Here is a 52,702-nt window from a genome sequence, read left to right as displayed (position 1 = left end):
GGGTAGCGGTGCGGCGCTGATTATGATTTGCACTGTAACTGGACTTCAAAACACGGGCGCGCGACGTATCGCGCACCAATCGGGGGGCGTACGCCGATGAGAATTATACTTCTGGGGCCGCCGGGATCGGGCAAGGGCACCCAGGCGCAGCTGCTGGTGCAGCGCTATGGCATCGTCCAACTCTCGACCGGCGAGATGTTGCGTGCGGCGGTGGCGGCCGGAACGCCGGTAGGCCTCAAGGCCAAGGAGATCATGGCCAGCGGCGGTCTCGTGCCCGACGATGTCGTGGTCGGAATCATCTCCGATCGAATCGATCAGCCGGATGCCAAAAACGGATTCATCCTCGACGGTTTCCCCCGCACCGTGCCGCAGGCCGAGGCGCTGGATGAGCTGCTCAAGCACAAGCACCTCAAGCTCGATGCCGTGATCGAGCTCCGCGTCAACGAGAGCGCGCTCCTGAACCGCGTCGAGACTCGCGTCGCCCAGATGCGCGAGCGCGGGGAGGAGGTCCGACTCGACGACACCCCGGAGGTCCTGACCAAGCGGTTAGCCAGCTACCGCAACCAGACGGAACCGCTGATTCACTACTATTCCGAGCGGCGGAAGCTCTCGACCATCGACGGCATGATGGCCATCGACGAGGTCACCCGCGCCATCCATCGCCTGCTCCTGGCGCTTGGGGCGGTCGAGCCCAAGACGCATGGCAAGACGCACGGCAAGGCCCCCGCCCGGCGCGCGGCCAAGGCGGCCCCGTCCAAAAAAGCCAAAGCGGCGAAGAAATCGGCCAAAAAGCCGGCGAAGGCGGCCAAAAAGGCCGCCAAATCCAGGAAAGCGGCCAAGGAGGCCGTGAAGGGTCCCAAGAAGGCGGCCAAGAAAGCCGTCAAGAAAACCGTGAAGAAAAAGGCAGCCAAAAAGACCGCCAGGAAGGCTGTCAAGAAAGGTGCCAAAAAGGCCGCAAAAAAGGTCACGAAAAGGCGAGCTAAGCGCTAGCAGCGGTTGACGAAAGCCCCCTGAATCCCCTAATAAGCCCCGCATCCAAGTCGGATAGTTTCAAACGATGCCGGGCCCCAGGAAGACCAGGGGTGGGCGTCGTGTTCGCGTTTGTGAACACCTGCCCGAGAAACCAAGCACTTAAAGCGCGATTCCTGACGAGGAATCGGCGACAGGAGAGAAGGCCGTGGCCCGTATTGCCGGCGTGAACATCCCGACCAACAAGCGCGTGCTGATCGCGCTCCAGTACATCCATGGCATCGGCCAGAAGATCGCCGGTGAGATTCTGGACAAGGTGAAGATCCCGGTGGATCGTCGCGTCAATCAGCTCAGCGACGCCGAAGTGCTCCAGATCCGCGAAGTGATCGACCGCGACTATATGGTCGAGGGCGATCTGCGTCGTGAAGTCGGCATCAACATCAAGCGTCTGATGGACCTCGGCTGCTACCGCGGCCTGCGCCATCGTCGCGGTCTGCCGGTGCGTGGCCAACGTACCCACACCAATGCGCGTACGCGCAAGGGTCCGGCCAAGGCCATCGCCGGCAAGAAGAAGTAAGTTTTCGCATCCAATCACGGCGTGTGGCGACCCGGGGATGACCCGTTCGCCACGCGCCTTTCGTTCCACAGGTGTAGCCGCTGGCATTACGGCGGCGTTTGAGATCTTCAGGAAAGGTAGTCTATGGGCAAGGAAGCCACCCGCGTTCGTCGTCGTGAGCGCAAGAACATCGCCTCTGGCGTCGCGCATGTGAACTCGTCGTTCAACAACACGACCATCACCATCACCGACGCGCAGGGCAACACGATTGCCTGGTCCTCCGCCGGCACGATGGGCTTCAAGGGCTCGCGCAAGTCGACCCCGTATGCCGCACAGGTTGCCGCCGAGGACGTGTCGAAGAAGGCGCAGGAGCACGGCATGCGCACGCTGGAAGTCGAAGTCGCCGGTCCCGGTTCGGGCCGCGAATCGGCGCTCCGAGCGCTCCAGGCTGCGGGCTTCACCGTCACCTCGATCCGTGACGTGACCACGATCCCGCACAACGGTTGCCGTCCCCGCAAGCGTCGGCGCGTTTGATACCAGATTGCGGGCGCATTGGCGCCCGCAATGACTTTTTGCAAAGCCGTGGAAATGATCTGCGGCCTTTCTCCAACGCCAGTGCCTGCGACAGCAGTCTGACTGGCCTGTATGGGTGAAACAGTGACGATCCAGAAAAATTGGCAAGAACTGATTCGGCCGAACAAGCTGCAGGTACAGCCCGGCAGCGATCCGACCCGTTTCGCGACCATCGTCGCCGAGCCGCTTGAGCGCGGCTTCGGCCAGACGCTCGGCAACGCGCTGCGCCGCATTCTGCTGTCCTCGCTCCAGGGCGCGGCGGTGCAGTCGGTGCACATCGACGGCGTGCTGCACGAGTTCTCCTCGATCGCCGGCGTCCGTGAGGACGTCACCGACATCGTGCTCAACATCAAGGACATCTCGATCAAGATGCAGGGCGAAGGCCCCAAGCGCATGGTCGTCAAGAAGTCCGGCCCGGGCGTCGTCACTGCCGGCGACATCCAGACCGTGGGCGACGTCGTCGTGCTCAATCCCGACCTGCAGATCTGCACGCTCGACGAGGGCGCCGAGATCCGCATGGAGTTCACGGTCGCAACCGGCAAGGGCTACGTGCCCGCCGAGCGCAACCGTCCCGAGGACGCGCCGATCGGCCTGATCCCGGTCGACAGCCTGTACTCGCCGGTCCGCAAGGTCTCCTACAAGGTCGAGAACACCCGCGAGGGCCAGATCCTCGACTACGACAAGCTGACCATGACGATCGAGACCAACGGCGCGCTGACGCCTGATGATTCCGTCGCCTACGCTGCGCGCATCCTGCAGGATCAGCTCAACGTGTTCGTCAACTTCGAAGAGCCGCGCAAGGAAGTCGCCCAGGAGATCATCCCGGACCTCGCCTTCAACCCGGCCTTCCTCAAGAAGGTGGACGAGCTCGAGCTGTCGGTGCGTTCGGCCAACTGCTTGAAGAACGACAACATCGTCTACATCGGCGACCTCGTGCAGAAGAGCGAAGCGGAAATGCTCCGCACTCCGAACTTCGGCCGCAAGTCGCTGAACGAGATCAAGGAAGTGCTGGCCCAGATGGGTCTGCACCTCGGCATGGAAGTGCCGGGCTGGCCGCCGGAGAACATCGACGAGCTCGCCAAGCGCTTCGAGGATCACTACTGATCCGAACGACGACAGGCTGAGGCGCGAATTCATCGCGCCTTAGCGGGCGAACGCAGGCAGCCCACCTGAGCAACTGTCCGACGAACCGTCGCGACGAATGAAATTCAAGGAATAGATAAAATGCGTCACGGCAAGGTTCATCGCAAGCTCAACCGCACCGCCGAGCATCGCCGTGCGATGTTCGCCAACATGTGCGCCGCGCTGATCAAGCACGAGCAGATCGTCACCACGCTGCCGAAGGCGAAGGAATTGCGTCCGATCGTCGAGAAGCTGATCACCCTCGGCAAGAAGGGCGGCCTGTCCATGCGTCGCCAGGCCATCTCCGAGATGCGCGACAAGGATCAGGTCAGGAAGCTGTTCGACACGCTCGCGCCCCGCTACAAGGATCGCCAGGGTGGCTACACCCGCATCATCAAGGCCGGCTTCCGCTACGGCGACAATGCGCCGATGGCCGTGATCGAGTTCGTCGATCGCGACGTCGATGCCAAGGGCCAAGACTCCGGTCCGGTGCAGGAAAAGGAAGCCGAGGCGGCGTAAGCCGATCGGCACTTCAGTTTTCAAAAGCGGCGCCCTTGGGTGCCGCTTTTTTCTTATTGGAGCGCCGAGTTTCAACCAGTGAAGGGTGGAGCTTCCAAATGAGTGCTGCCGAACTGCAAGCCGTCTACTGGATGGACGAGGAATATACCGGGCAGATCAGGGTAACCGTAAAGTCAGGTCAATTTTCTGCAGAAGGCGCGGCCTGGTTTGATCGGATCCACGTCAAGGAAACGTTCCTGGTTGCGCTCCGAAAATTTCCGCTACCTGCGAATGATCTGCCAATTCTTGAGGGCGGCTTTTGGCGCAGTGGAAATCCGAAAAGCCTCGACCAATGCCATCTCAGGATCAGCATCAAACCATACGATAGCCGCGGAACGTTGCTCGTGCATGTGGATGTCTCTTCCGAAGTTTGGAAAACGCCTGATGTCGACCTTCAGAATTCGGCGACCGTCCGGTTCCGAGCCGAATATCCGGCTGTGGAGGCCTTCGCACAAGAGTTCGAGCAGGTCCTGGACGGGAAGAGAGACGTTGCAATCCTTAAGGGCATTGTGGAGTAGCGGGTCGATCCGCGTATCGCGCCGAAATGGCGGCACCATTCGCTTTGCCCATCCTATGCGTTGTAGTGACCGAACCTCACGCGTCGGTGAGAGGCGGTTGAAGCTGCGTTCGCAGCGCACGATATCTCCGTCAGCTTCAATGGAGACATCGCATGAACATCGACCTTTCCGGAAAGACCGCCCTCGTGACCGGCTCGACCGCCGGCATCGGCCACGCCATCGCCAAGGGCCTTGCCGGCTCGGGTGCGAGCGTCGTGATCAACGGACGCGGCCAGGACAAGGTCGATGCGGCCGTGCGTAAGCTGGAGGGGGCGGGCGCCAAGGTTCGCGGCATTGCCGCCGACGTCTCGACCGCTGCCGGCTGCAAGGCATTGGCCGCGGCGCTGCCAGACGTCGACATCCTCATCAACAATGCCGGCATCTTCGAGCCGAAAGACTTTTTCGACATTCCGGACGAGGACTGGAGCCGCTTCTTCGAGGTCAACGTGATGAGCGGCGTGCGTCTCTCGCGCGCGTATATGAAGGGCATGCTCAAGCGTAACTGGGGCCGAATCGTCTTCATCTCCTCCGAGTCCGGCCTCAACATTCCCGTCGAGATGATCCACTACGGCATGAGCAAGACGGCCCAGCTCTCGGTCGCGCGCGGCCTGGCGCAGCTCACCCGCGGCACCGGCGTCACCGTCAATTCCGTGCTGCCAGGCCCGACCATGTCGGAAGGCGTCGAGACCTTCGTGAAGGATCTCGCCAAGCAGAACGGCCAGTCGCTGGATGAGGCCGCGGCCAATTTCGTCAAGCAGCATCGCCCAAGCTCGCTGCTCCAGCGCTTTGCCAGTGTCGACGAGATCGCCAACATGGTGGTCTATGTCGCCTCGAAGGAAGCGTCCGCGACCAACGGTGCGGCGCTGCGCGCGGAAGGCGGCATCGTCAACACGATTGCCTGAGGCCTTCGCATGTCGGCCTATGTGATTTCCGAGGTCGAGGTACGCGACAGAGCCGCGATGGAGGCCTATCGGACGCTGGCTGCCGCATCCATCGCGCAATATGGCGGCCGCTATCTCGTCCGCGGCGGCGCCGCGGAGGTGGTGGAGGGCGGCCCGCCGCCCAAGACCATCATCGTCGTGGAGTTCCCATCGATGGCGCGGGCGCAGGAATGGTATGCCTCGGCCGAGTACGCCGAGGCGCTAAAGCTGCGGCAGACGGCACTGGAGCGACGGCTGATGTTCGTCGAGGGCGTGGTTCCAGTCTAGCTGGTCTGCTCGCTTGCCTCTTCAATTCGCGGCGGGACCGGCTAAACCTCGGCTTTATGCTCTGGCCCCTCTCGACCCGCCATAAACGCCTGTTCAGGCTGACATCCGCGCGATGGCAGCGGCGGGCGATCTTTGTGCTTGGTGGGATCGGGGTTGGCGCCGCGGCGGTGGCGCTGGCGCAACTCGCCGATCTCGCCCAGCACGCCTTTGCGCTGCTCTTGGCCCAGTCGCGCTACGCCGTGCTCGCGGTGACACCTCTCGGCTTCATGCTCTCGGCCTATCTGACCACCCGGCTGTTCCCGAACGCACAGGGCAGCGGCATTCCTCAGGCGATCGCCGCACGGCATCTGACCGACCAGACGGCGCGCGAGAGCCTGGTCTCGATCCGGATCGCGATCGGAAAGGTGATCCTCACCTTGTTCGGTCTGCTGTGCGGTGGCTCCGTCGGCCGGGAAGGACCGAGCGTTCAAGTCGGCGCTTCCATCATGTTCGCGCTCGGACGCGTCTCGCCACGCCGCCAGCCCGGATTGATCCTGGCCGGCGCGGCCGCCGGCGTCGCGGCCGCCTTCAACACGCCGCTGGCAGGGATCGTCTTCGGCATAGAGGAGATGAGCCGTGCTTTCGAGACACGTACCAGCAGTCTCATCATCGCGGCGGTGATCGCGGCCGGCCTGACCTCGCTCGCGCTGATGGGCAATTACGCCTATTTCGGCAGCAGCGCGATGTCGCTGGCTCCCGGTGCCGACTGGCTGGCGGTTCCGGTGTGCGGCGTGGTTGGTGGTTTGGCCGGCGGAATCTTCAGCCGCATCGTCATCGTGATGGCGCGCGGCTTCGCCCATCCGCTCGGGCGTACGGTCAAGGGCCACCCTTTGTGGTTCGCACTCGCGTGCGGATTGGCGGTCGCGATCTGCGGCCTTGTCTCCGGCGATACGATCTATGGCACAGGCTACCAGCAGGTAAAGACGGCCCTGGAGCAGGGCGCACCGCTGCCGCAGGACTTCGGCATTCTCAAGCTTCTCGCCACCACCTTCGCGGCGATCAGCGGCATACCCGGCGGAATCTTTTCGCCGTCACTCGCCGTCGGTGCCGGCCTCGGCAGCAATATCGCGTCCTTCTTCCACGATGCTCCGCTCGGCGCGATCATGTTGCTCGGCATGGTGTCGTATTTTGCAGGGGTGGTGCAAGCGCCGATCACCGCCTTCGTCATCGTGACCGAGATGACCGACAATCACGCCATGGTGGTGCCGTTAATGGCCGCCGCCCTGATTGCACATGCCACCTCGCGGCTGATCTGCGAGGAAGGGATCTACCACGCGCTCGCCAAGGGCTTTATCGAGCGGGCGACGCGTCCGCCGGAGACGAAAGCGGCGCCCGCTTCGAGCTAAGACCTACCACCCCTCCAGCACGATCTTGCCGCGCGACTTGCCGCTCTCGAGCAGCGCGTGCGCGCGCTTGAGATTGGTCGCGTTGATCGTGCCAAAGGTCTGGTCCAGCGTGGTACGCAAGACACCCTTGTCGATGAGGTCGGCGACGTCGTTCAGCAGATGATGTTGCGCGATCATGTCGGCGGTCTGGAACGAGGAGCGCGTGAACATCGATTCCCAATGCACCGAGATGGCCTTGCCCTTGAACGCCGCAACCGTGAATTCCGGGGGATCGTCGATCAGGCCGAACTTCCCCTGCGGCGCCATCAAATCGGCGATCGCCTTGTAATGCTGGTCGGTGAAGGTGAGGCTCGCCACCAGCGCGACCGGCGGCAGCTTGAGCTTCTCGATCTGCTCCTTCATCGGTTGGCCGTGGTCGATCACCGCATGCGCGCCGAGATCGAGGCACCATTTTTGTGATTCCGGTCGCGTCGCGGTCGCAACCACCGTCAGCCCGGTGAGGCGGCGGGCGAGCTGGATCAGGATCGAGCCGACACCGCCGGCGCCGCCCGTAATCAGCAGCGTGCGCAGATCGACACTCTTGCCGGGCACCGCACCGAGCCGGTCGAACAACAGCTCCCAGGCCGTGATGGAGGTGAGGGGGAGGGCGGCTGCCTGCGCGAATGACAGGCTCTTCGGCTTGTTGCCGACGATACGCTCGTCAACGAGATGGAATTCGGAATTGGTGCCCTGGCGCAGGATCGAGCCGGCGTAAAACACCTCGTCGCCCGGCTTGAACAGCGTGACGTCGGGACCGACGGCGTCGACCACGCCGGCCGCGTCATAGCCCAGAATCTTCGTCTCGCCCTCGGGTGGAGCGGCGCGCTTGCGCACCTTGTAATCGACTGGATTGGCCGAGATCGCCTTCACGGCGACGCGGATGTCGCGCCCGCCGGGCTCGGGCTTTGCGGTCTCGAAATCGAACAGCGCCTCCTGATCCTCGATCGGAAGCGATTTCTTGTAGCCGACGGCCTTCATGGCGTGTCTCCTTCAGATAGCGTTGCAGATGCTGGGTCCCGGGTTCGCGTTTTCGCGTACCCCGGGACGACAGGCGAGAGCTAGAACGCGAACTGCGTCCGCATCGCGACCGCATCGAACTTCGAGCCGACATCGGCGGTCGAGACCGGCGAGGCCTGCCTCGACACCGTGCCATGCAGATAGTCCAGCATGAAACGCACGTTGCCGTTGACATACCAGTTCAGCGCTGCCGTGTAGACGGTCTGCCGGCCGCCTGCGATGCCAGTGGCGGTCCCGAGTTGATCGTTGAGGTCGATCGTGGAGAAGCGTCCCGCGACCTCCCACGCGCCCCAGCCGCCGCCCTCGAGCGAGAATGGGTGCGCCGGCTTGACGCCGCCATAGGCCGCATTCGCCGCATTATAGCTGCGACCCTCGCCCGTCAGCACGTAACCGGCCTGTGCGTAGCCGCCCTGGAATTTGAGGCTCGGCGCACCCAGCGGTAGCAGGCCGGTATTGGCGCTGCGATCGATGTTGTACCAGAAATACTCGCCTTGCAGGATCAGTGGTCCATAGGTGGCGGCGGCTTCGACGCTGTAGACCTGCGCGCCGGAGGCATTGGCGATCGCGCCGGTCGTAGCCAGCGCCGTGGGATCGATGCGCAGTTCCGGACGATCGCTCAGCGTCACCGTCTGTGCACCCGTCACCAGATTGCGCGTCGGCTGGATCAGCCATTCGGCATTGCCGCCGAGATGGACTGAGTAGTCTTTGCCGCTGACGACCTGGCCGGCGACACGCGCGACCGCGCCGTATTGTTCCGTGGTGCCGTTCGGCGCAACGCTCGACGCTGAGTGGATCGCACCGGTGGCGGGACCGGTGACATACGCGCCAGCCCAGAACACGTCGTTGTACCAGCGCGTGCCGACCGCCGAACGGAAGTCGCCCGCAGCGATGCTCGTGGCGACGATCCCCGCCGAGGCGCGTTCCATGAACATGATGTCGTTGGAGCTCGTGGCCTCATCGAGGGTGTAGGGCAGGTCCATGATGCCGCCTTCGATGGCCATCTTGCCCCCGAACGGTTTCAGGCCGGTATAGCTGAGATAGGCGTTCTCGACGCCGGAGACGCCGCCGCCGGGCAGCGAACCCGGAGCTGCGCCGCCAAACCCGTCGGAGGAGCCGCCGAAGTCGTAGACCAGCGCGAAATTCCAGTCGTGGAAGAACTTGCCGGCGACACCGATGCGCGCGCGGCGGACGTTCTCGCCGCTGTCGAGCTTTTGCGGCACGGTTGCCGCCGTGTTGGGCCGATAGTCATAGCCGCCGACATCCCAATGCACGCGGCTTGTGATCCCGACGCAGTTAGCCCCATCGGCAGTGCAGATGGTCGGTCGGTTGTTCGGCATCGTCACGACGACGCCGGATGCGGGCGCCGGTCCCTTGAGCGGGATCGCCGCGTTGGTGTTGGCGACGACGGCCTTCGCTTCGGACCGCGCTTCGGCTTTCGCCTCCGCCTTCGCCTCAAGCCTGGCCTTCGCCGTGGCTGCAGTGTTCGCGGCGGTCTGGCTCTGGAGCTTGTCGAGCTTCTGCTCCAGCATCTTCAGCTGCTGCTTCAGGAGCGCGATCTCCTGGTCGCTGCTGCTCGCCGATTGGGCCTGGGCCTGCGAGGCTGCCAGTGCGGCGGCGAGACCCATCGCCGTGGCTGCAATTCTTGTCCTGCTCACGTCATGACTCCATCGTTTGACGAACGTCCCCAAGTCGCTGGCGGAGAGCCTAGGTGTGATCGATGACTACCCCGCGACGCTGCGGCCGGTTGCGCGGTTCCCACTGGTGTAAATTCGCCGCAACCGAATCCGCCTTGCACCACCATGCAAGATGACGCACATCATGCCAATCGGCAGGCCCGGCAAATTGCTATTTCGCACGCGGAGCTTGCAGACCGGACACACCAAAAAGGGGGCCGAATAGGCCGCCCGGCGCCCTTCTATTGGGGGGCGAACGCGCCTATATTCCGGCGTCTTTTCCAAGAGGTAGGAATGTTTCGATCGACCTGGACCGCCGTCGTCACGGCACTGTGCATAGCCTTTTCGGCCAACTTCAATCCGGCCGCCGCGCAGGACCGCCGTGTGCCGTCCTCGCCCGCCGAACTGCGGCTGTCCTATGCGCCGATCGTGCAGCGGGTGCAGCCGGCGGTCGTCAACGTCTATGCCGCCAAGGTGGTGCAGAATCGCAACCCGCTGCTCGACGACCCGATCTTCCGCCGCTTCTTCGGCGTGCCCGGCCAGCAGCAGGAGCAGGTGCAGCGCTCGCTCGGTTCGGGCGTGATCGTCGATGCGTCGGGGCTCGTTGTCACCAACGTCCACGTCATCGAAGGCGCCGACCAGGTCAAGGTGTCGCTGTCGGACAAGCGTGAGTTCGAGGCCGAGATCGTGCTGAAGGACTCTCGCAGCGATCTGGCCGTGCTGCGTTTGAAGGACACCAAGGAGAAGTTTCCGGCTCTCGAATTCACCAATTCGGACGAGCTGATGGTAGGCGACGTCGTGATGGCGATCGGCAATCCCTTCGGCGTCGGCCAGACCGTGACTCACGGCATCATCTCGGCCTTGGCGCGCACGCAGGTCGGTATCACCGACTACCAGTTCTTCATCCAGACCGACGCGGCGATCAATCCTGGCAATTCCGGCGGCGCGTTGGTGGACATGAACGGCAGGCTCGCGGGCATCAACACCGCGATCTATTCGCGCTCCGGCGGCTCGCAGGGCATCGGCTTCGCGATCCCCGCCAACATGGTGCGCGTCGTCGTCGCCTCCGCCAAGGGGGGCGGCAAGGCGGTCAAGCGGCCCTGGTTAGGGGCGAAATTGCAGGCGGTGACGCCGGAGATCGCCGAGAGTCTCGGCCTGCGTTCGCCGACCGGTGCGCTGGTCGCAAGCGTCGTTCCGAACGGACCGGCGGCCAAGGCCGGGCTGAAATCTTCCGACCTGATCGTCTCGATCGACGGCCAGACCGTGGATGATCCCAACGCCTTCGACTATCGCTTCGCCACACGGCCGCTCGGCGGCACGGCGCAGATCGACGTGCAGCGCGGCGGAAAGCCGGTCAAGCTGACGGTGGCGCTGGACGCCGCGCCCGATGCCGGCCGCAACGAGCTCGTCATCACCGCGCGCTCGCCGCTCCAGGGCGCGAAGGTCTCGACCATTACCCCGGCGCTCGCCGACGAGCTGCATCTGGACGCCGATACCGAAGGCGTCGTGGTCACCGATCTCGGCGGCGACAGCGCGGCCGCGAATGTCGGCTTCCAGAAGGGCGATGTCATCCTGGCCGTCAACAACCAAAAGATCAGCAAGACCAGCGACCTCGAAAAGGCGGCGGCCGAGCGCCAGCGCATCTGGCGCATCACGCTGGTGCGTGGCGGCCAGCAGATCAACGTCACGCTGGGCGGATGAGTCCGAAGCGACCACAGGAGACGCCAACCCTCTTCGCCGCGGCGGGGCTGGATCACGAGGCTCCGCATCCGCTGCCGGATCGGCTGCGGCCGCGCGCGCTCTCGGAGGTCGTCGGCCAGGATCACATCCTGGGTCCGGACGGCGCGCTGACGCGCATGCTGGAGACGCGCACGCTGGGCTCGCTGGTGTTCTGGGGCCCGCCCGGCACCGGCAAGACCACGGTGGCGCGGTTGCTCGCCGACGCCACCGATTTGCATTTCGAGCAGATCTCCGCGGTGTTCTCAGGGGTCGCCGATTTGAAGAAGGCCTTTGAGGCCGCGCGTGCACGCCGCGAGATGGGCAAGGGCACGCTGCTGTTCGTCGACGAGGTGCATCGCTTCAACCGCGCCCAGCAGGATTCGTTTCTGCCCGTCATGGAAGACGGCACGGTGGTGATGGTCGGCGCCACCACCGAAAATCCCTCCTTCGAGCTCAACGCGGCGCTTCTGTCCCGGGCGCGCGTGCTGGTGTTTCGCTCGCTCGACGCGGCCGCGATCGAAAAGCTGTTTGGGCATGCCGAGGAGGTCGAGGGCCGCAAGCTGCCGCTCGACGAGGAAGCGCGCGCCGTCCTGGTGCGCATGGCCGATGGCGACGGCCGCGCATCGCTGACGCTCGCCGAGGAAGTCTGGCGCGCCGCGCGCAAGGACGAGATTTTCGACGCCGCGCAGTTGCAGGAAATATTGCAGCGTCGCGCGCCCATCTACGACAAGTCGGCCGACGGCCATTACAATTTGATCTCGGCGCTGCATAAGTCGGTGCGGGGCTCCGATCCCGACGCCGCGCTGTATTATCTCGCGCGCATGCTCGACGCCGGCGAGGACCCGCTGTTTCTGGCCCGCCGCGTCGTGCGCATGGCGGTCGAGGATATCGGGCTTGCCGATCCGCAGGCGCTGGTCATCGCCAACGCAGCCAAGGACACCTTCGACTTCCTCGGTCATCCCGAGGGCGAGCTCGCGATCGCGCAAGCCGTGGTCTATCTCGCCACCGCGCCGAAATCGAATGCCGTCTACACCGCCTTCGGCAAGGCGATGCAGGTCGCAAAGCAGGCCGGCTCGCTGCTGCCGCCGAAACATATCCTGAACTCGCCGACCAAGCTGATGAAGTCGGAAGGCTACGGCGCATCCTACGAATACGACCATGACGCCCCCGACGCCTTCTCCGGCCAGGATTACTTCCCGGAAGCCCTGGGCCGCCAGACCTTCTACGACCCGCCCGACCGCGGGTTCGAGCGGGAGATCAGGAAGCGACTGGATTATTGGGCGAAGTTGCGGAAGGAGCGGGGTGGGAAGTAGGTTCTGCGGCCCCAGAAGGCGCTTGCATTTACGTGTCAAAAATGACACACAAGCGCAGCCGAATGATCGATCGCACGAAAGAAGCTTCCAGCGAGATTCTACGTTAGCTCGACAGGTCGGAATCCTGTTCGCGAGTGGATATTGGATTTGCCTTCTGAAGATCGAAGAACTCTCGAGAAGGATATTCAGAAGGTCGAATTCGGTTGTCCGATCGGACGCCCGCATTGCGCCCCGCTGGGGAGGAATTGTGGGAAGTTTGAAGTGATCTCGGCAGCAACCGGATTGCGCGAGTGATCTTCTGTCTGGAAGACGGTCAGATGATCCTGCTTCACGGCTTTATCAAGAAAACGCAGAAGGCGCCAAAGCAGGATATTGACCTTGCGCTGAAGCGCAGGCGAGAGGTGACGTGATGACGAAAAGCAAAGCGCACGTGAGCAAAGAAACGTTCGACGAGTTTCTTACCGAGCAAGGTATACTTGGGACTTGTGAGGAGCGTGCTCTCAAGGAGCTCATCGCTGAGCAATTGACGGAGGCGATGAAGACGCAGGGAATCACGAAGACGGCGATGGCCGAACGCATGAAGACCAGTCGTCGTCAGCTCGATCGGCTCCTTGACCCCGCGACCCCCTCGGTGACGCTGGATACACTGCAACGCGCCGCAAGTGCGGTTGGCCGTACACTCCGAGTCGAGTTGGTATGACTTCGCTCGTGCCAGGCGCCGCCGCAATGAACCTGCAACAGCAATATGACCTGCGGCTGGCGGAGAAGCAGATTGGCGCGGAAGTCGCGTCACTGCCCCGGCGCGCCGATACACAGTCGATACGAACGTTTGGAAAAATCGCATGAGCCGCCGCATCAAGAGAATGAACCCAAAACCCCGCGAGCGCGATGAGCGCAAGGAGGCGCGCCCGTTCAAGGCGCGCAGCGCGAAACCTGCTGGGCTGCGGCCGGGCGGCAAGCCGGGCGCGAAGCCGCCGCGCTTTGCGAGCGAGCGCGTCGAGCGGCGCGCGCCCAAAGCCGAACCGGAAAAGGCTGCGCCGGCAAAGCCTCCCGTCGAGGCATTGCTGCCGACCAAGGTGCAGACCGTCAAGGTGACGGCCGACGAGAATAATATGCGCGTCGACCGCTTCCTTGAAGCGCACTTTCCCGGCCTGTCGTTCTCCCACATCCAGCGCGTCGTTCGTAAAGGCGAGCTGCGCGTCGACGGCAAGCGCGTCGACAGCAAGGACCGGCTGGAGGAGGGCCAGAGCGTGCGCATTCCGCCGCTGAAGCTCGACACGCCGAAGGCACCCAACCCGCAGTCGGAGGCGGCGCAAAAGACGCTTGCCGCGCTGAAGGAAATGACGATTTACGAGGACGACGACGTTCTCGTGCTGAACAAGCCGGCGGGACTTGCCGTGCAGGGCGGCTCGGGGATGACGCGACACATCGACCAGATGCTGGAGGTGATGCGCGATTCCAAGGGCCAGAAGCCGCGCCTCGTGCACCGCATCGACAGGGAGACGTCGGGCTGTCTCCTGGTCGCCAAGACCCGCTTTGCCGCCTCGCATCTCACCGGCGCTTTCCGTTCGCGGTCAGCGCGAAAAACCTATTGGGCGCTGGTGCCGGGCCTACCGAAGCCGAAGCAGGGCCGCATCTCGACCTTCCTGGCGAAAGAGGAGAGCGAGGACGACACCATCATGCGCATCGCCCAGCATGGCGACGAGGGCGCAAGCCACGCGGTGACCTACTATGCAGTTGTCGAAACCGCCGGCAACAAGCTGACCTGGGTGTCGCTGAAGCCGGTGACCGGGCGCACCCACCAGCTGCGCGCCCACATGGAACATATCGGCCACCCCATCGTCGGCGATCCCAAATATTTCAACATCGAGAACTGGCAATTGCCGGGCGGCCTGCAAAACCGGCTGCATTTGCTCGCGCGCCGCATCGTCATCCCGCATCCACGCGGCGGTTTCATCGATGCCACCGCGCCCTTGCCGCAGCACATGCAGCAGTCGTGGAATTTGCTCGGGCTCGATGCAACCAGATTTGATCCGATCGAGAACGCGCCTGAAGAGTAGGCCGTCATTGCGAGGAGCTCTTGCGACGAAGCAATCCAGACTGTCTCCTCGGTGAGACTCTGGATTGCTTCGCTACGCTCGCAATGACGGGAGCTCCCTCAATTCCGAAACTGCTCCAGAAACATCCGCAGGCTATCGTGCGGGCTCTCGACATCTGTGATCAACCAGCCCTCGGGCCCGCTGACCAGTATAAAGTTCAGAGTCACCGGCCGGCCGCGATTGTCGAAATTCGCCGCGACATAGGTCTTGTCGTATTGCCTGCGAATGACCGCGATCGCGACGGGGCCGAGCTTCCAGCTCGGGCTCTGCACCAGGAAATCGTAGGGCGCGACCCGCGGCGCGGACCACACCTTGCGCAAGGAGGGGTCGAAGAATTGCCGGGCGGTGGCGGCATCCCGCGGGAGGCCTTTTGAGAGCTCCGGCGCGCCCTCGCCGTAATGGGCGTAGACGTTGCGGACCACCGATTCCGGAGTCCGAAAGCCGGCCTGCGCAGCGGCCAGCCAAAACCCGGCGAACAGAGCCAAAATGCCCGCAAGTTCCCTCATACCTGCCGCTCGCTTTATCGGTCGCAACTCTTACCTTACAAGCCTAGCATTGAGTGATCAGGGCCGAAAACCAGATGCGCGAATTGTTCGATGAAGCTGCGGGGCGATCCCCGCTTGATCCGCAGGAATTGGTCCGCCAGGCCGCGCGCGTGCCGTTGCGCAAGCGCTTCTACAAGGAGGCGGGGGTGGCCGAGGCTGAGGACGGTTTCGCCATCACCCTCGACGGCAAGCCGATCCGCACGCCGTCCGGCCGCCAAGTGATCATCCCTTCGCGCGCGCTGGCCGATGCAGTGGCTGCGGAATGGGCGGATCAGAACGAGACGATCAAGCCCATGACCATGCCGCTGACGCGGATCGCCAACAGCGTGGTCGAGGGTGTCGTCGACCGCGTCGATCTCGTCACGGACGACCTTGCAAAATACCTCCAGTCCGATCTGCTGTTCTATCGCGCCGGCCATCCCGAGGGACTTGTCGCCCGCGAGGCCGCGCATTGGGATCCCGTGCTGTTCTGGGCGGCGGAGACGCTGGGGGCGCACTTCATCCTGTCCGAAGGCATCATGCATGTGACGCAGCCGGATGAGGCTGTCCGAGCCGCGCGCGACGCGCTGCCCCGTGATGCCTGGTCGGTCGCCGCCCTTCACGTGATCACCACCCTGACCGGCTCGGCGCTGCTGGCGCTGGCGCTTGCCCATGGCGTGCGCGACGCCGACCAGGTCTGGGCGGCAGCCTATGTCGATGAGGACTGGAACGCCGAGAAATGGGGCGTGGACGAGGAAGCGGCCGGCCGCCGCGCCGCCCGCCTGCGGGATTTCGAGGCTGCCGTGGCGGTTTTGACTGCGGTGAAGCCACCCGCAGTCGGAGGTCCTTAACGAGAGGTTTACGACGCAGGCGTTAGGGTGGCCCGTGCTCCTGGGCCCCTCGCGATGCCGACGCCGATAAGCTCGATCCTTCCCGTCAGTGCCGCCAGCCCTGTTGCTGATGCGGCGACGCCCGATCTTGTGCTGCAGGCCGGCAGCGTGGTCGACGCAAGAGTCGTCAGCGTGCTCGCCGACAATCTGGTGCGGATCGCGATCGCCAGCCTCTCGATGGATGTGATGTCCGAGGTGGCGCTGACACCGGGCCAAAATCTCCAGCTTGCGGTGTCGCAGAACGGCGGCACCATCCGGCTCGCCGTCATGGGCGGCGCAGGCGAGGCGGCCGCCGATCAGGTCACGCTGACGCCGGCTGCGGCCTCGCTGGTGGACAGCCCGTCGCTAGTGCCGTCAGCGAGCGCGGTCCGCAACGTGCTGACGCCATCGGAGCAGGTCGCCGTTACCGCAGCTTCGGCCGAGGCGGTCACAAAGCAGGGGAGCCAGGCGCCGCTGTTCGCCAATCTGGCCGCGGTCGTCACCGGCGGCGATCTTCCGGCGGGGCTGAAGCAGGCGATGCTGGGCGTGCTGGCGCAGCAGACGCCGCTCAACACCGGACTCGAAGGCGGCGACATCGAGTCCGCTTTCCAGAAGTCCGGGCTGCTCTTCGAAGCCTCGCTCGCCGCAGGCGCGACGCCGTCCTCCGGCACGATGCCGGATTTGAAAGCCGCGCTGCTGGTGCTGCGGCAGACGCTGGCAACGCTCGATACGGCGCCACAGACGCAAGGTGCCACCCTTCCAGCTGGTACCGGGGCAACACCGCAGGTCACGACCGCGCAGACGCAGGCTGCACAGGCCGCATTGCCGGCAACCGAACCCGAGATCGCCCAACCACCGCAAATGCCGCGCAGCGCCAATCTCGCAGCCTCTGTGTTGGCTGACATCGCTGGCGGTGCGCCGCAACCCGCGATGCCGCGAACCATATCTGCGGGCCTTGCTGCGAGCCTCCTGCAAGAGATCACACAAAGCCTGCCGCGCATGATGGGGAACGTGCCGGGCTCGAACAAGGCTGTGCCCGACGGACATGTTTTCGAAGCCGCCGCGCGCGCAACGCCACCGCCGATTCGCGGCGCGCTGCCGTCGTCGCAATCCATCGCCTCGCCGTCACTCGTACCGGATACGCCGCTCGCCGCGACAGTGCACCGCCTGCTCGACGATACCGATGCCGCGATCGCGCGCCAGACCTTGCTCCAGGTCGCTTCGCTCCCCGATCGCACTGACGCCAGCGGTCACAGGATCGATCCGACCGTGCCGCAGTGGAATTTCGAGATTCCGTTCGCAACGCCGCAGGGCACTGCAATGGCGCAGTTCGAGATCTCGCGCGACGGCGGCAATGAATCCGCCGATCCCGCCAGGCGCGCCTGGCGCGCGCGCTTCACACTCAATGTCGAGCCGGCCGGCCCCGTGCACGCTTTGATTACGCTCAAAGGCGACAAGACCTTCGTGCGGATGTGGGCGGAGCGGCCGGCGACCGCACAGCAGCTCCGCGCCGGAATCGGTGAGCTCAACCAGGCCCTGACCAGGGCCGAGCTCAAGCCCGGCGACATCCTGGTCCGCGATGGCACCCCGCCACAGCCCGCGCCGGCCCGCGCCGGCCACTTCCTGGATCGCGCCACATGAGCGACCCGTCGAAGCTTGCGATTGCGCTCCATTACGAGAAGGGCAGCAACGCGCCCGTCGTCGTGGCCAAGGGCAAGGGCACGATCGGCGAAAAAATCGTCGAGATCGCCAAGGCCAACGACATCCCGATCGAGGAGAACGAGATCCTGGCCGGTGCGCTGTCCAAGGTCGAACTCGGCGAGGAGATCCCACCCGACCTCTACAAGGCCGTCGCCGAAGTGCTCGTGTTCGTGCTGCGGCTGTCGGGCAGGCGGTAGAGCATGTTCCGGAAAAGTGTGTAGCGGTTTTCCGAAGAGATCATGCTCAAGAAATAAACTGTCATCGTTTCACCACGATAACGGCTTCATGGTCGGGGTCCATTTTATCGTTCAACGGACAATGCTCTTGCTCACCCGCCGTTCGACTCTCGGTCTTCTCGCCGCAACCGCGATCCTGCCATCGCGTGCATTCGCCCATGTCGCGCCGCCGCGCAACGAGATCCGTGACAGCCTCGCAAAGCGCTTCACCGACCTCGGCACGGCCGGGACGTTCGTCGGCTACAAGGTCGAGGACTATCTGATCGTGGCGAGCGACAAGGAACGCTCGGGCGAAGCCAAGCTGCCGGCTTCGACCTTCAAGATTCCGAACTCGCTGATCGCGCTGGAGACTGGCGTGGTCACTGACCCCGACAAGGACGTATTTCCCTGGGATGGCGTGAAGCGTCCGATCGAGGCCTGGAACAAGGACCACACGCTGCGCAGCGCGATTCTCGTCAGCGCGGTGCCGGTCTATCAGGAGATCGCGCGCCGGATCGGACAAGAGCGCATGCAAAAGTATGTCGATCTGTTCGACTACGGCAATCGCGACATCGGCGGCGGCATCGACCAGTTCTGGCTCACCGGCGCCTTGCGTGTCGATCCGGTCGAGCAGGTCGATTTCGTCGACAGGCTGCGCCGCCGCGCGCTGCCGATCTCCAAACGCAGCCAGGATCTCGTCGCTGACATCCTGCCGGTGACCAAGGTCGGCGATAGCGTCATTCGCGCCAAGTCCGGGCTGCTTGGCGCCGAGCGCGGGGAGCCGTCGCTGGGCTGGATGGTGGGCTGGGCCGAGAAGGGCGAAGCGCACACCGTGTTCGCGCTCAATATGGACTGCAAGGAGCCGCGTCTGGTCGGCGAGCGCATGCCCCTGACGCAAGCCTGCCTTGCCGAGATCGGCGCCATCTAGCGCTACCGCGCTGGCGTTGCTCGACTAGCATCCTCCGGTCAAGAAAAACCGGGAGGGACAACATGAACTCAACGCCACTCTGGCTGTCGTCGCTCACACTCGCCGCCGCAGGCGGCTGGCTCGCCGCCACGATGTTTGCCGGTCCCGCCACCAGCAAGGAGCCGCGCTTTCCGCAGCTCACGATGGACCAACTCGACGCCAAGCAGAAACCGCTCGGCGAGCAGATCATGAAGGTCTCGAGCGTCGGCATCGGCGGTCCCTACAATCCGATGATCCGCAGCCCGGTGCTCGGCCAGCGCCTGTTCGACCTGTTCCACTATCTGCGCTGGGAAACCTCGGTCCCGACAAAACTCAACGAGTTCGCGATCCTGATCATCGGGCGGCAATGGCGCTCCCAGGTGGAGTGGTACGCCCATGCGCCGCTCGCGGCGAAGGCGGGTCTGTCGCCCGACATCATCGCGGAGCTGAAGGCCAACAAGCGGCCGTCGAAGATGGCCGAGGACGAGGCCGTGGTCTACGATTTCGTCACCGAGCTCACCACGGCCAGGAAGGTCGGCGACGAAACCTATGCGCGCGCGAAGAAGGTCTTCAACGACCAGCAGATCGTCGACCTCACCGCGGTCGCCGGCAATTACGTGATGGTCGCGATGTTGCTGGCAATGGCGGAGGAGACCGTGCCGCCGGACAAGCAGGAGCCGTTCAAGCCGGGCGAGCCGTAGCCTCCGTCATTGCGAGGAGCCCTTGCGACGAAGCAATCCAGACTGCCTCCGCGGCGAGATTCTGGATTGCTTCGCTTCGCTCGCAATGACGGAGTATGTGGCGCCGACGCCGGCTCTCAAGGCCAACTGCTTCCCAGCGCTACCCCAGCTTGAACAGCGCTTGCAAAAATCCCTCCACGGCCTTGCGCGACTCGGCGGCAGTCGTTGGATTACCGCCGACATGCGGATCGAGCTCGACGCAAGCGTCTAGCGCGATGGCAATTTGATGCGGGCGGATCGCTCCCGCGTCATGGCCGGGCTTGTCCCGGCCATCCACGACCTTTCTCATCGGCTTCAAGCACGTGGATGCCCGGGACAAGCCCGGGCACGACGCCCAATCGTGAATGTGATTGCGCGGGCCTCAGGTGGGATCAGGCTTCTTCACCGTCAGCGCCTGGTCGATCGCAAAACCGCCAATCTCGCTCATCGCCTGCGAGATCACGTCGCCCTTGCGGGCAAAGCCGGCGGAGAGGAAATCGAACTGGGTGCGCGCCAGCCGCAGCACCTCGATCGGCACGGAGATTGCGGTCTCGTTGAAGCTGTCGACGGAGGCGTGCAGCGTTTCCAGCTCGCTTGTGAGCTGGCCGATATGGCTCTCGGCGTGCTGCATCAGGCCGAGCAGCTTGCCGCGCTCGGCATCGAATGCCGCGCGCTCGGCCGCTGCGGCCGCGGTGACCTCGGCAAGCTGGCTGCGCAGCGCGTCAATTTGCTTGACCATGGCGTCGGACGCCATCTCACCGGCCTCGCGCAGCTCGCTGTTGCGCGTGTTCTCTTCGTGCTCCCGGTGATAGAGGCGTTCCGCCGACATCGCCCGTTGCGTCAGCGACTCGATCAGCGCGGCGGCGCGCAGCAGCATCTCGCCGTTCCGCCCCGACACCATGCTGGCCATGCGCCGCAGGAAGTCGGTGGTTTCGGACGACGAGTTCGGCGGCAGGGGAACGACCGTCGCGGACATGGGGTGATGCTTGCAGCCGGAAATGATGACCGCCGCCGTACCGACTGAGCTCACGCAACATTCGGCGCCTGATCGTAAACGTGAGCAAGCCTGAATCGGCAGGTCCGGTCAACCGGAGCGGGCCGCCAAATTTACGGGCAGCGCGTGGGGTCAGGTATCCTTCTGCCGGCCGATCCGGCCGAGATGGGTAAAGCCGAACCCGGCCGAATATTTCAGGCCGTAGCCCAGCGCCCGGTCGATGCCGATATGGGCGAGCCAGATCAAGGCGATGGACAGGGTGAGCGGCGAGGCGAGGCCGAAGCCGAGCGTCAGCAGCGCGACCGGCGCCATGTAGCTGTGGGCGGCGTTGTAGACCATCGCGCCGAGTTTGGCGTCCGACAGGTATGCCAGGAAGCTGAGATCGGGGACGAAGAACAGCAGTGCGAACACCAGCCATGAGCCGTCCCAGGCCCAGTAGAGCATCACCATCCCCACAAACAGGGTCAGGCCCTCCAGCCGCAGCAAGATGTTGACGCCGCCCGTCGCCGCGCCGGTCTCGGCCGCTCCTTCGGTCATGCTCGTCTCCCAGGCAAAACTTTGAAATTCCTTGCGCTTTCCCGCTGCGGCAAGGCAGCCCTGCGGGACCGAAAGCCGCTTCCCGGCCCGCAAAATGCCGTGTTAGAACCCCCGGCAATCGCATTTAGGCTAAGAACTGGCGGGAGCAAATGAAGAATATCCTGGACGCCCTTGAAGACCGTCGCGCCGGCGCAAAGCTCGGCGGCGGGGAGAAGCGCATCGAGGCGCAGCACGCCCGCGGCAAGCTGACCGCGCGCGAGCGCATCGAGCTCTTGCTCGACAAGGGATCGTTCGAGGAATTCGACATGTTCGTCGAGCACCGCTCCACCGAATTCAGCATGGAGAAGAACAAGGTGCCCGGCGACGGCGTCGTCACCGGCTGGGGCACCGTCAACGGCCGCAAGACGTTTGTCTTTGCCAAGGACTTCACCGTGTTCGGCGGCTCGCTGTCGGAAACACACGCGCTGAAGATCACAAAGCTTCAGGACATGGCGATGAAGGCGCGGGCGCCCATCATCGGCCTCTATGACGCGGGTGGTGCCCGCATCCAGGAAGGCGTCGCAGCGCTCGCCGGCTATTCCTACGTGTTCCGCCGCAACGTGCTCGCCTCGGGCGTGATCCCGCAGATCTCGGTGATCATGGGCCCCTGCGCCGGCGGCGACGTCTATTCGCCTGCGATGACCGACTTCATCTTCATGGTGAAGAACACCAGCTACATGTTCGTCACCGGCCCCGACGTGGTGAAGACCGTCACCAACGAGGTCGTGACGGCGGAAGAGCTCGGCGGCGCCTCGGTGCACGCCACGCGCTCCTCGATCGCCGACGGCGCCTTCGAGAACGACGTCGAGACGCTTCTGCAGATGCGGCGCCTGATCGACTTCCTGCCGTCGAACAACACCGACGGCGTGCCGGAATGGCCGAGCTTCGACGACATCGGCCGCGTCGACATGTCGCTCGACACGCTGATCCCCGACAATCCGAACAAGCCCTACGACATGAAGGAGCTGATCCTGAAGGTCGTGGACGAGGGCGACTTCTTCGAAATCGCGGATGCCTTTGCCAAGAACATCGTCACCGGCTTCGGCCGTATCGCCGGCCGCACGGTGGGCTTCGTCGCCAACCAGCCGATGGTGCTGGCCGGCGTGCTCGACTCCGACGCTTCGCGCAAGGCGGCACGCTTCGTTCGCTTCTGCGATGCCTTCAACATCCCGATCGTCACCTTCGTCGACGTGCCGGGCTTCCTGCCGGGCACCGCGCAGGAATATGGCGGCCTGATCAAGCACGGCGCGAAACTGCTGTTCGCGTATTCGCAGTGCACCGTGCCGCTGGTCACCATCATCACCCGGAAGGCCTATGGCGGCGCCTTCGACGTCATGGCGTCCAAGGAGATCGGCGCCGACATGAATTACGCCTGGCCGACCGCCCAGATCGCGGTGATGGGCGCCAAGGGCGCGGTCGAAATCATCTTCCGCGCCGACATCGGCGACCCCGACAAGATCGCCGCGCGCACCAAGGAATACGAAGACCGCTTCCTCTCCCCCTTCATCGCCGCCGAGCGCGGCTACATCGACGACGTCATCATGCCGCACTCGACCCGCAAGCGGATCGCGCGCGCGCTGTCGATGCTCAAGGACAAGAAGGTGGAAACACCGGCGAAGAAGCACGACAATTTGCCGTTGTAAGCGGACTTGTAGCCCGGATGAGCGTAGCGACATCCGGGTTTTCCATCCAACTCCCGCATGTCACTTCGCTCATGCGGGCTACAGATTCTGTTTCTGACTTGGCATCCTCGATCCAAATCGAATGACCGAAGACGATCCGACCGACGAGATCTCAGACATCGAAGTGCGAATCGAGGCTTTGGCCGAGATCGCGGAGCGATGCCGGAAGTACATCCTGGCATCCAAGCTCGCGATCGGTGGCGGGGCTGCGCTGTTGCTGATCACGATCCTCGGCTTGCTCGGGATGGGCCAGACCGCCGCGCTAGGATCGATCGCGCTGGTGCTCGGCGGGATCGTCTCGCTTGGCTCGAACGTCAGCACGTTGCGGCAGACGGAGAGCGCGATTGGTGACGCGGAGGCCCTTCGGTCTCAACTGATCAGCCGCATCGACCTTCGCGTGGTCGCCGAAACACCGATGAAGCTCGTGTAACCGAGCAGCCCTACGCCGCAGCCCTGCGCGACAGCACCTGCAGCTCCTCGCGGCATTCGGCTGCAAACGCCTGAAGCTGTTCCGCGGTTTGCCGGTCGAGGATCGCCTTTGCCAGCCGTTCGGCGCGGGCAAGCTGGTCTCTGAGATATGCGATGCGGGCCATGTGTCACCTTCCGCAGGGTTGATTTGATGGCTGTGAGCCTACGGCCACCGTCGGGTTAGTTATGTGCGGAGCATCACGTTCGATGCGTAGGGTGGATTAGCGACAGCGTAATCCACCAAGGTCTGCCTGATCGGATAGGGAAGTGGCGGATTACGCTTCGCTAATCCGCCCTACGAGCTACGAGCGCGCCGCGTCCGCCGCAGCGAAATGCGCCATCTGGTCGGCGTGGGCCTTGGCGAAGGCCGGGCGGGCGGTGGCGCGCGCGACGTAGGCGCGGCAGGCCGGATGCTCCGTGAGCCCGTCAAAATGATCGACGAGGCGCAGCACGTCGGCCATCAAGATGTCGGCGACGGAGAAGGAGCCCGTGAGCCACTCGCGCGCCGCCAGCACCGGCTCGAGATGCTTGAGCCGAAGCTTGAGGAAGTCGTCCACGAATTTCCAGGCCGCCGTGTCGGTCGGATGTCCCATGAACTTCGACATTCCCCAAGGCAGGCTGGCCATCTCCACCGAATTGAGCGCCGCGAATACCCATTTCGTCGTCTCGGCGCGGCCGCGCGGGTCTTTGGGCATCAGCTTCTCGCTGCGGTCGCCAAGATGCAACAGAATCGCGCCGGTCTCGAAGATGGAGATGTCGCCGTCGGTCAGCCATGGCACCTGGCCGAACGGCTGGTGCGCGAGATGCGCAGCGCCGCGGTCGTCGAACGGCACGCTGGCGACGCGATAGGGCAAGGCGGCTTCTTCCAGGGCCCAGCGCACGCGAAGATCGCGCACCCAGCCTCGCGGTGGTTCGGGAACCCAATTGAAAGTGGTCAGGGTGAGGTCGGCCATTTGCTGTCTCCGTGTCCTGGTTCGAAGCAAAGGACGAGCGAAGGGCGCACATTCCGACACCGGTGCCACTCTTTTTTGTTGTCCGCGACGCCACCGGCTAGTCTCACCCCAAACAACAGGAGGAAAATCAGATGCCGTCAGCCTTCTTCGTCGTCCGCGCCATCATCACCGATGCCGGCAGGCGCGCCGCCTTCGATAGATGGTACGAGACGGAACATCTGCCCGACGCGATGAAGGCGTTCGGTGCGGCTAAGGCCTGGCGGTTCTGGAGCCTCGACGATCCCTCACTGCATCAGGCGATGTATCAGTTCGAGAGCGAGGCTGCGCTGCACGCCATGCTGAAGGGCGATGCGCTGACGCAGCTGGTGGCGGATTTCAAGCGCGATTGGCCCGACGTGACGCGCACGCGCGAGTTGCTGGTGCTGGCGCAGGAGTTCGGGAAATAGAGCATCGGGCTTACCGCGCTGCGAATCCTCCCGTCACCTGCGCAACGAAGCTGAACGCGCGATTCAGCTTCGGTTCATGTCGTCACCGCGACACTTCCTCTGCATCACTGGCACGACCGTCCAAGAGGAAAGAAGTCATGGAGCGCCGGAACTTTTTGAAATTTGCAATCGGTGTCGCGGCCGGAGCTGCCGCGTTCACGACCGCCGCACAGGCCGCGCCGCTGGCGCCGCAGCCGCTCGGTGATCCCAGCAAGCCGCAAGGCAATCCCGACGCTCATCCCGCAGTCACGAGCAGCGATGAAGCCGCGCAGTTGAAGCCGGAGCAGGTGCACTGGCACGGCCATCACCGTCATTGGGGTTGGCGCCGCCGTCACTGGGGCTGGCATCGCCGGCGCTGGCACCGCCGCCATTGGTAAGCGTCGCGCTAAGCGAGGCTTGAACGGGGACCGCGATCACGGTCCCCGTTCTGATTCGAAACATCCCGGTGCGACGGCGCTCAAAAAGAAAATGACCGCGCAGGCTTTCGCCGCGCGGCCATTTCGCTATGCGAAAAACGAGATCAGAACGGGCGGCAGCGGCCGGCGTACCAGCGGAAGCCGTAGGGGCACACGCGCGCGCGCGGCACGACCACGACAGGGGCCGGCGCAACCACGATCGGACCCGGGCGGACAACGACCGGACCGCGCATCGGGCGGCAGCCGCCATAGGCGCCGCGATACCAGCCGGGACCGCAACCGCCGGCGGCGCTGGCCGCCTCGCTGAAACCAACGACCGCGCTGGCGAGCATCACGGCGGCGAACAGGTATTTCATTTGATCTTCCTTCTCGTCCTTGGGGGGCAGGTTTTGGGGCAGGTAGGAGGGCTTGGCGCTTTCGGCGCACCATGAATCAAAAGACACGATTCGACACGTTAAAATCGCAACATGCCGACACGACGCCAGCCAAATCTGCCAATCATGACCTGAATGCGGCATGAACATTCCCCGCACGCGGCTCCGGACGACAGCAATGTCGCTAGCGGCCGAGAAAACCCAGCACCAGCTCCTTGTACTTCTCAGGCGCCTCCAGGAAGACGAGATGGCCGGTGTCCGGGATCACCTCGGCCCGCGCATTCGGCATCTTTGCGGCCAGTGCTTTCGCGAGCTCGGCGTTCTGCCCCATTTTCGCGCGCAGCGCCTCCGGTGCGTTCGGTCGGCCCGGTGCGTTGTGGTCGTCGGCACCCATGATGAACAGCGTCGGCTCGGTGATCAGTGCGATCTCGTGCGCCACCGGCTCGCGATAGATCATCTGGCCGGAACTGACGAAGGCGCGCAGCCAGCGCGAATAATCAGGGCTGCCCTTGATGTTGAAGCGGGCGTCGATGAACGGCGTGATCGCCTCCGCCGGCAGCTTGATCGCGTAATTGGTCTGGAGCTGCTTGCGATAGCCATCGGCCGTGAGCTTGTCCTCGGTCTCGATGATTTTCTCAGTCGGCGTCGGCGGCACATAGAGGCGGTAGTCTTCCAGCCCGATCGGGGCCGTCAGAACAAGGTGGGCGACGCGGTCGGGAAAGGCGCGGGTGATGCGGACGCCCAGCATGCCGCCGAGCGAATGGGCGACGATCTCGGCCTTGTCGATCTTGAGGTGATCGAGCAGAGCGATGGTGTTGCGCGCCAGATTGTCGAAATGCAATTCGCCGATCGGCTTGGAGGATTTGCCGAAGCCGATCTGGTCCGGCACCACGACGCGGTAGCCTGCCTCGCTCAGCACCTTGATAACAGGCGCCCAGTAGCTCGACGGGAAGTTGCGCCCGTGCAGCAGCACGACGGTGCGGCCGTTCGGCTGCGCAGGCGGCACGTCCATATAGGCCATGCTGAGCTGCTCGCCGTCATTGACAACAGGCAGCAGGTGCACGGGATAGGGATAGGCAAAGCCTTCAAGCGCGATGCCGTAAGGCTCGCGCGGGGCGGTGTCGGCGGCGCGAGATGCGAGAGGTGCGGCGAGAAGAGCCGTGCAAAGCACGGCCGGGAGGAGGCGGATCATTGAAGGCTCTGAGTCATGTTGGCGCGAGGAGACACATTCTCCGTCATGCCCGGGTTTGTCCCGGGCATCCACGTGGTGCCCGCGCAAACTGCACTAAAGACGTGGATGGCCGGGTCAAGCCCGGCCATGACGACGAGAGACGGTTACACGCGCTTGTGTTCAGTCCTTCGCAGTCCCGAACAACGCGGCGAACTGCTTCTCGCCGGTGCGGGTAAAATTCACCACGCGGCTGCCGGGCGTGGCGTCGCGGGCGGCCCATTTCAGCTCGGCGAAACGCTGCATCATCGCGGCGCCCAGCGTGCCGGCGAGATGGTGGCGCCGCTCGCTCCAGTCGAGGCAGGCCTTGCAGACCGGCCGGCGCGGATGGGCGAGCATGTCGGGCGAGATCTGCAAGTGCTTCGCCAGGAAGCGCTCGCCCTCCGCCGTCAGCTCGATCTCCTGCTTCTTCTGCCTGACGAGGTTTTGCGCGCGCAGGGTGTCGAGCATCTGCACGCCGAGATCGCCCGCGAGATGGTCGTAGCAGATCCGGGCACGCCGGAGCGCCGGATCCTTCGGCCCGGTGCGCACGCGCATATGGCCGGTCCGCGCGGCGAGGCCCGCAAGGCCCTCCAGCACGCCGGCGACGTCGTCGTCGGTGAGGCGGTAGTAGCGGTGGCGGCCCTGCTTCTCCGGCTCGATCAGGCCACCGGCCTCGAGCTTGGAAAGATGCGAGCTCGCGGTCTGCGGCGTGATGCCGGCCTCCTGCGCCAGCTCGCTCGCGGTGAGCGCGCGGCCGTTCATCAGCGCCGTGAGCATGTTGGCGCGTGCGGGATCGCCGACGAGCGAGGCGATCATGGCGATGTCAGGACCTGATTTCATGCTTCGATGGTAGCCGAAGCATCGCGGTGGGGCAAGCGCGTACCGTGTCTCCCGTAAACACGTCATTGCGAGCGAAGCGAAGCAATCCAGTGCTTCAGCGGCGGCGGTGTCGCTCACGCGTTTCGCAACGATAAATCAGGAGCCCGTCATGTCCATCACCGTTTTCATCCGCTACCAGCTCGATCCCTTCAAGCGCGCGCAGTTCGAGGAGTATTCGAAGCGCTGGCTCACCATCATCCCGAAATGCGGCGGCGATCTGATCGGCTATTTCATGCCGCACGAGGGCACCAACAACATCGCGTTTGCGCTGATCACCTTCGAGAGTCTGGCTGCGTACGAGGCCTATCGCGCCCGGCTGCGTCAGGATACGGAAGGCATGGCGAATTTCCACTTCGCCGAGGAGCACAAATTCATCCTCGCGGAAGAGCGCACGTTTCTGCGCCAAGTGGTTTTGTAAGTGGTATCGTAGGCCATCAACGACAGGAGAGACGCCCATGATCGCCGTGATCTTCGAGGTCTGGCCGAAGCCGGAACACCGCCAGGATTATTTCGACCTCGCGGCCGACCTCAAGCCGATCCTGCAGACCATCGACGGCTTCATCTCGGTCGAGCGTTTCGAGAGCCTGACCGACAAGGGCAAGATCTTGTCGGTGTCGTTCTGGCGGGACGAGGCGGCCGTGCAAGCCTGGCGCAACACGATGGAGCACCGCCGCACCCAGTCCAAGGGCCGCGCAAAAATCTTCGCCGATTACCATCTGCGGATCGCCAGCGTCATCCGCGACTACAGCATGAATGATCGCGAGCAGGCGCCAAAGGACAGCCGCGCGGTGCACGACGCGCACTAGCGCGCGCGGCGGCACGTCCCCATCTCTGCGCGGCCAACAAGGGAGAGAAACATGCATGTGACAACTGCTGACAAGCGCGCGACCTTCAGGAAGCTGCACGAGAGCGGCTGCTTCATCCTGCCCAATCCGGTCGACGTTGGCAGCGCGAAAGCGTTGCAGCATCTCGGTTTCAAGGCACTCGCGTCGTCGAGTGCGGGCTTTGCCTGGACCATCGGCAAGGCCGACAACCACGTCTCCGTCGAGGACGTCTGTCAGCATCTGGCGGCATTGAGCACGTCCGTCGACATCCCCGTGAACGCGGATTTCGAGGGCGGCTTTGCGGTCGAGCCGGACAAGGTTGCGGACAATGTCGAGCGCTGTGTGCGCACCGGCGTTGCCGGCCTGTCGATCGAGGATTCCACCGGCGACAAGGACAAGCCGATCTACGAGCGAGCGCTCGCAGTCGAGCGGATCCAGGCGTCGCGCAAGGCGATCGGCGATAGCGGCGCTCTGCTGGTCGGCCGCTGTGAGGCCTATCTGTGGGGCGTGACCGACCTCAAGCTCGTCATCGACCGGCTCGCCGCCTACGCAGATGCCGGCGCCGATTGCCTCTACGCGCCCGGCCTGAAGAGCCGCGAGGACATCGCCGCGGTGGTGAAGGCCGTCGCACCCAAACCGTTCAACCTGTTGATCGGCGGCTCCGGGCTGTCATTGCAGGAAGCTGCCGATCTTGGCGTGCGCCGGATCAGCGTCGGCGGTTCACTCGCACGCGCCGCCTGGGGCGGCTTCATGCGCGCCGCGAAGGAAATGGCGGAGAAGGGCACCTTCGCGGAACTCGCGAGCGGCTATCCCGGCGGCGAGCTCAACAAGATCTTCAGCTAAGACAAACGAAAGCGGCGGGATGTGAGTCCCGCCGCTGTCGCATATTGTTGCAAATCGTTACTTCGCGCCGTCAGCCGGTGCCGGCGTATCCGGTGCCGGCTTGCTCGGCGCGGCGCCCGTGGTCACGCCCGGTCCGGTGTTGGTGCGCGGCGTCACGTCGCGCATGCCGGGAGGTGCGGCCGGATTGGTGGCCGGTGCCTGCTGCGCGGTCTGCGTCGCCGGCGTGGTGCTGGCCTGGTTGCTGGTGCCGGTGTTGTTCAGGCCGTAGAACACGGCGCCCAGCACCAAGGCAATGGCCACTGCGAACAGGGCTACCTTGCCGCTGGAGGCGGGGCCTTCGCCAAGCTCCGGGTCGACCTGAAGCTGGGCATCCCGTCGCGCCGCATTGCGATACTCATCATCGGCGAGATTCGGGCGGTACGGATCGTTGATAAAACGGTCGTCAGCCATCGATTGGTTCTCCTCGATTATTGCGGCGGGACAACCCGTGGATGCGAGATTCTGTTCCGCCCTCCTTAATGCTTTCGTCGCATGTTGCGCCCGTGGCGGGAATCGGGAACCTGTTCGCTGCGGAACCTGAAGCGTAAGCTCCGCTGACGGAAGGGAACAAAGCGATGTGGAGCTTGCCGCCGAGCGATAGCGTGCTGCATCTGTTGTCGCTGGTCGCAGTCGCGGCGCAAGGCATGACCGCCGCGCTCGCAGCCGGCCGCCGCAGCATGGATTGGCTCGGCGTCTGCTTCCTCGGCTGCATCACGGCGCTCGGCGGCGGCACCTTGCGCGATCTCTTCCTGGGGCATTATCCGCTGGCCTGGGTGCAGAACCCCATCTACCTCGCACTGGCCGGAGGCGCCGCCTTCCTCACCATCCTGATGGCGCGGCTGGTGCACCGGCTGAAACTGGCCTTCATCGTGCTCGATGCCATCGGCCTCGTCGTCTTCACGATGACCGGCTGCGACATCGCCTGGCAGATGGATGCCACGCTGCCGATCGTCATCGTCTCCGGCATGGTGACCGGTTGCGCCGGCGGTGTGTTGCGGGACGTGCTCTGCAACGACGTGCCGCTGCTGTTCCGCTCCGAGCTCTATGCCAGCGTCTCGGTGGTGACGGGACTGTTCTATGCGACCGCGTTCGGTCTCAAGCTGAACGCAGAGCTCTGGACTATCTTGACGTTCGTCCTCGGCATCAGCTTCCGCCTGCTCGCGGTGCGCTACAAATGGGAAATGCCGAAATTCGTCTTCACGGAAGAGGAGGAGCGGGAGCCTTGAGCTACGGCTCCTGCTTCCGCGCCCTCGCCACCTGCGCCGGCGTCACCAGTGGCGCGGCATTGCCCCAGGAATTGCGGATGTAGTTCGTCACCGCCGCGATCTCTTCGTCCGACAGCTGGTTGGAATAGGCCGGCATTTCCCCTGTGTTGGGCGCGCGCGGCGTGGTCACGGTGTGGGCGCCGTCGAGGATGATGCGCAAGGTCGAGGACGGATTGACCGATTGCAGCAGCGCGTTGGCGGGCAGCGGCGGATAGATGCGCGGTGCGCCTGTGCCGTCGGCCTCATGGCAGGCGATGCAGAGCTTGGCGTAGACGGCCTGGCCAGCCTTCATCTCGGCATCGTCAGGTGGCGTCACGATCGTCTCACGCCGCGCCGGCGGCAGGTTCTTCAGGTAAACCGCGATCGCGCGCACGTCGGCATCGCTCATCTTCGAGGTCGAGTTGACGACGACCTCCGCCATCAGCCCGCTGGCATGGCTCCTGGCGTTGCGTCCGCTCTGAAGATATTCGGTGAGGTCCTCGACGCTCCACGATTTCAGCCCGGTGCGGGTGGCGCCATCGAGCCGTGGCGCGTACCAGCCGCCGACCTCGTTGCCCGCGAGGGCCTGCGCCTGCTTGTCTGCGCCAAAATAGTTCTTCGGCGTATGGCAGGCGCCGCAATGGCCGAGCCCGGTGACGAGATAGCCGCCCCGATTCCACGCCGCGCTTTGGCTCTGGTCCGGCTCGAACAGGCCGGGCTTGAAATACACCATGTTCCAGATCCGCATCAGGCCGCGATAGCTAAAGGGCCAGCGCAGTTCTGGCGGCTTGTTGCGGCTCGTGACGGCCGCGAGCGTTCCGAGATAGGCCCGGATCGCCAGCGTGTCGTCCTTCGTCATCCGCGTGAAATAGGGGTAGGGAAACGCCGGGTAATAGTTGGAGCCGTCGGGCGCGACACCGGTGCGCACGGCGCGGGTGAAGTCGGCATCGGTCCAGGCGCCGATGCCGGTGTCGCGGTCCGGCGTCAGGTTCGGCGCGTAGATCGCGCCGAACGGTGTGTCGATACGCTTTCCGCCCGCGAACGGTTTTGCCGGATCGGCGGTGTGGCAGCCGCCACAGTCGCCGGCCTCCACCAGCGACTTGCCGGTGGCGATCAGCTCCGGCGACGGCTCGGCAGCGACGGCCGCGTTCGCAACCGCACTGCACAACGCCAGACCCACGAGAGCCAGGCCAGCCAGAATCGTCCGCATCGAAAGCCTCTCCTGCGACCCATCGACGCCGTCCCGCATGACCAGGCGTCAATTCGTTGCGCGACGGCGGGGGTATGGTGACACAAAATGAAAATCGCGGATGCCAATGCAGCCACGAAATTGCGATTTTTACCCGGCGCTGCCTTTGGTCCAGAATTGTGATGCGGAGCGTGAAATATCCGACATAGAGTGGCGGAAATGGTCGGCGCGCCCTAGCTAAAAACAACGGGCAGGCAACGGCTTAAGCAGCCAAGCGCTCAAAAGGGCGGAAGAGGACATAATGGGCATCAACCAGGGTCCGATCAGTCTCGATCAGAAATACACCCAGGACACCGGACATATTTTCACGACGGGCATTCAGGCCCTGGTCCGGCTGCCGATGGCCCAGATCCGGCGCGACCGTGCGGCGGGGTTGAACACCGCCGGCTTCATCTCCGGCTATCGCGGCTCGCCGCTCGGCGGCTATGACCAGCAGCTGTTCGCCGCGCGAAAACATCTCGAGCAGTACAATATCAAGTTCCAGCCCGGCGTGAACGAGGACCTGGCCGCGACCGCGGTCTGGGGCTCGCAGCAGCTCAACCTCTCGCCCGGCGCCAAGTATGACGGCGTGGTCGGCATCTGGTACGGCAAGGGCCCCGGCGTCGATCGCTGCGGCGACGTCTTCCGCCACGGCAATGCCGCGGGCTCCGCCAAAAACGGCGGCGTCTTGTGTCTCGCCGGCGACGACCACGGCGCAAAATCCTCGACGGTCCCGCATCAGTCCGACCACGCATTCATGTCGGCGCTGATGCCCTATCTCTACCCCTCGAGCGTCCACGAGATGATCGAGATGGGTCTTCTCGGTATCGCGATGTCGCGCTACTCGGGCTGCTGGGTCGGCATGAAGGTGATCACGGAGACGGTGGAGACCACCGCCGAGATCGACCTTACCGACGAGATGACACCGTTCGTGATCCCGACCGATTTCGAGATGCCCGAAGGCGGCCTCAATCTGCGCTGGCCCGACGACCGCTTCGCCCAGGACCGCCGCTTGCAGGACTACAAGGGCTTTGCCGCGATCGCCTTTGCGCGCGCCAACAAGGTCAATCGCATCACCATGGACTCGCCGAATGCCCGCTATGGCATCATGGCGTCCGGCAAGAGCTACGAGGATATCCGGCAGGCGCTGCGCGAGCTCGGCATCACACCCGAGGTCGCCGCCAAGATCGGACTTCGATTGTACAAGATCGGCATGCCATGGCCTCTGGAGCCGGAAGGCGTCAGGCAATTCGCCGTGGGCCTCGAGGAAATCTTCATCATCGAAGAGCGCCGCGAGATCGTCGAAAATCAAGTGAAGCAGGAGCTGTTCAACTGGCGCGACGACGTCCGTCCCCGGATCATCGGCAAGATGGACGACCACGACAAGCGCTTCCTGCCCTTTGCCGAGGAACTCAGCGTCGCCTCACTGGCCAGCTCGCTCACCGAGCGCCTGCTTCGACTTGATCTCAATCCCGAAATTGCAACGATGCTGCGCGCCAAGGCCGATTGGTTCAACGGCCGCCAGGCGTCGCAAATGCAGGCGACCGCGCCTGTCGCCCGCACCCCGTATTTCTGCTCCGGCTGCCCGCACAACACATCGACGAAGGTGCCCGAAGGCAGTCGCGCCTTTGCCGGCATCGGTTGCCACTTCATGGCACTGTGGATGGACCGCTCGACCGAGACCTTCACCCACATGGGCGGCGAGGGCGTGCCGTGGGTCGGCGTTGCCCCCTTCACCAAGGAAGAGCACGTGTTCGCCAATCTCGGCGACGGCACGTATTTCCACTCCGGCAGCCTCGCGATCCGCCAGGCGATCGCCTCCGGCGCCAACATCACCTACAAGATCCTCTATAACGACGCGACCGCGATGACCGGCGGCCAGCATGTCGACGGCGAATTGTCGCCGCAGCAGATCACCTTCCAGCTTCACAGCGAAGGCATCCGCGAGATCTATCTGGTCTCGGAAAATCCCGACGCCTATCCGGCGAACGAGATCGCGCCGGGCGTCAAGACAGCGCATCGTGACGAGCTCGACGCGGTCCAGAAAACGCTGCGCAAGGTCAATGGTGCGTCCGCGATCGTCTTCGTGCAGACTTGCGCCGCCGAGAAGCGCCGCCGCCGCAAGCGCGGCACGATGGAGGATCCGGCGCGCCGTGTGCTCATCAATCCCGCGGTGTGTGAAGGCTGCGGCGATTGCTCGGTGCAATCGAACTGCATTTCGGTCGAGCCGCTGGAGACCGAGTTCGGCCGCAAGCGCGCCATCAACCAGTCGACCTGCAACAAGGATTATTCCTGCGTCAAAGGCTTTTGCCCGTCGTTCGTCACCGTCGACGGCGGCAAGATGCGCAAGCGTGCGCCGGCGGGCGTCGGCGATATCGGCGCGCTGCCCGAGCCGGCATCGCGCCCCAATTTGGACAAGCCCTACAACATCGCCGTCGGCGGCGTCGGCGGGACCGGCGTGCTGACCATCGGTGCGCTGCTCGGCATGGCCGCCCATATCGAGGGCAAGGCCTCGATGATCCTCGACATGTCGGGCCTGGCGCAAAAGGGTGGGGCGGTGCTGAGCCACGTCCGCCTGTCCGATCATCCGGCCGAGGTGACGTGCTCGCGCATCGTCACCGGTACGGCCGATGTGGTGCTCGCAGCCGATGAGGTGGTCGCGGTTGCCAAGGACACCATCTCGCTCTGCGATAGCAGCCGCACCCGCGGCATCATCAACAGCCACGTCATTCCTACCGCCGACTTCGTTCTCAACCGCGATTTCAACTTCCAGACCCGCAAGCTGAACGGGTTGCTGGAAACCGCGCTGCACAAGGACTCGGTGTTTTTCGACTTCACCAAGCCGGCCGAACAGCTGCTCGGCGACAGCATCGCCACCAACATGATGATGATGGGCTACGCCTATCAGAAGGGCTTGCTGCCGTTGTCGGCGGAGTCGATCGAGCAGGCGATCGAGGTCAACGGCGTCTCGATCAAGATGAACAAGGAAGCCTTCCGCCTCGGCCGGCTCGCGGTCGCCGACCCCCAGCGCCTCGCCGGCATGCTGAAGGGCACTGACGAGGTCGTTGCGCCCAAGTCCCTGGACGCAATGACGCTCGACGAACTCATCGAGCATCGCACCAGGCATCTCACGGCGTACCAGAACGGCCGCCTCGCCAAACGTTACCGCAAGCTGGTCGATCAGGTCAGCAACGCCACCAGGCAGGGCGGCTATGACGAGGCGCTGACGCGCGCCGTTGCGGTCAACTACGCAAAACTGCTGGCCTACAAGGACGAATACGAGGTTGCGCGCCTCTACACCGACGGCGCGTTCGAAAAACAGCTCCGCGACCAGTTCGAGGGCGACTTCAAGTTCAACTTCAACCTGGCACCGCCGATCCTCAGCAGGGGCGTCGATGCGCTCGGTCGTCCGAAGAAGCGCGCCTTCGGCCCATGGATGCTCCCGGTGTTTCGCGTGCTGGCGAAGTTCAAGGTCCTGCGCGGCACGCCGCTCGACATCTTCGGTCGCAGCGCCGACCGCAAGCTCGAACGCGATCTGATCGCCGGCTACGAGAAGGACGTCGCCACCGTGCTCGGCCTGCTGTCGCCGCTCACGATCGACACCGCGGTGGAGCTGCTGTCGTTGCCCGACCGCATCCGCGGCTACGGGCCGGTGAAGGAGAAGGCCGTCGCGGACGCCAAGGCCCGCTACGCCCAGCTAGCGGCCGATCTGGCCAACCCGCCGCCGGCGCCGAGGCAGATCGCGGCGGAGTAGGTGGTCGCACGTCTGGAGGGTGGTTAGCGATAGCGTAACCCACCAGGTTCCGTCAGCGAGGGCTGCTAATCTAACTAGGTCACGTACGGTGCGATCGACAGCAGATGAAGCTGCCCTACGAAGAAGGCTCTGTGTTCGCAATGCCGCTCCGAAACGGCGGATTTGCTCGTGGAGTCGTCGCGAGGTCGACCCGCGTGGGAAGGGTTCTGCTGGGCTATTTTTTCGGTCCGCGTCTTGAAACGTCAGCGTCGGCAACGCTCGATCACCTTCATCCTGACCAAGCCGTGACGAGAATTCGCTTCGGAGACCTAGGACTGATTGACGGGCGATGGGTGATCATCGGCAAGGTGCCCAACTGGGATCGGGCAGATTGGCCAATCCCCGACTTTGTCAGGCGAGATCCCATCTCGAGGAAGGCTTGGTTGGTGCGGTACTCGGACGTTGATCCGCTTCGCAGCGCATCCGAGCTCCTTTCAGATTATGATGACCTGCAGGGGTTGGACAGTGACAGCCTGTTCGGTGCTGGAGCGGCCGAGACAAAGATTTCAAAGCTCTTGGCTCCTCGGCCGCATTAGTCGGTAAGCCATACGATGGTGTCGGTGGTTATGTTTTCGCAAACCCGATCTCCTACAGTGGGCAGAGGCGAGAAGCGCCGTGCCCACGATCTCACCAAGATTGCATAGCAAGAGGGTGGGCATGCTTCGCTTCGCCCGCCTAGGATTTCCTGTTTGAAATCAACGATCGCTCTACTGTGCATGGGGTTGTTTTCGCGAAAAAACGTTTTTCGATAAAACGAAACCGCTTGTGCCGTCGGGCAAAACACCTTTAGGGTTCTGCCCGTCGCCCCCGTCATTGCGAGCGCAGCGAAGCAATCCAGAAATGCGTCCGCGGAAAGATTCCTGGATTGGTTCGCTGCGCTCGCAATGACGACTGCGGAAGCAGAGGCGCTCCCGCCGCACCTCGGATGATGCGCCAACCCGCTGCCCTCTCGCCCGGCGGAATATTTCCGCGCTTGCCAACAGGGCGGCAGCGGTTCAGAAAAAACCGGAAGTGAGAAACGCCAGCGGAGACCTTATTTGACCATCAAGGGCAAGGCCTACATTGCCGGGATCTACGAACACCCGACCCGGCACGCGCCGGACAAATCCACCGCGCAGCTCCATGCCGAGGTCGCCAAGGGCGCGATCGAGGATGCCGGGCTCAGCAAGGACGATGTCGACGGCTATTTCTGCGCCGGCGATGCCCCGGGCGGCGCCTGGCCGATGGTCGATTATCTCGGGCTGAATACCAAAAAGCTCCGCCATGTCGATTCAACCGAGACCGGCGGCTGCTCCTACATCATCCATCTCGGCCACGCAGCTGAAGCCATTGCCGCGGGTAAGTGCTCGATCGCGCTGATCACGTTGGCCGGCAAGCCGCGCACCGGGGCGATGCCGCCGCGCGCGGCCGGCGCCGAGGCCGATTTCGAGACGGCTTACGGCGCGACCACGCACAATGCCTACGGCATGTGTGCCATGCGCCACATGCACGACTATGGCACCACCAGCGAGCAGCTCGCCTGGATCAAGGTCGCGGCTTCGCACCACGCGCAATACAATCCGCATGCGATGCTCAAGGACGTCGTCACCGTCGAGGACGTCCTGAACTCGCCGATGATCTCCGATCCCTTGCATCGCATGGATTGCTGCGTCGTCTCTGACGGCGGTGGCGCGCTGATCGTGACGACGCCCGAGATCGCAAGAAGCCTGAAGAAGCCGCTGGTCAAGCTGATCGGCCACGGCGAGGCCATGAAGGGCCCGCGCGGCGGCAAGGATCTCGACCTCACGTACTCCGCCGGCATCTGGTCCGGCCCGCGTGCGTTCGAGGAGGCCGGCATCACGCCGAAGGACATCAAATACGCCTCGATCTACGACAGCTTCACCATCACCGTCCTGATGCAGCTCGAGGACCTCGGCTTCTGCAAGAAGGGCGAGGGCGGCAAGTTCGTCGCCGACGGCAATCTGATCTCGGGCGTTGGCAAGCTGCCCTTCAACACCGACGGCGGTGGTCTCTGCAGCAATCATCCCGTCAACCGCGGCGGCATGACCAAGATCCTCGAGGCCGTGCGGCAGCTGCGCGGCGAGGCGCATCCGAAGGTGCAGGTCAAGAATTGCGATCTCGCCATCGCCCACGGAACCGGCGGTTTGCTGGGCGTGCGGCACGCTGCCTCGACTGCCATTCTGGAGCGCGTGTGATGAGCGAGACAAAGAAATATCCGGCTCCGGTGACGAACCCTGAGACTGCCGCGTTCTGGGACGCGGCCAAGCAGGGCAAGTTCATGATCAAGCGTTGCACCGCCTGCGGCGAAGCGCATTACTTCCCGCGTTCGATCTGCCCGTTCTGCTACTCCGACAAGACGGTGTGGGAGGAGTCTTCGGGCGAAGGCACGATCTACACTTACAGCTTGATGCGGAAGTCGCCGACCGGTCCTTACGCGATTGGCTACGTCACGCTGAAGGAGGGGCCGTCGCTCCAGACCAATTTTGTCGATTGCGATCTGACGACGTTGAAGATCGGCCAGAAGGTGAAAGTGGTGTTCAAGCCGACCGATGGCGCGCCGCTGCCGTTCTTCACGCCGGTGTAGGACGCGCGGCGAGTTCTTCCCTTCCCCCCTTGTGGGGGAAGGTGGCGCGAAGCGCCGGATGAGGGGTATCTCTCCACAGAGAGATTGTTCGATGAGGAGCGAACCCCTCACCCAAGTGAGTTTGTTGCACCGTCCTCGCTGCCCTCTCCCACAAGGGGAGAGGGCACTTCAACTGGCGGTGTCGAAGACATTCGGGAGGAAACCAGAAAAATGTCCGCCAGATACGACGAACTCAAAGGCCTCAAAAACCTCGGCCAGAAATATTCCTACACCGATCGCGAAGTGATGCTCTATGCCTACGGTATCGGCCTCGGCGCCGATCCGATGGACGAGAACGAGCTCGCCTTCGTCAACGAGGGCACGCTGACGCCGCGGCCGCTCAAGGTGGTGCCGACCTTCGCCTCCGTCGCGGCGTGGGGCGCGGGTCCGGGCGAGATGAACCTCAACCGCGTGATGGTGGTCGACGGCGAGCGCGACATCACCTTCCACCAGCCGCTGCCGGTCGCTGCGCACATCACCGCCGATTCCTCCGTGGTCGAAGTCTACGACAAGGGCAAGGACAAGGGCGTCGTCATCAGCCACCAGACCGTGCTCAAGAACGAGAAGGGCGAGAAGCTGGCAACGCTGGTCGCCTCCCGCTTCGCCCGCGGCGACGGCGGCTTTGGCGGGCCGAACCTGACCCAGCCGGATCCGCACAAGATCCCGTCGCGCGCACCCGACACGACGATCGACATCGTCACGCGCCCCGACCAGGCGCTGGTCTATCGTCTCTGCGGCGACCGCAACCCGCTGCACTCCGACCCCGAGTTCGCGAAGAAAGCCGGCTTTCCGCGTCCGATCCTGCACGGCATGTGCACCTACGGCATCACCTGCCGCGGCGTGCTGCAGACCTATGCCGACTACGACGCCTCCGCCTTCCGCCAGCATGTCGCGCGGTTCTCCTCGCCGGTCTATCCCGGCGAGACCGTGACCATGGACCTCTGGAAGGACGGCAGCACGATCTCGTTCGAAGCCAAGGTGAAGTCGCGCGGGGTCACCGTGATCAAGAACGGCAAGACGGTGCTGGGTTAGCAACACGCGACGGCCGTCGTCTCCCTCGCCCCGCACTTGCGGGGAGAGGGCGGGGTGAGGGGCTCTCTCCACCAGCCGAGACGGTAGTGAGACCTGTACCCCCTCACCCGGATCGCAAGGGCGATCCGACCTCTCCCCGCAAGCGGGGCGAGGTAAGAAAAACAAAACAGGGAGACGCCACCATGGGACTACTCGATGGCAAGGTTGCGCTGATCACCGGCGCGGGCGGGGGCCTCGGTGAGGCCTACGCGAAGCTGTTCGCGCGGGAAGGGGCTTCCGTCGTCGTCAACGACCTCGGCGGCCCCCGTGACGGCTCCGGCGCCGACACATCGATGGCGCAGCTCGTGGTGGATGCGATCAAGGCCGAAGGCGGCAAGGCGGTCGCCAACGGCGCCGACATCTCCACGATGGAAGGCGGCCAGTCGGTGTTCGACGACGCCATCAAGCATTTCGGCCGCGCCGACATCCTCGTCAACAACGCCGGCATCCTGCGCGACCAGACCTTCGCCAAGGCTAGCGAGTCGGACTGGGACAAGGTCATCAAGGTGCATCTGAAGGGCACCTTTTGTTGCACCATGCCGGTGTTTCGCTGGATGCGGGAAAATGGCGGCGGCGTCATCGTCAACACCTCCTCGACCTCGGGCCTGATCGGCAATTTCGGCCAGAGCAATTATGGCGCGGCCAAGGGCGGCATCTGGGGCCTGTCCAACGTGCTGGCAATCGAGGGCCGCAAATACAACATCCGGATCTGGACGCTTGCGCCGGGCGCGCTGACCCGCATGACCGCAGACCTGCCCCGCTATAAGGAGAACCCCGGTGCGGCGCTGGAGCCGGACGGCATCGCGCCGGCCGTGCTATACATGGTCAGTGACTTGTCCGGCGACCAGACCGGAAAGGTGCTGGGCGTGTCCGGGCCCCGCGGCGTGCGCGAAATGCGGATGATGGAAATGGACGGCTGGAAGCCGCCGCACACGGGCTGGAAGGCCCAGGACATCGCCGATCATGCCAAGGAGATCTTCTTCTCCGAAGAGCAGATCAAGATGGGGGCGCGGCGGTTTTAGCCATCGACAGAGAGAAACAAGGACAACGATGAAACTCACCGCCGACGCCAAGGGCACCTTCGCAATCGCGCCGACGCCGTTCCACGACGACGGCCGGATCGACGAGCGCTCGATCGACCGCCTGACCGACTTCTACGAGGAGGTCGGCTGCGACGGCGTCACGGTGCTGGGCATCCTTGGCGAGGCGCCGAAGCTCGATGCCGCCGAGGCCGAGCAGGTGGCGGTACGCTTCGTCAAGCGCGCCAAGACAATGCAGGTGATCGTCGGCGTCTCCGCGCCGGGTTTTGCCACCATGCGTTCGCTGGCGAAGGCATCCATGGAGGCAGGCGCGGCCGGTGTGATGATCGCACCGCCGCCGTCATTGCGGACCGACGACCAGATCATCGGCTATTACAAGCAGGCGGCCGAGGCGATCGGCCCCGACGTGCCCTGGGTGCTCCAGGATTATCCGCTGACCTTGTCGGTGGTGTTCACCCCCGCCGTGATCCGCAAGATCGTCACCGACAATCCGAACTGCGTGATGCTCAAGCACGAGGACTGGCCGGGGCTGGAGAAGATCTCGACGCTGCGCAACTTTCAGAGGGACGGCTCGCTGCGGCCGCTCTCGATCCTCTGCGGCAATGGCGGGCTCTTTCTGGACTTCGAGATGGAGCGCGGCGCCGACGGCGCCATGACCGGCTATGCCTTTCCCGAACTCCTGATCGACGTCGTGCGACTTTCGAAGGAAGGCAAGCGCGACGCTGCCCACGATCTGTTCGACGCGCATCTGCCGCTGATCCGCTACGAGCAGCAGCCTGGTGCTGGCCTTGCCGTGCGCAAATACGTGCTGCAGAAGCGCGGCATCATTGCCTCCAGCGCCCAGCGCAAGCCCGGTGCCACCATCACGCCGACGGCGAAGGCAGAGGTCGAGTACTTGCTGTCGCGGGTCGCCCGGGTCGACAAGCGCGCCAATCTCGGCCCGCAATCCAGCGCGGCAGGTTAGTCGGATGGCCGAGGCATCAGCATCACGCCCTGCGTCGACGATCCTCCTGCTGCGCAATGGCGCAAAGGTCGACGGCAAGAGCCGCGACGAAATTGAAGTCTTCATGATGGTCCGCCATCATCAGATCGAGTTCAATTCGGGCGCGCTGGTGTTTCCCGGTGGCAGCGTCGATGCCGGCGATCAGGAGATCGTCGCGCGGTCCGACCTGTATTCGGGCGGCGAGGGCCTGAGCGAAGCGGACCGCGGATTTCGGATCGCCGCGATCCGCGAGACCTTTGAGGAAAGCGGCATCCTGCTGGCGCGGTCGAAAGAATCGGGCACGCCGGTCGGTGCCAGGCGCGCCGGCGAGATCGCCGATGCGCATCGCGTCGCGCTCAACGAGCACAAGGTCAACTTCCTGAGCATTCTGGCCGACAACGGCCTCCAGCTCGCGCTCGATACGCTCGTGCCTTACGCACACTGGATCACGCCCGAGGGGATGCCAAAACGTTTCGACACCTGGTTCTTCCTTGCGGCAGCACCGCCCGACCAGCTCGGCGCGCATGACGGCCGGGAGTCGACCGATTCGATCTGGGTCTCACCGCGCGAGGCGGTGGAGGGCGGCGAGAGCGGCCGCTTCAAGCTGCCGTTCCCGACCACGCGCAATCTGATCCGGCTCGCCAAGCAGTCGAGCGTGAGCGCCGCGCTCGAGCACGCCCGCGGCATGTCCGTCGTGACGGTGATGCCTGTCATGACCAAGACCGAAACCGGCCGTCAGCTCCGCATTCCCCGCGAGGCCGGCTATGACGGCGAGGTGTTCGAGGTCGGGGCGCTCGGCTAGGACACTTCGACACACAACGAAGTATCGGCGAGGGTAGACGCGCTAGGTTCCGTCCCTGACAACAGGACGGGGCGCGCGACATGGACAACCGGCAGGACAACAACATTGTCGTCGAGCTGGCGCTACTGCTCGCGCTGGCGACGCTCTGGGGCGGCTCCTACACCTTCATCAAGCTCGGCGTCGCCACCATTCCGCCGATCACGCTGATCGCGGCGCGCACCACGATTGCGGGCCTGCTGCTGCTCGCGATCATGTGGGTGCGGGGCATCAGGATGCCGAATGATGCCGCGACCTGGCAACGCTTCGCCTTCCAGGCCGTGCTCAATAGCGTGATCCCCTGGACATTGATCGCCTGGGGCGAGCGCCACGTCGATGCCGCGCTCGCGACCATCCTCAACTCGGCAGGCCCGATCTTCACCTTCCTGCTCACGGCGGTCGTGACGCGTCACGAGGCGACGACACCGCGGAAGCTGGTCGGCGTCGTCGCCGGCATGGCCGGCATCCTGCTGATCGTCGGCGTCGATGCCGTCCATGATGTCGGAAGCGGCCTCGTCGCGGAGGCCGCCATCGTTGCCGCCACCATCTGCTACGCCTGCGCCGCGATCTTCGGTCGCGGCTTCAAGGGCCTCGATCCCATGGCGCCCGCGGCCGGCTCGCTGCTGGCGGGGGCGGCGGCGCTGATCCCGGCCTCGCTCATCGTCGAGCAGCCCTGGACACTGTCGCCCTCGCTGAGTTCCGTGCTGGCGCTGCTCGCGCTGGCGACCTTCTCGACCGCCGCGGCCTTCGTGATCTATTTCCGCCTGATCCAGACCCTGGGCTCGGTCGGCACCACCGCGCAGGCCTATCTGCGCGTGCCGATCGGGGTTGCCATCAGCGTCGCCTTCCTCGGCGAGAGCCTGAGCCGGACCGCCTGGATCGGCCTTGCCTGCGTCGTCCTCGGCGTCGCCGCCATGACCATCCCGTCCCGGCGGCCGGCCGGCGTCAAAACGTCATAAAACCGGGGCCGAGGAGGGCAGATATTAAGGATATTCGGCGGCGAGAGGCATGTTCCCCCGGGACCGCAATACGTCGTATATTGGAGCACCAATAGCCGGGTCCTCACATCACCAATGTCCGCCGAATTGACGCCGACCCCTGAGAAAAAGCGAACATTCTCGCTCTCCATCGGCCAGCTCACGTTCGGCAGCTTCCTTCTGGTGCTGGCGGTGATCATCGTCACCTCGACTGCGAGCGTGATCGCGATCCGGCACATCGACACGACCTTTGCCGAGCTGCAGCGGCTCCAGAGCGTCGGCGATCTCGCCGAGGACATCGACCGCCGCATGAACGAGCTGCGGCTCGCCGCGCGCGACTTCGTCACCGATCCCGGCGCCGGCATCCAGTTCAAGCAGGTGGGCGAGGCGGCCTCGACGCTCAGTGACATCCTGAAGAAGACCCGCATCGAGCTCGTGCCCGAGCAGCAGGACATGATCGACGGGGTCAGCGAGCGGCTTGCGACCTATCGCAGCGGCCTGGAGCGGATCTCGACCTTGATCGACCGCCGCGCCCAGCTGCTTGCCGGCCTGCCGCCGCTCCGCGACCAGTTCGACGCGGCTGTCTCCGGCACCGGGGACCGAGAGTTGGCGTCCCGCCTGTCGGAAGCGCAGAGCCGGATCGCGCTCGGTTTGCTTGCGCGCAACCCGTCCGCGGCCGAGCAGGCGGCGCAGAGCATGCGGGCGATGGGCGTCGCCGATCCCAATCTCAGATCGGCCGTCAACAATTACGCCGAGGCGATCATCGCGGTCGCGGTCCGTGAACGGCAGATCGCCGACATCGATCGCGAGGTGCTGGGAACCGAGGGCCGGCTGATCGGCCGCGTCACCGAGCTGCTGCGCGAGGTCAGCGCCCGGCGCGGCCACGTGCTGTCGCGCGACTTCGCCCGCACGCTGACGGAGGCGCGCTGGCAGAGCATCGTGCTCGGTACCATCGGCGTGCTGATCGGCATTCTCGCGGCCGGCTTCGTGGTGCGGCGGACGGTCCGTCCGCTCGCCCAGATCGCGCGGTCGATCCGCGCGCTCGCAGCCGGCGAGAAGAACACCTCGATCCCGTCCGCCGACCTCGACAATGAGATCGGCGATATCGCACGCGCAGCCGAAGTGTTCCGCCGCGCGCTGGAAGAGGCCGACACGGCACGCGAGGCGGCGGTGCGCGCACTGACCGAGCAGCGCCTCGCCGAAGAGAGCTATCGGAAACTGTTCGAGGGCTCGGTCGACGGCATCTATGTCACGACACCGGCCGGTGACCTCCTCAACGCCAATCCGGCGTTGGCGCGGATGATGGGCTACGATAGCCCGCAGCAGCTGATCGACAGCATCAACGACATCGCCCACACCATCTATCTCAATCCCGAGGCGCGCGTCGAATATCAGCGGCTGATGGCCCGCGACGGCATGGTGCGCGAGTTCGAATACCAGGTGCGCCAGCGCGGCGGCGACATCCTGTGGCTGTCCGACAGTGCCACCGGCGTCCGCGACGAGGCGGGCAATATCGTCCGCTACGAGGGCACGCTGCGCGACATCACCGACCAGAAGCGCGCGGAAGACGCCATCGCCGAAGGGCGGCGCCTGCTCCAGCAGGTCATCGACACCGTGCCCGCGGTCATCAACGTCAAGGACCGCGACCTGCGCTACGTGCTGATGAACCGCTACATGGCCGGCATCTTCGGCATCGAGCCCGGCGATGCGCTCGGCCGCACCACGGCCGACCTGATGTCGCGCTACGGCGCGGCCAAGTCCGACGAGAGCGACAAGCGCGTGCTGACGCTGCGAAAAGGTCTCGGCTTCTACGAAGAGGAGTACATTGATTCGTCTGGCCACATGCGGCAATGGCTCGTCAACAAGCTGCCGCTGCTCGATGCCGAAGGCGAGATCGAGCGGATCGTCACCGTGGCGCTCGACATCGGCGAGCGCAAGCGCGGCGAGCAGGAGATGCGGAAAGCCAAGGAATCCGCCGAGACCGCGCTGCGCAATCTGCGCGAGACCCAGGCCTCGCTGATCGAGGCGGAGAAGCTGGCGGCGCTCGGACGCCTCGTCGCCGGCGTCGCGCACGAAGTCAACAATCCCGTCGGCATCAGCCTCACGGTCGCCTCAGCGCTGGAACGCAAGACCGCGATGTTCACCGCCGAGGTCGAGCGTGGCGAGCTGCGCCGCTCCGCGCTCAACGACTTTCTCCACACCAGCCGCGATGCGTCCTCGCAGCTCGTCTCCAATCTCAATCGCGCCGCCGAGCTGATCCAGTCGTTCAAGCAGGTCGCCGCCGACCGCAACTATTCGGACCAGCGCAGCTTCGATCTCGGTGACCTCACCGAGCAGGTGGTGATGAGTCTGCGGCCGGGCCTTCGCAAACACAATCTCACGCTCAATGTCGAGTGCCAGCCTGATCTGACCATGAACAGCTATCCCGGACCGTACGGCCAGGTGCTGACCAATCTGTTTCTCAACGCGGTGGCGCACGCCTTCCCGGACGGCCGGCCGGGGACCATCGACATCCAGGTGCGCGAGTCCGGCAAGGACAATGTCGAGATCATCTTCTCCGACAATGGCTGCGGCATGTCGCTCGATGTCCGCCGCCGTGCCTTCGATCCGTTCTTCACGACGCGGCGCGACCAGGGCGGCACCGGTCTCGGGCTGCACATCGTCTACAGCATCGTCACGAACAGGCTCGGCGGACGGCTCGATCTGGATTCCGAGCCGGGCAGCGGCACACGTATCCAGATCATCCTGCCGCGCGTGGCGCCGCTCGAGCAGGCCGCGGAATAGCTCACGCGTTTTCGAGCGAAGTGGATGCCGGCTCGGGTGAAGAAAATGCGTCGAAACAACAATTGGGGGTTTCAGTTCTGATTCAATCAGAACCGAAGCTCTAGTCGGCCTCTGCAAGCTTGTGCAGCGTCGCGCCGAAAATCTGGCTGGCCTTTCCGACCAGTGCGGTGCCCGTCATGTCCCCGCGCGTCTCCGTGAACGTGCCGCTGACGCCGATGCCGACCGCGGCAGGGCCGCCGAACAGCGGATTGTCGTCACCCCGCGGCGAGGTGTGACGCTGGACCAGCACCTCGCCCTTGAAGGTGTTGTCCTTCACCGTGTAGCTGCCGGTGTAATAGAGGTAGGCATCGCCGCCAAGAATCTTGCCGTCGCGAAACAGAATCACGCCGCTGCCCTTGCCGACCCGACCATCGAGCAGGTTCACGTGAATCGAATAGAGGCCGTTCTTCATAACGTCCCGAGGCCGGCCGCCATCGCCCAATGGCGTAACCGGTAGGGCATTTATGCCAAAGGGCATGCGGCCACGCAACGCGGCAGTTTGGCCGCCGACCTTGCGAGCCTGCCCGTGAGCCGTAGTTGTCCCGGCTTGTCTATGACACCGCCATGACGGTCTGATCATGAAGCGAGGCCAGTCGTTGCGAATCAAGTTGGCCCGCGAAATGCATAACCATTGTTGCACTGGCCGCGGGGTGCTGGAGCAAGACAAACGTGAGCAACTGGATCGATTCCGGCGGCGAGAAGCCGCGTCTGTACAGTGTGCGTCCCACGATTTGCGAAACACGACAACGGCGGATCGGCGGCGCAGCACGCTGGCGAACCGTGGCGAACCTAGCATGCGTCCTGGCCCTGATCGCACTCGCGGCCCCCTTCGGCCACGCGCGCGACCGCGGCCAGTTCGTCAACACCAATGCCGAATTGAAGGCCTGGTTCGACGGACTGCGAAGCGGCAAGGGGCCTTGTTGCTCCGATGCCGACGGCTCGGCGCTCTCGGACACCGACTGGGACAGCAAGGACGGGCACTATCGGGTCCGCGTCCCGCGCTATGGCTACATGATCGACGGCCGACCGCAGGAGCTCGTCTGGGTCGACGTGCCCGAGGAGGCCGTGATCTCGGAGCCGAACCGGGTGGGGCGCACCATGGTCTGGCCGATCTACGGCTACATGGGCGTCGCCGTCCGCTGCTTCATGCCCGGCAGCATGACTTGAGGCACGCCGGGCGGCACGTCGCCCGGTGAGCCGATGCGGCACGTGCCGTATCAGGTATATTTCTTGTCGCGCTCGAGCAGCTCGATGGAGATGCCTTCGGGGCCGCGGATGAAGCAGATGCGCACGCCGGGGCGGATCGTGGTCGGTTCGCGCGTGAAGGTGACGCCCTTGGCCTTGATCTCGGCGGCGACGGCGTCGATGTCCTTCACCGTGAGACCGAAATGGTCGAGGCCTTGATGCGGGTGCGGCGGCGGCGGGTTGACCGCATTGTCGCCCTCGAGCGGCGCAATGAAGATCCTTGCGCCGCCGAGATTCACGTCGATCCGTCCGGGCGCTTGCACGATCTCGCCACCGAGGATGTCCCGCAGCCAGGCCGCCGTGGCCTCCGGATCAGGGCTGCGCAGATGGACGTGATCCCAAGTGACGACTGGCATTTCATGTTCTCCCGACAGATCTTGATGTTGCAGCGCATGTTAGCGGCCTCGGCCCGTGACCGCCACCGCTCTTGCCGACTCGGCAGCTGCGCGGGAACCTTAGTTCGCCTTCCGGATTAAGGTAAGCAGTGGCCGAATCCGTTGTCGAACGTGATCCCGCCGCGATCGGTGAGGCAACCATGAACGCTGGGTTTGACCGCATCGGGATAGGGCGTCTCGCCGGAACCGGCGAGCGACTGGCGCGGGCGGTGACGATCGCGAGCGTTTCATTTGGGCTAGGCCTGCTGTGGCTGTTGGCGGCCATCATCGTCGGTTGCGGCATTGGGATGCTGCTCCCCCTCTCCAGAGGCAACAGTGCAGAGCCGGTGAAGTCTGAGATGGCAGCGGTCGCGACGGCGCCTTCGGGCGATGCGGCCGCCGCGTCGCCGCCTTCCGAAGCTCCGATTCCGACAATGGCAGAACTCGGTCGGATCAGGATTTCATCTCAAACCTGGCGCCGCGGCGGCCTTGGCTCGAAGGCGCTGGTGACGCTCACGCTGCGCAACGACAACGACTATGCCGTAAAGGATGTCGAGATCGTCTGCGCTTTTGCGCGGCGCGATGGCAGTCATCTCACCGACCGCACCCGCGTTCTGGCGGATCCGGTCAGCATGAAGAGCCGCAAGACTTTTGCGCGCATTCCTGTCGGCTTCGTCAACGTGAATGCCGATCAGGCAAAGTGCTCGCTTGTGGCAGCACGTCGGACATAAGGCCGGCAGTGCCGGGTAGCGGAAAAGTTACTGTGCTGGGGCCTTGGCCGAAAAACTTGGCGTCGCCATTTGAACCGAACGGCTGGGCCAGGAACCAATTAAATGATCGCCTGTTAAGGCGGAGAGCCCACGCGGGGATGCGGCGGGCGGAGCGTGGCCAATGCCCATCTTTCGGTATTTCTTCTTTGTCGGTGGAGCCTTGCTCGCACTGCTGTTCGCGGCGAACTACGTTCTGCCGACTTCGCCTGTGACGCAGGCGATCGCAACCGCAGGCAACGAACAGCCGTTGATTCGGATCCGGTCCGATCGCCACCTGCCGGAGCGTGTCGTACTCGACACCAGTCAGCCGACGCTTGCCGCCCCTGCGGTGAAGGTCGCCGCCGTCGCGGCTCCCCAGCCGGCAGTGGAGGGCATGTCACCCGCTTTGGCCGAGATATCAGCCAAGGCGCGGGTCCGCGAGACGTTCGCCCAATTCACGCCGGCTGCGAAGGCCGATACTGCTGCGGTCAGGAAGACCGAAGCCAGGACGCAAATTCAGCCGCAAGTTCAGGCCCAGGCCCAGATTCCGCAGGCCCAGCCCGCTCAGACCCAATCCTCCCAGATCTCGGCGCAGCAGCCCAAGCGCAAGATCGCCAGAACGCATCCGGTGCCGCAGCAAGGGCGGCCGATGATGGTGATGGCGCAGCAGCCGCATTTCGGCTTCTTCAACAGCACCTGGTAAGGGCGGGTCTGACCCGTCTCGAATCGGGGCGGGAAGGGCTTTTTATTGGACGGCCTCTCTGCTAATTCGAACCCATCCGAACGTCGTCCGGCCTGCTGGCTCGCCAGCAGCGATCTGGGGCGTCTCGGCTACGGCCCAAGATCTGGGCCAGGGCGCTCGTAGCTCAGCTGGATAGAGCATCGGATTTCGATTCCGAGGGTCGGGAGTTCGAATCTCTCCGAGCGCGCCAATTCCGGAAATGTTCCGAAGAGGGCGCTGACAACAACGACCGCCGCAACGGCCTGCCCCCGTCAGCTAGCCGTCGGACCGGCTTGCCGGCCTCGTGCCAGCGTGTCGGACGGCGCTTCGTGGAAGATCGCGCGGTAAGCTGCGGAAAACTCTCCCAAATGGTGAAAGCCTTGGGCGCGCGCGCATGTGGCGACGGTGGCGCCGCTGCCCTTGAGAAGGCGAGACCGGGTCTCCCACAATTTTTTCAGGCGAATGTACTGGTGCAGGCTCATGCCACGCACTTTGCTGACGGCGCCGCCGAGCGTCCGGATCGAGACGCCAAACTCGCCGGCCAGATCGGCGGTATAGATCGGAGCAGTCGGATGTGCTGCGACGTAATCGTCGATCCGTTGCACAAGTTTGATCGATCGCTCGCCCTGGACGGAGGCACTCCGGTCCGAGAGCGAATCGATGCGGAACAGATCGTCGAGCGCGAGCAGCAGGCCTTCCTGGAGATGGGCGGCGACCTCGGTCGTTTCGAACAGGGCCGGCTGCACCGATGCGGTTCGCAGAATGTCGAGCAGGAGCTGCCGTATGTGGAGCAAAGCGGAGCGGTTCGCGCCATAGGCCCGCAAATCGTCCGCCTGATCGAACCAGCCCCTGTCACTCAGGCCGGGTGAGAAGATGATCATCGCATGATGATTGGTCCGGCGCTCGACGAAATGGCATTCATCGCTGCCGCGGAGCGCGATGAAGAAACGCGCGTCAAGATCCATGCCCTTGGAATTGACCTGAAGGTCGTCCGTCATGGGCAGGATCACCATCCCGCCGTGCATCCGATAGGCGCCGTCGAGGATGCGCGCGAACGATCGCATCATGACGATGCGGCAGCCGGGCAGGGAGACGACAGCGCGAGCCGCCGCGAAATTCCGGACGTCGAGCGGAATGCTTCTCGCATCCTCCATCGACTCGATCGGCCGAAACGCATCGACGTCGGCAAAGCCGATCAATTGAAGCGCCGAGGATGGGGCGAGGGCGTCGAACAACATGCGTGTGGCCGGCTGCCGCAATATGACAATCAAATGAACGTCGGAACATCGCCATCAATGGCGAAACATCGCGCTTCAGTAAACCGGATTCCGGGCCGTAGTATTGCGGACATCATGGCATGAAGCGGGCGGATCGATGTCGTCGTCAACGGTCTCGAGTCATCGGCTGGCCGGAGGCGAGGTCGATGAAATGCAGCCGCGTGCAGGCGGGACAGGCGAAGGAGGCAAAGCTCTGTGCCTCCTGTCTCTGTTGCTTCTCAAGATGTGTCTGCACATTCATGCCCGTCTGGGGACATCGAAAAACGATCAAATCGACCATCGTCGGAGAATGACGGCGTGGCGGATTTCGTCTTTGATCTAGATCAGTTTTGGAATGACTCCAGACCAACATCCTTGATCTCGCAAAAGCGAAGGGGCCCCGGAGGGCCCCTTTAGAATCACCAGCGGCGATAGCGTGGTCCGTAATAGCGAGGCCCGCCATAAAAGCGCGGTGCATACCGGGGACCGTAGTAGGGCCGCGGCGCGTAGTATCCATAGTAGTTCGGGCGCCAGAAACAGCGTCCCCAGGCGTCACAGACCATGCGGACCTGCTCGACGTCGGAAACCTGCGGCGTCGCAGGAGCAGGCGCGATGGGCATGGCGGACGCCGCCGGTGATGCGACCAACGCACCCAGCAGGGTCGCGGCGACGAGGCCAATTCTAAGCTTCATGATGTCTTTCTCCGCTTACGCAATACAGGGATATCGAAGTTTGTTCTGATCAAATTGTGGCGGGGCGAAATGTAATGCTGATGAACAGGTCTTCAGCCAGCCCGCCGCAGGCCTGACCTTTAGCTCCGGCAGACTATCCCAGGTTCGCGCTCTTGACCAATACTGCGCTTGCGTTTGCGCCTCCGCAGGACATCGCCACCATCCTTGATCCCGCGCAATTCTCCGATACGGCTTCGTCCCTAAGCTAGCCTTGTGGCCAGCCTTTCGAGCAATTCGAAGAGCAGGCTCGCGAGGTCGCTTTGGAGCTGTGCAAATGGACAAAATGAGAATCGAAAAGGGTGACTGGCTGGTCGTGTGCGACGGGCGCAAGGCGCTCATTCTGGAAAACCTCGGCGACGAGATGTTTCCGAACCTCCACACCAGGGAGGTGCACGAGCAGCCTAATCCGTCGACCAGCGCGCAAGGGAGCGACGCGCCGGGCAGGCTCCATGGCGCGGCCGGCACCGCGCGCAGCTCGGTGGAGCAGACTGATTGGCACGACGAGGCCGAGCGCGCCTTCCTGCGCAGCCTGGCCGGACGACTCGATGCCGCCGTCAGCTCAGGCGAGACCTCGGCCTTGACCATGGTGGCCTCGCCGCGTGCGCTCGGGATGATCCGCGCCGACTATTCGGATGTGGTGCGCAAGGCACTCCAGGGCGAGGTCGGCAAGGACCTCGTCAAACTGCCGGTCTACGAAATCGAGAAGCAATTGCTGCTGTCGGGCGCCGCCAAATAGCGGCCCCCGGGACGCGCCTGCGCCCCTCAGTAGCAGGGGTGCCGGCGGCGGTCCTGACCGACATAGGCGGCTGCGCTCTGGTAGCAATGGTTGGTCGACGGGCCGTCGTAAAAGGCGAACGTCCCGGGAGTCATGCCGGGCCCGTAATTGTGGAGATAGCTGATCGGGTAGGGCAGCGGGTTCGTGGTATAGCGGTGGTACCGGTGATGTCCCCGTGCCTCCGCGAGGCCAGGGGCAAGGATTGCGGCTGACAGGGCAGCAATCGCGGCTACAAGCTTCAACTTGCTCATCTCGAATCTCCGGAACCCGCACGAATAGGTCAGCCGTTTATAGCCAGTTCGGGCGGCCGGAACACCCGTCTGCAGCCCGGAAATCGGGGCCAATCCCGCAGATTCCCGGGTGGGTGTGACAGAATTGCCGGTTCTGTGGTCCGGACTTGCCCATTTTTGGCCTTTTCGAGATGCTTAACGAATTCCCCACACAAGTGTGACCAAAGAGAATTAGCTCAAGACTCCTGTTGCCGGCTTCTTGGGGTCTATAGGCCGGTCCATTCCTGAAGGCTTTCGCCGTCACCTCGCCATGCGCATCACGCTTCTGAGCCTGCTGTTGCTCTCGGTCTTCGCCGCCACGCCGGCGCGGGCCGAGCTGCACATTACCCGCGACCACGGCGGCTATGTCGAGGAGTACAAGGCCAAGTACAAGCGCGTCCGCGAGAAGGGCGAGCGCGTCATCATCGACGGCATCTGCAACTCGGCCTGCACCCTGG

60 protein-coding genes, 1 tRNA gene and 1 pseudogene (1 of these 62 cut by a window edge) are annotated in these 52,702 nt (G+C 64.1%); 44 read left to right on the top strand and 18 right to left on the bottom strand.

From position 1 onward, the window contains the following. Positions 1 to 96 precede the first annotated feature (96 nt). The 9 genes from AC0L20_RS04205 to AC0L20_RS04165 all read left to right on the top strand — a co-directional run bounded on the left by AC0L20_RS04205 (position 97) and on the right by AC0L20_RS04165 (position 6,928). Positions 97 to 990 carry an adenylate kinase gene (locus AC0L20_RS04205; RefSeq protein ID WP_473287561.1) on the top strand — a complete coding sequence of 298 codons (894 nt, stop codon included), beginning with the start codon at positions 97 to 99 and terminating at the stop codon, positions 988 to 990. 187 nt (positions 991 to 1,177) lie between these two features. Further along, a complete protein-coding gene (gene rpsM, locus AC0L20_RS04200) occupies positions 1,178 to 1,546 on the top strand; it encodes a 30S ribosomal protein S13 (RefSeq protein ID WP_027518583.1) in 369 nt (122 codons plus the stop codon). Positions 1,547 to 1,669: 123 nt separating this feature from the next. Continuing rightward, positions 1,670 to 2,059: a 30S ribosomal protein S11 gene (gene rpsK / locus AC0L20_RS04195; protein ID WP_007603045.1), complete on the top strand. Its 390-nt coding sequence runs from the start codon at positions 1,670 to 1,672 to the stop codon at positions 2,057 to 2,059. 111 nt (positions 2,060 to 2,170) lie between these two features. Next, positions 2,171 to 3,202, top strand: a complete 1,032-nt coding sequence (locus AC0L20_RS04190; protein WP_007603046.1) for a DNA-directed RNA polymerase subunit alpha — start codon at positions 2,171 to 2,173, stop codon at positions 3,200 to 3,202. 120 nt (positions 3,203 to 3,322) lie between these two features. Beyond that, positions 3,323 to 3,739, top strand: coding sequence for a 50S ribosomal protein L17 (rplQ, locus tag AC0L20_RS04185; RefSeq protein WP_456769435.1), 417 nt, complete (start codon positions 3,323 to 3,325; stop codon positions 3,737 to 3,739). A gap of 98 nt (positions 3,740 to 3,837) precedes the next feature. Beyond that, complete coding sequence (locus AC0L20_RS04180; RefSeq protein WP_473287560.1) at positions 3,838 to 4,296, top strand: hypothetical protein; 459 nt, start codon at positions 3,838 to 3,840, stop codon at positions 4,294 to 4,296. Positions 4,297 to 4,448: 152 nt separating this feature from the next. After that, a complete protein-coding gene (locus AC0L20_RS04175; protein WP_473287559.1) occupies positions 4,449 to 5,237 on the top strand; it encodes an SDR family NAD(P)-dependent oxidoreductase in 789 nt (262 codons plus the stop codon). Between the two features lie 9 nt (positions 5,238 to 5,246). Next, positions 5,247 to 5,543: a DUF1330 domain-containing protein gene (locus tag AC0L20_RS04170; protein ID WP_473287558.1), complete on the top strand. Its 297-nt coding sequence runs from the start codon at positions 5,247 to 5,249 to the stop codon at positions 5,541 to 5,543. A gap of 56 nt (positions 5,544 to 5,599) precedes the next feature. After that, complete coding sequence (locus AC0L20_RS04165; RefSeq protein ID WP_473287557.1) at positions 5,600 to 6,928, top strand: chloride channel protein; 1,329 nt, start codon at positions 5,600 to 5,602, stop codon at positions 6,926 to 6,928. A gap of 3 nt (positions 6,929 to 6,931) precedes the next feature. Here AC0L20_RS04165 and AC0L20_RS04160 read toward each other — a convergent pair whose 3' ends face one another. Both AC0L20_RS04160 and AC0L20_RS04155 read right to left on the bottom strand, forming a co-directional pair. Beyond that, a complete protein-coding gene (locus AC0L20_RS04160) occupies positions 6,932 to 7,945 on the bottom strand; it encodes a zinc-binding alcohol dehydrogenase family protein (RefSeq protein WP_473287556.1) in 1,014 nt (337 codons plus the stop codon). Positions 7,946 to 8,025: 80 nt separating this feature from the next. Then, positions 8,026 to 9,639, bottom strand: coding sequence for an OprO/OprP family phosphate-selective porin (locus AC0L20_RS04155; protein ID WP_473287555.1), 1,614 nt, complete (start codon positions 9,637 to 9,639; stop codon positions 8,026 to 8,028). A gap of 312 nt (positions 9,640 to 9,951) precedes the next feature. Between AC0L20_RS04155 and AC0L20_RS04150 the strand changes: the two genes are divergently transcribed. The 6 genes from AC0L20_RS04150 to AC0L20_RS04125 all read left to right on the top strand — a co-directional run bounded on the left by AC0L20_RS04150 (position 9,952) and on the right by AC0L20_RS04125 (position 14,749). Then, positions 9,952 to 11,358 (top strand): DegQ family serine endoprotease, encoded by a 1,407-nt coding sequence (locus tag AC0L20_RS04150; RefSeq protein ID WP_204511508.1) that lies wholly within the window; start codon positions 9,952 to 9,954, stop codon positions 11,356 to 11,358. Continuing rightward, positions 11,355 to 12,689 (top strand): replication-associated recombination protein A, encoded by a 1,335-nt coding sequence (locus AC0L20_RS04145; protein ID WP_473287554.1) that lies wholly within the window; start codon positions 11,355 to 11,357, stop codon positions 12,687 to 12,689. The genes AC0L20_RS04150 and AC0L20_RS04145 overlap by 4 nt, the downstream gene beginning before the upstream one ends. A 317-nt stretch (positions 12,690 to 13,006) precedes the next feature. Next, on the top strand, positions 13,007 to 13,099 hold the full coding sequence (locus AC0L20_RS04140) for a type II toxin-antitoxin system RelE/ParE family toxin (protein ID WP_473287553.1): 93 nt from the start codon (positions 13,007 to 13,009) through the stop codon (positions 13,097 to 13,099). Then, a complete protein-coding gene (locus AC0L20_RS04135) occupies positions 13,099 to 13,389 on the top strand; it encodes a helix-turn-helix domain-containing protein (RefSeq protein ID WP_247287015.1) in 291 nt (96 codons plus the stop codon). Before AC0L20_RS04140 ends, AC0L20_RS04135 begins: the two co-directional genes overlap by 1 nt. Then, on the top strand, positions 13,386 to 13,535 hold the full coding sequence (locus AC0L20_RS04130) for a hypothetical protein (RefSeq protein ID WP_473287552.1): 150 nt from the start codon (positions 13,386 to 13,388) through the stop codon (positions 13,533 to 13,535). The genes AC0L20_RS04135 and AC0L20_RS04130 overlap by 4 nt, the downstream gene beginning before the upstream one ends. Beyond that, complete coding sequence (locus tag AC0L20_RS04125; RefSeq protein WP_473287551.1) at positions 13,532 to 14,749, top strand: RluA family pseudouridine synthase; 1,218 nt, start codon at positions 13,532 to 13,534, stop codon at positions 14,747 to 14,749. The genes AC0L20_RS04130 and AC0L20_RS04125 overlap by 4 nt, the downstream gene beginning before the upstream one ends. Positions 14,750 to 14,847: 98 nt before the next feature. On the opposite strand, the gene AC0L20_RS04120 is transcribed toward AC0L20_RS04125, so the two are convergent. After that, entirely contained in the window at positions 14,848 to 15,294 is a 447-nt protein-coding gene (locus tag AC0L20_RS04120; protein ID WP_473287550.1) for a hypothetical protein, read from the bottom strand. A gap of 74 nt (positions 15,295 to 15,368) precedes the next feature. Here AC0L20_RS04120 and AC0L20_RS04115 point away from each other — a divergent pair, with 74 nt between their 5' ends. The 5 genes from AC0L20_RS04115 (at position 15,369) to AC0L20_RS04095 (ending at position 19,744) form a co-directional block, all read left to right on the top strand. Further along, positions 15,369 to 16,163 (top strand): ATP12 family chaperone protein, encoded by a 795-nt coding sequence (locus tag AC0L20_RS04115; protein ID WP_473287548.1) that lies wholly within the window; start codon positions 15,369 to 15,371, stop codon positions 16,161 to 16,163. A gap of 54 nt (positions 16,164 to 16,217) precedes the next feature. Further along, positions 16,218 to 17,822, top strand: a complete 1,605-nt coding sequence (gene fliK, locus AC0L20_RS04110) for a flagellar hook-length control protein FliK (protein WP_473287547.1) — start codon at positions 16,218 to 16,220, stop codon at positions 17,820 to 17,822. Next, positions 17,819 to 18,079, top strand: coding sequence for an EscU/YscU/HrcU family type III secretion system export apparatus switch protein (locus tag AC0L20_RS04105; protein ID WP_007603059.1), 261 nt, complete (start codon positions 17,819 to 17,821; stop codon positions 18,077 to 18,079). The genes fliK and AC0L20_RS04105 overlap by 4 nt, the downstream gene beginning before the upstream one ends. Before the next feature lie 121 nt (positions 18,080 to 18,200). Beyond that, positions 18,201 to 19,025 carry a penicillin-binding transpeptidase domain-containing protein gene (locus AC0L20_RS04100; protein ID WP_473287546.1) on the top strand — a complete coding sequence of 275 codons (825 nt, stop codon included), beginning with the start codon at positions 18,201 to 18,203 and terminating at the stop codon, positions 19,023 to 19,025. A 62-nt stretch (positions 19,026 to 19,087) separates the two neighbouring features. Further along, positions 19,088 to 19,744 carry a carboxymuconolactone decarboxylase family protein gene (locus AC0L20_RS04095; protein WP_473287545.1) on the top strand — a complete coding sequence of 219 codons (657 nt, stop codon included), beginning with the start codon at positions 19,088 to 19,090 and terminating at the stop codon, positions 19,742 to 19,744. A 139-nt stretch (positions 19,745 to 19,883) separates the two neighbouring features. Here AC0L20_RS04095 and AC0L20_RS04090 read toward each other — a convergent pair. The 3 genes and pseudogenes from AC0L20_RS04090 to AC0L20_RS04080 form a co-directional block, all read right to left on the bottom strand. Continuing rightward, a pseudogene (locus AC0L20_RS04090) lies at positions 19,884 to 19,991 on the bottom strand (dienelactone hydrolase family protein); the annotation flags it as partial. A 153-nt stretch (positions 19,992 to 20,144) separates the two neighbouring features. Further along, positions 20,145 to 20,738, bottom strand: a complete 594-nt coding sequence (locus AC0L20_RS04085) for a hypothetical protein (RefSeq protein ID WP_473287544.1) — start codon at positions 20,736 to 20,738, stop codon at positions 20,145 to 20,147. A 150-nt stretch (positions 20,739 to 20,888) separates the two neighbouring features. Continuing rightward, on the bottom strand, positions 20,889 to 21,293 hold the full coding sequence (locus tag AC0L20_RS04080) for a DUF4260 domain-containing protein (protein WP_027567473.1): 405 nt from the start codon (positions 21,291 to 21,293) through the stop codon (positions 20,889 to 20,891). Positions 21,294 to 21,442: 149 nt separating this feature from the next. Here AC0L20_RS04080 and AC0L20_RS04075 point away from each other — a divergent pair, with 149 nt between their 5' ends. Together AC0L20_RS04075 and AC0L20_RS04070 are read left to right on the top strand one after the other, a co-directional pair. Continuing rightward, positions 21,443 to 22,975 carry an acyl-CoA carboxylase subunit beta gene (locus tag AC0L20_RS04075; protein WP_456769453.1) on the top strand — a complete coding sequence of 511 codons (1,533 nt, stop codon included), beginning with the start codon at positions 21,443 to 21,445 and terminating at the stop codon, positions 22,973 to 22,975. 121 nt (positions 22,976 to 23,096) lie between these two features. Continuing rightward, entirely contained in the window at positions 23,097 to 23,444 is a 348-nt protein-coding gene (locus AC0L20_RS04070) for a hypothetical protein (protein WP_473287543.1), read from the top strand. Positions 23,445 to 23,454: 10 nt separating this feature from the next. On the opposite strand, the gene AC0L20_RS04065 is transcribed toward AC0L20_RS04070, so the two are convergent. After that, positions 23,455 to 23,607 carry a hypothetical protein gene (locus AC0L20_RS04065; RefSeq protein ID WP_018456483.1) on the bottom strand — a complete coding sequence of 51 codons (153 nt, stop codon included), beginning with the start codon at positions 23,605 to 23,607 and terminating at the stop codon, positions 23,455 to 23,457. Between the two features lie 177 nt (positions 23,608 to 23,784). Then, the gene (locus tag AC0L20_RS04060) at positions 23,785 to 24,435 is read right to left on the bottom strand and encodes a glutathione S-transferase family protein (protein WP_473287542.1); all 651 of its coding nucleotides are present in this window, start codon (positions 24,433 to 24,435) and stop codon (positions 23,785 to 23,787) included. 131 nt (positions 24,436 to 24,566) lie between these two features. Here AC0L20_RS04060 and AC0L20_RS04055 point away from each other — a divergent pair, with 131 nt between their 5' ends. After that, on the top strand, positions 24,567 to 24,881 hold the full coding sequence (locus tag AC0L20_RS04055; RefSeq protein ID WP_473287541.1) for a hypothetical protein: 315 nt from the start codon (positions 24,567 to 24,569) through the stop codon (positions 24,879 to 24,881). 137 nt (positions 24,882 to 25,018) lie between these two features. Beyond that, positions 25,019 to 25,297, top strand: a complete 279-nt coding sequence (locus tag AC0L20_RS04050; protein WP_247287003.1) for a twin-arginine translocation signal domain-containing protein — start codon at positions 25,019 to 25,021, stop codon at positions 25,295 to 25,297. A 143-nt stretch (positions 25,298 to 25,440) separates the two neighbouring features. Here AC0L20_RS04050 and AC0L20_RS04045 read toward each other — a convergent pair whose 3' ends face one another. The 3 genes from AC0L20_RS04045 to AC0L20_RS04035 form a co-directional block, all read right to left on the bottom strand. Continuing rightward, positions 25,441 to 25,692, bottom strand: coding sequence for a GCG_CRPN prefix-to-repeats domain-containing protein (locus AC0L20_RS04045; protein ID WP_007603074.1), 252 nt, complete (start codon positions 25,690 to 25,692; stop codon positions 25,441 to 25,443). Positions 25,693 to 25,894: 202 nt separating this feature from the next. After that, entirely contained in the window at positions 25,895 to 26,902 is a 1,008-nt protein-coding gene (locus AC0L20_RS04040; RefSeq protein WP_473287539.1) for an alpha/beta fold hydrolase, read from the bottom strand. 159 nt (positions 26,903 to 27,061) lie between these two features. Beyond that, positions 27,062 to 27,760, bottom strand: a complete 699-nt coding sequence (locus AC0L20_RS04035) for a winged helix-turn-helix domain-containing protein (protein WP_018456488.1) — start codon at positions 27,758 to 27,760, stop codon at positions 27,062 to 27,064. A 148-nt stretch (positions 27,761 to 27,908) separates the two neighbouring features. Here AC0L20_RS04035 and AC0L20_RS04030 point away from each other — a divergent pair, with 148 nt between their 5' ends. The 3 genes from AC0L20_RS04030 to AC0L20_RS04020 are packed head-to-tail and all read left to right on the top strand — an operon-like array spanning position 27,909 to position 29,466. Then, positions 27,909 to 28,217, top strand: coding sequence for an NIPSNAP family protein (locus AC0L20_RS04030; protein ID WP_063995954.1), 309 nt, complete (start codon positions 27,909 to 27,911; stop codon positions 28,215 to 28,217). A gap of 37 nt (positions 28,218 to 28,254) precedes the next feature. Then, complete coding sequence (locus AC0L20_RS04025) at positions 28,255 to 28,605, top strand: antibiotic biosynthesis monooxygenase family protein (RefSeq protein WP_473287538.1); 351 nt, start codon at positions 28,255 to 28,257, stop codon at positions 28,603 to 28,605. A gap of 51 nt (positions 28,606 to 28,656) precedes the next feature. Further along, complete coding sequence (locus AC0L20_RS04020) at positions 28,657 to 29,466, top strand: isocitrate lyase/PEP mutase family protein (protein ID WP_473287537.1); 810 nt, start codon at positions 28,657 to 28,659, stop codon at positions 29,464 to 29,466. 57 nt (positions 29,467 to 29,523) lie between these two features. Here the strand turns inward: AC0L20_RS04020 and AC0L20_RS04015 are convergent, their stop codons facing one another. Continuing rightward, on the bottom strand, positions 29,524 to 29,916 hold the full coding sequence (locus AC0L20_RS04015) for a hypothetical protein (RefSeq protein WP_027567464.1): 393 nt from the start codon (positions 29,914 to 29,916) through the stop codon (positions 29,524 to 29,526). Positions 29,917 to 30,080: 164 nt separating this feature from the next. Here AC0L20_RS04015 and AC0L20_RS04010 point away from each other — a divergent pair, with 164 nt between their 5' ends. Beyond that, positions 30,081 to 30,731 (top strand): trimeric intracellular cation channel family protein, encoded by a 651-nt coding sequence (locus AC0L20_RS04010; RefSeq protein WP_247286997.1) that lies wholly within the window; start codon positions 30,081 to 30,083, stop codon positions 30,729 to 30,731. Between the two features lies 1 nt (position 30,732). On the opposite strand, the gene AC0L20_RS04005 is transcribed toward AC0L20_RS04010, so the two are convergent. Continuing rightward, complete coding sequence (locus AC0L20_RS04005; protein ID WP_473287536.1) at positions 30,733 to 31,959, bottom strand: c-type cytochrome; 1,227 nt, start codon at positions 31,957 to 31,959, stop codon at positions 30,733 to 30,735. Between the two features lie 280 nt (positions 31,960 to 32,239). On the opposite strand from AC0L20_RS04005, the gene AC0L20_RS04000 reads away from it, so the two are divergent. The 10 genes from AC0L20_RS04000 (at position 32,240) to AC0L20_RS03955 (ending at position 46,085) form a co-directional block, all read left to right on the top strand. Next, positions 32,240 to 35,731, top strand: a complete 3,492-nt coding sequence (locus AC0L20_RS04000; protein WP_473287535.1) for an indolepyruvate ferredoxin oxidoreductase family protein — start codon at positions 32,240 to 32,242, stop codon at positions 35,729 to 35,731. Positions 35,732 to 35,835: 104 nt separating this feature from the next. After that, positions 35,836 to 36,306, top strand: coding sequence for an immunity 26/phosphotriesterase HocA family protein (locus AC0L20_RS03995; RefSeq protein WP_473287534.1), 471 nt, complete (start codon positions 35,836 to 35,838; stop codon positions 36,304 to 36,306). Between the two features lie 501 nt (positions 36,307 to 36,807). Beyond that, positions 36,808 to 37,965: a thiolase domain-containing protein gene (locus AC0L20_RS03990; protein ID WP_473287533.1), complete on the top strand. Its 1,158-nt coding sequence runs from the start codon at positions 36,808 to 36,810 to the stop codon at positions 37,963 to 37,965. Further along, positions 37,965 to 38,354 carry a Zn-ribbon domain-containing OB-fold protein gene (locus AC0L20_RS03985; RefSeq protein ID WP_473287532.1) on the top strand — a complete coding sequence of 130 codons (390 nt, stop codon included), beginning with the start codon at positions 37,965 to 37,967 and terminating at the stop codon, positions 38,352 to 38,354. The genes AC0L20_RS03990 and AC0L20_RS03985 overlap by 1 nt, the downstream gene beginning before the upstream one ends. A gap of 210 nt (positions 38,355 to 38,564) precedes the next feature. Continuing rightward, positions 38,565 to 39,425, top strand: coding sequence for a MaoC family dehydratase (locus tag AC0L20_RS03980; RefSeq protein WP_473287531.1), 861 nt, complete (start codon positions 38,565 to 38,567; stop codon positions 39,423 to 39,425). 182 nt (positions 39,426 to 39,607) lie between these two features. Further along, positions 39,608 to 40,486 (top strand): SDR family oxidoreductase, encoded by an 879-nt coding sequence (locus AC0L20_RS03975; protein ID WP_473287530.1) that lies wholly within the window; start codon positions 39,608 to 39,610, stop codon positions 40,484 to 40,486. A 28-nt stretch (positions 40,487 to 40,514) separates the two neighbouring features. After that, entirely contained in the window at positions 40,515 to 41,468 is a 954-nt protein-coding gene (locus AC0L20_RS03970) for a dihydrodipicolinate synthase family protein (protein ID WP_473287529.1), read from the top strand. A 4-nt stretch (positions 41,469 to 41,472) separates the two neighbouring features. Beyond that, positions 41,473 to 42,288 (top strand): NUDIX hydrolase, encoded by an 816-nt coding sequence (locus tag AC0L20_RS03965; RefSeq protein ID WP_473287528.1) that lies wholly within the window; start codon positions 41,473 to 41,475, stop codon positions 42,286 to 42,288. 80 nt (positions 42,289 to 42,368) lie between these two features. Next, positions 42,369 to 43,283 (top strand): DMT family transporter, encoded by a 915-nt coding sequence (locus AC0L20_RS03960; RefSeq protein ID WP_473287527.1) that lies wholly within the window; start codon positions 42,369 to 42,371, stop codon positions 43,281 to 43,283. A gap of 114 nt (positions 43,284 to 43,397) precedes the next feature. Then, the gene (locus AC0L20_RS03955) at positions 43,398 to 46,085 is read left to right on the top strand and encodes a PAS domain S-box protein (RefSeq protein ID WP_473287526.1); all 2,688 of its coding nucleotides are present in this window, start codon (positions 43,398 to 43,400) and stop codon (positions 46,083 to 46,085) included. A 100-nt stretch (positions 46,086 to 46,185) separates the two neighbouring features. On the opposite strand, the gene AC0L20_RS03950 is transcribed toward AC0L20_RS03955, so the two are convergent. Continuing rightward, a complete protein-coding gene (locus AC0L20_RS03950) occupies positions 46,186 to 46,536 on the bottom strand; it encodes a GrlR family regulatory protein (protein WP_007603093.1) in 351 nt (116 codons plus the stop codon). 257 nt (positions 46,537 to 46,793) lie between these two features. Between AC0L20_RS03950 and AC0L20_RS03945 the strand changes: the two genes are divergently transcribed. Next, the gene (locus AC0L20_RS03945) at positions 46,794 to 47,291 is read left to right on the top strand and encodes a hypothetical protein (protein ID WP_473287525.1); all 498 of its coding nucleotides are present in this window, start codon (positions 46,794 to 46,796) and stop codon (positions 47,289 to 47,291) included. 50 nt (positions 47,292 to 47,341) lie between these two features. On the opposite strand, the gene AC0L20_RS03940 is transcribed toward AC0L20_RS03945, so the two are convergent. Then, on the bottom strand, positions 47,342 to 47,725 hold the full coding sequence (locus AC0L20_RS03940) for a VOC family protein (protein ID WP_007603095.1): 384 nt from the start codon (positions 47,723 to 47,725) through the stop codon (positions 47,342 to 47,344). A 179-nt stretch (positions 47,726 to 47,904) separates the two neighbouring features. Here AC0L20_RS03940 and AC0L20_RS03935 point away from each other — a divergent pair, with 179 nt between their 5' ends. From AC0L20_RS03935 to AC0L20_RS03925, 3 genes are all read left to right on the top strand, one after another. Beyond that, on the top strand, positions 47,905 to 48,474 hold the full coding sequence (locus AC0L20_RS03935; protein ID WP_473287847.1) for a hypothetical protein: 570 nt from the start codon (positions 47,905 to 47,907) through the stop codon (positions 48,472 to 48,474). Between the two features lie 160 nt (positions 48,475 to 48,634). Next, entirely contained in the window at positions 48,635 to 49,195 is a 561-nt protein-coding gene (locus AC0L20_RS03930) for a hypothetical protein (protein ID WP_473287524.1), read from the top strand. Between the two features lie 152 nt (positions 49,196 to 49,347). After that, positions 49,348 to 49,424 (top strand) — tRNA-Arg (locus AC0L20_RS03925). Positions 49,425 to 49,485: 61 nt separating this feature from the next. Here AC0L20_RS03925 and AC0L20_RS03920 read toward each other — a convergent pair. Beyond that, a complete protein-coding gene (locus tag AC0L20_RS03920; RefSeq protein ID WP_473287523.1) occupies positions 49,486 to 50,451 on the bottom strand; it encodes an AraC family transcriptional regulator in 966 nt (321 codons plus the stop codon). Between the two features lie 437 nt (positions 50,452 to 50,888). Next, a complete protein-coding gene (locus tag AC0L20_RS03915) occupies positions 50,889 to 51,161 on the bottom strand; it encodes a hypothetical protein (protein WP_084462300.1) in 273 nt (90 codons plus the stop codon). Positions 51,162 to 51,474: 313 nt separating this feature from the next. Between AC0L20_RS03915 and AC0L20_RS03910 the strand changes: the two genes are divergently transcribed. Then, positions 51,475 to 51,936, top strand: coding sequence for a host attachment protein (locus tag AC0L20_RS03910; RefSeq protein WP_473287522.1), 462 nt, complete (start codon positions 51,475 to 51,477; stop codon positions 51,934 to 51,936). 26 nt (positions 51,937 to 51,962) lie between these two features. Here AC0L20_RS03910 and AC0L20_RS03905 read toward each other — a convergent pair whose 3' ends face one another. Beyond that, entirely contained in the window at positions 51,963 to 52,226 is a 264-nt protein-coding gene (locus AC0L20_RS03905; RefSeq protein WP_027567447.1) for a hypothetical protein, read from the bottom strand. 289 nt (positions 52,227 to 52,515) lie between these two features. Between AC0L20_RS03905 and AC0L20_RS03900 the strand changes: the two genes are divergently transcribed. Further along, positions 52,516 to 52,702, top strand: partial view of a hypothetical protein gene (locus AC0L20_RS03900; RefSeq protein ID WP_473287520.1) — the 5' portion only. The gene runs 260 nt beyond the window's last position; 187 of the gene's 447 nt are visible here — the first part of the coding sequence; the start codon lies at positions 52,516 to 52,518; its stop codon lies off the right edge, out of view.

Source organism: Bradyrhizobium sp. Kon58 (assembly GCF_055807455.1).
The sequence above is the reverse complement of the archived record's forward strand: the minus strand, read 5'-3'. Positions and strand labels throughout refer to the sequence as shown.

What these genes read in the sequence shown, in the direction of transcription:
- AC0L20_RS04205 (WP_473287561.1), top strand. Translation starts at nt 97, where the DNA reads ATGAGAATTATACTTCTGGGGCCGCCGGGATCGGGCAAGGGCACCCAG.
- rpsK (WP_007603045.1), top strand. Translation starts at nt 1,670, where the DNA reads ATGGGCAAGGAAGCCACCCGCGTTCGTCGTCGTGAGCGCAAGAACATC.
- AC0L20_RS04190 (WP_007603046.1), top strand. Translation starts at nt 2,171, where the DNA reads ATGGGTGAAACAGTGACGATCCAGAAAAATTGGCAAGAACTGATTCGG.
- rplQ (WP_456769435.1), top strand. Translation starts at nt 3,323, where the DNA reads ATGCGTCACGGCAAGGTTCATCGCAAGCTCAACCGCACCGCCGAGCAT.
- AC0L20_RS04180 (WP_473287560.1), top strand. Translation starts at nt 3,838, where the DNA reads ATGAGTGCTGCCGAACTGCAAGCCGTCTACTGGATGGACGAGGAATAT.
- AC0L20_RS04175 (WP_473287559.1), top strand. Translation starts at nt 4,449, where the DNA reads ATGAACATCGACCTTTCCGGAAAGACCGCCCTCGTGACCGGCTCGACC.
- AC0L20_RS04170 (WP_473287558.1), top strand. Translation starts at nt 5,247, where the DNA reads ATGTCGGCCTATGTGATTTCCGAGGTCGAGGTACGCGACAGAGCCGCG.
- AC0L20_RS04165 (WP_473287557.1), top strand. Translation starts at nt 5,600, where the DNA reads ATGCTCTGGCCCCTCTCGACCCGCCATAAACGCCTGTTCAGGCTGACA.
- AC0L20_RS04160 (WP_473287556.1), bottom strand. Translation starts at nt 7,945, where the DNA reads ATGAAGGCCGTCGGCTACAAGAAATCGCTTCCGATCGAGGATCAGGAG.
- AC0L20_RS04150 (WP_204511508.1), top strand. Translation starts at nt 9,952, where the DNA reads ATGTTTCGATCGACCTGGACCGCCGTCGTCACGGCACTGTGCATAGCC.
- AC0L20_RS04145 (WP_473287554.1), top strand. Translation starts at nt 11,355, where the DNA reads ATGAGTCCGAAGCGACCACAGGAGACGCCAACCCTCTTCGCCGCGGCG.
- AC0L20_RS04140 (WP_473287553.1), top strand. Translation starts at nt 13,007, where the DNA reads ATGATCCTGCTTCACGGCTTTATCAAGAAAACGCAGAAGGCGCCAAAG.
- AC0L20_RS04135 (WP_247287015.1), top strand. Translation starts at nt 13,099, where the DNA reads ATGACGAAAAGCAAAGCGCACGTGAGCAAAGAAACGTTCGACGAGTTT.
- AC0L20_RS04130 (WP_473287552.1), top strand. Translation starts at nt 13,386, where the DNA reads ATGACTTCGCTCGTGCCAGGCGCCGCCGCAATGAACCTGCAACAGCAA.
- AC0L20_RS04125 (WP_473287551.1), top strand. Translation starts at nt 13,532, where the DNA reads ATGAGCCGCCGCATCAAGAGAATGAACCCAAAACCCCGCGAGCGCGAT.
- AC0L20_RS04120 (WP_473287550.1), bottom strand. Translation starts at nt 15,294, where the DNA reads ATGAGGGAACTTGCGGGCATTTTGGCTCTGTTCGCCGGGTTTTGGCTG.
- AC0L20_RS04115 (WP_473287548.1), top strand. Translation starts at nt 15,369, where the DNA reads ATGCGCGAATTGTTCGATGAAGCTGCGGGGCGATCCCCGCTTGATCCG.
- fliK (WP_473287547.1), top strand. Translation starts at nt 16,218, where the DNA reads ATGCCGACGCCGATAAGCTCGATCCTTCCCGTCAGTGCCGCCAGCCCT.
- AC0L20_RS04105 (WP_007603059.1), top strand. Translation starts at nt 17,819, where the DNA reads ATGAGCGACCCGTCGAAGCTTGCGATTGCGCTCCATTACGAGAAGGGC.
- AC0L20_RS04100 (WP_473287546.1), top strand. Translation starts at nt 18,201, where the DNA reads ATGCTCTTGCTCACCCGCCGTTCGACTCTCGGTCTTCTCGCCGCAACC.
- AC0L20_RS04095 (WP_473287545.1), top strand. Translation starts at nt 19,088, where the DNA reads ATGAACTCAACGCCACTCTGGCTGTCGTCGCTCACACTCGCCGCCGCA.
- AC0L20_RS04085 (WP_473287544.1), bottom strand. Translation starts at nt 20,738, where the DNA reads ATGTCCGCGACGGTCGTTCCCCTGCCGCCGAACTCGTCGTCCGAAACC.
- AC0L20_RS04080 (WP_027567473.1), bottom strand. Translation starts at nt 21,293, where the DNA reads ATGACCGAAGGAGCGGCCGAGACCGGCGCGGCGACGGGCGGCGTCAAC.
- AC0L20_RS04075 (WP_456769453.1), top strand. Translation starts at nt 21,443, where the DNA reads ATGAAGAATATCCTGGACGCCCTTGAAGACCGTCGCGCCGGCGCAAAG.
- AC0L20_RS04070 (WP_473287543.1), top strand. Translation starts at nt 23,097, where the DNA reads ATGACCGAAGACGATCCGACCGACGAGATCTCAGACATCGAAGTGCGA.
- AC0L20_RS04065 (WP_018456483.1), bottom strand. Translation starts at nt 23,607, where the DNA reads ATGGCCCGCATCGCATATCTCAGAGACCAGCTTGCCCGCGCCGAACGG.
- AC0L20_RS04060 (WP_473287542.1), bottom strand. Translation starts at nt 24,435, where the DNA reads ATGGCCGACCTCACCCTGACCACTTTCAATTGGGTTCCCGAACCACCG.
- AC0L20_RS04055 (WP_473287541.1), top strand. Translation starts at nt 24,567, where the DNA reads ATGCCGTCAGCCTTCTTCGTCGTCCGCGCCATCATCACCGATGCCGGC.
- AC0L20_RS04050 (WP_247287003.1), top strand. Translation starts at nt 25,019, where the DNA reads ATGGAGCGCCGGAACTTTTTGAAATTTGCAATCGGTGTCGCGGCCGGA.
- AC0L20_RS04045 (WP_007603074.1), bottom strand. Translation starts at nt 25,692, where the DNA reads ATGAAATACCTGTTCGCCGCCGTGATGCTCGCCAGCGCGGTCGTTGGT.
- AC0L20_RS04040 (WP_473287539.1), bottom strand. Translation starts at nt 26,902, where the DNA reads ATGATCCGCCTCCTCCCGGCCGTGCTTTGCACGGCTCTTCTCGCCGCA.
- AC0L20_RS04035 (WP_018456488.1), bottom strand. Translation starts at nt 27,760, where the DNA reads ATGAAATCAGGTCCTGACATCGCCATGATCGCCTCGCTCGTCGGCGAT.
- AC0L20_RS04030 (WP_063995954.1), top strand. Translation starts at nt 27,909, where the DNA reads ATGTCCATCACCGTTTTCATCCGCTACCAGCTCGATCCCTTCAAGCGC.
- AC0L20_RS04025 (WP_473287538.1), top strand. Translation starts at nt 28,255, where the DNA reads ATGATCGCCGTGATCTTCGAGGTCTGGCCGAAGCCGGAACACCGCCAG.
- AC0L20_RS04020 (WP_473287537.1), top strand. Translation starts at nt 28,657, where the DNA reads ATGCATGTGACAACTGCTGACAAGCGCGCGACCTTCAGGAAGCTGCAC.
- AC0L20_RS04015 (WP_027567464.1), bottom strand. Translation starts at nt 29,916, where the DNA reads ATGGCTGACGACCGTTTTATCAACGATCCGTACCGCCCGAATCTCGCC.
- AC0L20_RS04010 (WP_247286997.1), top strand. Translation starts at nt 30,081, where the DNA reads ATGTGGAGCTTGCCGCCGAGCGATAGCGTGCTGCATCTGTTGTCGCTG.
- AC0L20_RS04005 (WP_473287536.1), bottom strand. Translation starts at nt 31,959, where the DNA reads ATGCGGACGATTCTGGCTGGCCTGGCTCTCGTGGGTCTGGCGTTGTGC.
- AC0L20_RS04000 (WP_473287535.1), top strand. Translation starts at nt 32,240, where the DNA reads ATGGGCATCAACCAGGGTCCGATCAGTCTCGATCAGAAATACACCCAG.
- AC0L20_RS03995 (WP_473287534.1), top strand. Translation starts at nt 35,836, where the DNA reads ATGAAGCTGCCCTACGAAGAAGGCTCTGTGTTCGCAATGCCGCTCCGA.
- AC0L20_RS03985 (WP_473287532.1), top strand. Translation starts at nt 37,965, where the DNA reads ATGAGCGAGACAAAGAAATATCCGGCTCCGGTGACGAACCCTGAGACT.
- AC0L20_RS03980 (WP_473287531.1), top strand. Translation starts at nt 38,565, where the DNA reads ATGTCCGCCAGATACGACGAACTCAAAGGCCTCAAAAACCTCGGCCAG.
- AC0L20_RS03975 (WP_473287530.1), top strand. Translation starts at nt 39,608, where the DNA reads ATGGGACTACTCGATGGCAAGGTTGCGCTGATCACCGGCGCGGGCGGG.
- AC0L20_RS03970 (WP_473287529.1), top strand. Translation starts at nt 40,515, where the DNA reads ATGAAACTCACCGCCGACGCCAAGGGCACCTTCGCAATCGCGCCGACG.
- AC0L20_RS03965 (WP_473287528.1), top strand. Translation starts at nt 41,473, where the DNA reads ATGGCCGAGGCATCAGCATCACGCCCTGCGTCGACGATCCTCCTGCTG.
- AC0L20_RS03960 (WP_473287527.1), top strand. Translation starts at nt 42,369, where the DNA reads ATGGACAACCGGCAGGACAACAACATTGTCGTCGAGCTGGCGCTACTG.
- AC0L20_RS03955 (WP_473287526.1), top strand. Translation starts at nt 43,398, where the DNA reads ATGTCCGCCGAATTGACGCCGACCCCTGAGAAAAAGCGAACATTCTCG.
- AC0L20_RS03950 (WP_007603093.1), bottom strand. Translation starts at nt 46,536, where the DNA reads ATGAAGAACGGCCTCTATTCGATTCACGTGAACCTGCTCGATGGTCGG.
- AC0L20_RS03940 (WP_007603095.1), bottom strand. Translation starts at nt 47,725, where the DNA reads ATGCCAGTCGTCACTTGGGATCACGTCCATCTGCGCAGCCCTGATCCG.
- AC0L20_RS03935 (WP_473287847.1), top strand. Translation starts at nt 47,905, where the DNA reads ATGAACGCTGGGTTTGACCGCATCGGGATAGGGCGTCTCGCCGGAACC.
- AC0L20_RS03930 (WP_473287524.1), top strand. Translation starts at nt 48,635, where the DNA reads ATGCCCATCTTTCGGTATTTCTTCTTTGTCGGTGGAGCCTTGCTCGCA.
- AC0L20_RS03920 (WP_473287523.1), bottom strand. Translation starts at nt 50,451, where the DNA reads ATGTTGTTCGACGCCCTCGCCCCATCCTCGGCGCTTCAATTGATCGGC.
- AC0L20_RS03915 (WP_084462300.1), bottom strand. Translation starts at nt 51,161, where the DNA reads ATGAAGCTTAGAATTGGCCTCGTCGCCGCGACCCTGCTGGGTGCGTTG.
- AC0L20_RS03910 (WP_473287522.1), top strand. Translation starts at nt 51,475, where the DNA reads ATGGACAAAATGAGAATCGAAAAGGGTGACTGGCTGGTCGTGTGCGAC.
- AC0L20_RS03905 (WP_027567447.1), bottom strand. Translation starts at nt 52,226, where the DNA reads ATGAGCAAGTTGAAGCTTGTAGCCGCGATTGCTGCCCTGTCAGCCGCA.